The 55,587-nt window shown below is 67.4% G+C and carries 53 protein-coding genes; 20 read left to right on the forward strand and 33 right to left on the reverse strand.

The window, feature by feature from the left end; genetic code table 11:
• The first annotated feature begins 89 nt into the window (after positions 1 to 89).
• Positions 90 to 2,249, forward strand: a complete 2,160-nt coding sequence (locus ACFQEY_RS08455) for an AMP-dependent synthetase/ligase (RefSeq protein ID WP_379767140.1) — start codon at positions 90 to 92, stop codon at positions 2,247 to 2,249.
• A gap of 154 nt (positions 2,250 to 2,403) precedes the next feature.
• On the forward strand, positions 2,404 to 3,012 hold the full coding sequence (locus ACFQEY_RS08460) for a trimeric intracellular cation channel family protein (protein WP_379767545.1): 609 nt from the start codon (positions 2,404 to 2,406) through the stop codon (positions 3,010 to 3,012).
• A gap of 58 nt (positions 3,013 to 3,070) precedes the next feature.
• Here ACFQEY_RS08460 and ACFQEY_RS08465 read toward each other — a convergent pair whose 3' ends face one another.
• From ACFQEY_RS08465 to ACFQEY_RS08490, 6 genes are all read right to left on the reverse strand, one after another.
• Complete coding sequence (locus ACFQEY_RS08465; RefSeq protein ID WP_379767143.1) at positions 3,071 to 4,378, reverse strand: tRNA (N(6)-L-threonylcarbamoyladenosine(37)-C(2))-methylthiotransferase; 1,308 nt, start codon at positions 4,376 to 4,378, stop codon at positions 3,071 to 3,073.
• Between the two features lie 62 nt (positions 4,379 to 4,440).
• Positions 4,441 to 4,785: an ArsR family transcriptional regulator gene (locus ACFQEY_RS08470; protein WP_379767146.1), complete on the reverse strand. Its 345-nt coding sequence runs from the start codon at positions 4,783 to 4,785 to the stop codon at positions 4,441 to 4,443.
• 206 nt (positions 4,786 to 4,991) lie between these two features.
• A complete protein-coding gene (locus ACFQEY_RS08475; protein ID WP_379767149.1) occupies positions 4,992 to 7,532 on the reverse strand; it encodes a hybrid sensor histidine kinase/response regulator in 2,541 nt (846 codons plus the stop codon).
• 226 nt (positions 7,533 to 7,758) lie between these two features.
• Positions 7,759 to 8,628 (reverse strand): succinate--CoA ligase subunit alpha, encoded by an 870-nt coding sequence (gene sucD, locus ACFQEY_RS08480; RefSeq protein ID WP_379767152.1) that lies wholly within the window; start codon positions 8,626 to 8,628, stop codon positions 7,759 to 7,761.
• Positions 8,625 to 9,770 (reverse strand): ADP-forming succinate--CoA ligase subunit beta, encoded by a 1,146-nt coding sequence (gene sucC / locus ACFQEY_RS08485; RefSeq protein WP_379767154.1) that lies wholly within the window; start codon positions 9,768 to 9,770, stop codon positions 8,625 to 8,627. Before sucC ends, sucD begins: the two co-directional genes overlap by 4 nt.
• A gap of 85 nt (positions 9,771 to 9,855) precedes the next feature.
• The gene (locus tag ACFQEY_RS08490) at positions 9,856 to 11,265 is read right to left on the reverse strand and encodes a class II fumarate hydratase (protein ID WP_379767157.1); all 1,410 of its coding nucleotides are present in this window, start codon (positions 11,263 to 11,265) and stop codon (positions 9,856 to 9,858) included.
• Between the two features lie 311 nt (positions 11,266 to 11,576).
• Here ACFQEY_RS08490 and ACFQEY_RS08495 point away from each other — a divergent pair, with 311 nt between their 5' ends.
• The gene (locus ACFQEY_RS08495; protein ID WP_379767160.1) at positions 11,577 to 11,933 is read left to right on the forward strand and encodes a four-helix bundle copper-binding protein; all 357 of its coding nucleotides are present in this window, start codon (positions 11,577 to 11,579) and stop codon (positions 11,931 to 11,933) included.
• Between the two features lie 118 nt (positions 11,934 to 12,051).
• Here the strand turns inward: ACFQEY_RS08495 and ACFQEY_RS08500 are convergent, their stop codons facing one another.
• From ACFQEY_RS08500 to glyA, 5 genes are all read right to left on the reverse strand, one after another.
• Complete coding sequence (locus ACFQEY_RS08500) at positions 12,052 to 12,369, reverse strand: BolA family protein (protein WP_459864494.1); 318 nt, start codon at positions 12,367 to 12,369, stop codon at positions 12,052 to 12,054.
• A gap of 840 nt (positions 12,370 to 13,209) precedes the next feature.
• The gene (locus tag ACFQEY_RS08505) at positions 13,210 to 14,208 is read right to left on the reverse strand and encodes an ornithine cyclodeaminase family protein (protein WP_379767166.1); all 999 of its coding nucleotides are present in this window, start codon (positions 14,206 to 14,208) and stop codon (positions 13,210 to 13,212) included.
• 80 nt (positions 14,209 to 14,288) lie between these two features.
• On the reverse strand, positions 14,289 to 14,510 hold the full coding sequence (locus ACFQEY_RS08510) for a DUF8015 family protein (RefSeq protein ID WP_379767169.1): 222 nt from the start codon (positions 14,508 to 14,510) through the stop codon (positions 14,289 to 14,291).
• Between the two features lie 149 nt (positions 14,511 to 14,659).
• Entirely contained in the window at positions 14,660 to 15,070 is a 411-nt protein-coding gene (locus ACFQEY_RS08515) for a DUF3054 domain-containing protein (protein ID WP_379767172.1), read from the reverse strand.
• A 105-nt stretch (positions 15,071 to 15,175) separates the two neighbouring features.
• Positions 15,176 to 16,423 (reverse strand): serine hydroxymethyltransferase, encoded by a 1,248-nt coding sequence (glyA, locus tag ACFQEY_RS08520; RefSeq protein WP_379767175.1) that lies wholly within the window; start codon positions 16,421 to 16,423, stop codon positions 15,176 to 15,178.
• Between the two features lie 230 nt (positions 16,424 to 16,653).
• On the opposite strand from glyA, the gene tbsP reads away from it, so the two are divergent.
• The 3 genes from tbsP (at position 16,654) to ACFQEY_RS08535 (ending at position 19,679) form a co-directional block, all read left to right on the forward strand.
• Positions 16,654 to 17,466, forward strand: coding sequence for a transcriptional regulator TbsP (tbsP, locus tag ACFQEY_RS08525; protein ID WP_379767178.1), 813 nt, complete (start codon positions 16,654 to 16,656; stop codon positions 17,464 to 17,466).
• 69 nt (positions 17,467 to 17,535) lie between these two features.
• Entirely contained in the window at positions 17,536 to 19,233 is a 1,698-nt protein-coding gene (locus ACFQEY_RS08530; RefSeq protein ID WP_379767181.1) for a YcaO-like family protein, read from the forward strand.
• 107 nt (positions 19,234 to 19,340) lie between these two features.
• Positions 19,341 to 19,679, forward strand: a complete 339-nt coding sequence (locus ACFQEY_RS08535; RefSeq protein WP_379767184.1) for a cupin domain-containing protein — start codon at positions 19,341 to 19,343, stop codon at positions 19,677 to 19,679.
• A 98-nt stretch (positions 19,680 to 19,777) separates the two neighbouring features.
• Here ACFQEY_RS08535 and ACFQEY_RS08540 read toward each other — a convergent pair whose 3' ends face one another.
• Entirely contained in the window at positions 19,778 to 20,761 is a 984-nt protein-coding gene (locus ACFQEY_RS08540; RefSeq protein ID WP_379767186.1) for an HFX_2341 family transcriptional regulator, read from the reverse strand.
• A 902-nt stretch (positions 20,762 to 21,663) separates the two neighbouring features.
• Between ACFQEY_RS08540 and ACFQEY_RS08545 the strand changes: the two genes are divergently transcribed.
• From ACFQEY_RS08545 to ACFQEY_RS08565, 5 genes are all read left to right on the forward strand, one after another.
• The gene (locus ACFQEY_RS08545) at positions 21,664 to 22,431 is read left to right on the forward strand and encodes an IclR family transcriptional regulator (RefSeq protein ID WP_379767189.1); all 768 of its coding nucleotides are present in this window, start codon (positions 21,664 to 21,666) and stop codon (positions 22,429 to 22,431) included.
• A 284-nt stretch (positions 22,432 to 22,715) separates the two neighbouring features.
• Complete coding sequence (locus ACFQEY_RS08550) at positions 22,716 to 23,483, forward strand: haloacid dehalogenase type II (RefSeq protein WP_379767192.1); 768 nt, start codon at positions 22,716 to 22,718, stop codon at positions 23,481 to 23,483.
• Positions 23,480 to 23,899: an acyl-CoA thioesterase gene (locus tag ACFQEY_RS08555; protein ID WP_379767194.1), complete on the forward strand. Its 420-nt coding sequence runs from the start codon at positions 23,480 to 23,482 to the stop codon at positions 23,897 to 23,899. Before ACFQEY_RS08550 ends, ACFQEY_RS08555 begins: the two co-directional genes overlap by 4 nt.
• 187 nt (positions 23,900 to 24,086) lie before the next feature.
• Positions 24,087 to 25,166, forward strand: coding sequence for an aminopeptidase (locus ACFQEY_RS08560; RefSeq protein WP_379767197.1), 1,080 nt, complete (start codon positions 24,087 to 24,089; stop codon positions 25,164 to 25,166).
• 59 nt (positions 25,167 to 25,225) lie between these two features.
• The gene (locus ACFQEY_RS08565; protein WP_379767200.1) at positions 25,226 to 25,510 is read left to right on the forward strand and encodes an amphi-Trp domain-containing protein; all 285 of its coding nucleotides are present in this window, start codon (positions 25,226 to 25,228) and stop codon (positions 25,508 to 25,510) included.
• Positions 25,511 to 25,530: 20 nt separating this feature from the next.
• Here ACFQEY_RS08565 and ACFQEY_RS08570 read toward each other — a convergent pair whose 3' ends face one another.
• The gene (locus tag ACFQEY_RS08570; protein WP_379767203.1) at positions 25,531 to 26,091 is read right to left on the reverse strand and encodes a response regulator; all 561 of its coding nucleotides are present in this window, start codon (positions 26,089 to 26,091) and stop codon (positions 25,531 to 25,533) included.
• A gap of 1,005 nt (positions 26,092 to 27,096) precedes the next feature.
• On the opposite strand from ACFQEY_RS08570, the gene pan2 reads away from it, so the two are divergent.
• The 3 genes from pan2 (at position 27,097) to ACFQEY_RS08585 (ending at position 29,452) form a co-directional block, all read left to right on the forward strand.
• A complete protein-coding gene (gene pan2 / locus ACFQEY_RS08575; protein ID WP_379767206.1) occupies positions 27,097 to 28,320 on the forward strand; it encodes a proteasome-activating nucleotidase Pan2 in 1,224 nt (407 codons plus the stop codon).
• 138 nt (positions 28,321 to 28,458) lie between these two features.
• Positions 28,459 to 29,004, forward strand: a complete 546-nt coding sequence (locus ACFQEY_RS08580) for a pyruvoyl-dependent arginine decarboxylase (RefSeq protein ID WP_379767209.1) — start codon at positions 28,459 to 28,461, stop codon at positions 29,002 to 29,004.
• Positions 29,005 to 29,074: 70 nt separating this feature from the next.
• Positions 29,075 to 29,452: a DUF5811 family protein gene (locus ACFQEY_RS08585; protein WP_379767212.1), complete on the forward strand. Its 378-nt coding sequence runs from the start codon at positions 29,075 to 29,077 to the stop codon at positions 29,450 to 29,452.
• 13 nt (positions 29,453 to 29,465) lie between these two features.
• Here ACFQEY_RS08585 and ACFQEY_RS08590 read toward each other — a convergent pair whose 3' ends face one another.
• From ACFQEY_RS08590 to ACFQEY_RS08625, 8 genes are all read right to left on the reverse strand, one after another.
• Entirely contained in the window at positions 29,466 to 30,362 is an 897-nt protein-coding gene (locus tag ACFQEY_RS08590) for a M14 family metallopeptidase (protein WP_379767215.1), read from the reverse strand.
• Positions 30,363 to 30,451: 89 nt separating this feature from the next.
• Positions 30,452 to 31,312 carry a mechanosensitive ion channel family protein gene (locus ACFQEY_RS08595; protein ID WP_379767218.1) on the reverse strand — a complete coding sequence of 287 codons (861 nt, stop codon included), beginning with the start codon at positions 31,310 to 31,312 and terminating at the stop codon, positions 30,452 to 30,454.
• A 157-nt stretch (positions 31,313 to 31,469) separates the two neighbouring features.
• Positions 31,470 to 32,633 (reverse strand): 7,8-didemethyl-8-hydroxy-5-deazariboflavin synthase subunit CofG, encoded by a 1,164-nt coding sequence (gene cofG, locus ACFQEY_RS08600; RefSeq protein WP_379767221.1) that lies wholly within the window; start codon positions 32,631 to 32,633, stop codon positions 31,470 to 31,472.
• A 54-nt stretch (positions 32,634 to 32,687) separates the two neighbouring features.
• Positions 32,688 to 33,464 carry a 2-phospho-L-lactate guanylyltransferase gene (gene cofC / locus ACFQEY_RS08605; RefSeq protein ID WP_379767224.1) on the reverse strand — a complete coding sequence of 259 codons (777 nt, stop codon included), beginning with the start codon at positions 33,462 to 33,464 and terminating at the stop codon, positions 32,688 to 32,690.
• 16 nt (positions 33,465 to 33,480) lie between these two features.
• Positions 33,481 to 34,659, reverse strand: a complete 1,179-nt coding sequence (locus tag ACFQEY_RS08610; RefSeq protein ID WP_379767227.1) for a tubulin/FtsZ family protein — start codon at positions 34,657 to 34,659, stop codon at positions 33,481 to 33,483.
• Between the two features lie 160 nt (positions 34,660 to 34,819).
• Positions 34,820 to 35,716, reverse strand: a complete 897-nt coding sequence (locus tag ACFQEY_RS08615; RefSeq protein ID WP_379767230.1) for a complex I NDUFA9 subunit family protein — start codon at positions 35,714 to 35,716, stop codon at positions 34,820 to 34,822.
• Between the two features lie 91 nt (positions 35,717 to 35,807).
• Positions 35,808 to 36,677: a universal stress protein gene (locus ACFQEY_RS08620; RefSeq protein WP_379767233.1), complete on the reverse strand. Its 870-nt coding sequence runs from the start codon at positions 36,675 to 36,677 to the stop codon at positions 35,808 to 35,810.
• A 177-nt stretch (positions 36,678 to 36,854) separates the two neighbouring features.
• A complete protein-coding gene (locus ACFQEY_RS08625) occupies positions 36,855 to 38,231 on the reverse strand; it encodes a hemolysin family protein (RefSeq protein ID WP_379767237.1) in 1,377 nt (458 codons plus the stop codon).
• Between the two features lie 181 nt (positions 38,232 to 38,412).
• Between ACFQEY_RS08625 and tmk the strand changes: the two genes are divergently transcribed.
• On the forward strand, positions 38,413 to 39,006 hold the full coding sequence (gene tmk / locus ACFQEY_RS08630) for a dTMP kinase (protein ID WP_379767240.1): 594 nt from the start codon (positions 38,413 to 38,415) through the stop codon (positions 39,004 to 39,006).
• Positions 39,007 to 39,147: 141 nt separating this feature from the next.
• Here the strand turns inward: tmk and ACFQEY_RS08635 are convergent, their stop codons facing one another.
• Together ACFQEY_RS08635 and ACFQEY_RS08640 are read right to left on the reverse strand one after the other, a co-directional pair.
• Positions 39,148 to 39,471 (reverse strand): hypothetical protein, encoded by a 324-nt coding sequence (locus ACFQEY_RS08635; protein WP_379767243.1) that lies wholly within the window; start codon positions 39,469 to 39,471, stop codon positions 39,148 to 39,150.
• Between the two features lie 100 nt (positions 39,472 to 39,571).
• On the reverse strand, positions 39,572 to 40,195 hold the full coding sequence (locus ACFQEY_RS08640; protein WP_379767246.1) for a DUF5813 family protein: 624 nt from the start codon (positions 40,193 to 40,195) through the stop codon (positions 39,572 to 39,574).
• 202 nt (positions 40,196 to 40,397) lie between these two features.
• Here ACFQEY_RS08640 and ACFQEY_RS08645 point away from each other — a divergent pair, with 202 nt between their 5' ends.
• Positions 40,398 to 41,750 carry a carboxylate--amine ligase gene (locus ACFQEY_RS08645; protein WP_379767248.1) on the forward strand — a complete coding sequence of 451 codons (1,353 nt, stop codon included), beginning with the start codon at positions 40,398 to 40,400 and terminating at the stop codon, positions 41,748 to 41,750.
• Positions 41,751 to 42,128: 378 nt separating this feature from the next.
• Here ACFQEY_RS08645 and ACFQEY_RS08650 read toward each other — a convergent pair whose 3' ends face one another.
• From ACFQEY_RS08650 to ACFQEY_RS08665, 4 genes are read right to left on the reverse strand one after another with little or no spacing between them, the layout of a single operon-like run.
• On the reverse strand, positions 42,129 to 43,274 hold the full coding sequence (locus ACFQEY_RS08650; RefSeq protein WP_379767251.1) for a deoxyhypusine synthase: 1,146 nt from the start codon (positions 43,272 to 43,274) through the stop codon (positions 42,129 to 42,131).
• 50 nt (positions 43,275 to 43,324) lie between these two features.
• Positions 43,325 to 43,597: a ubiquitin-like small modifier protein 1 gene (locus ACFQEY_RS08655; protein WP_379767254.1), complete on the reverse strand. Its 273-nt coding sequence runs from the start codon at positions 43,595 to 43,597 to the stop codon at positions 43,325 to 43,327.
• A gap of 22 nt (positions 43,598 to 43,619) precedes the next feature.
• A complete protein-coding gene (locus tag ACFQEY_RS08660; protein ID WP_379767257.1) occupies positions 43,620 to 45,056 on the reverse strand; it encodes a cation:proton antiporter regulatory subunit in 1,437 nt (478 codons plus the stop codon).
• Positions 45,053 to 46,324, reverse strand: coding sequence for a potassium channel family protein (locus tag ACFQEY_RS08665; RefSeq protein ID WP_379767260.1), 1,272 nt, complete (start codon positions 46,322 to 46,324; stop codon positions 45,053 to 45,055). The genes ACFQEY_RS08660 and ACFQEY_RS08665 overlap by 4 nt, the downstream gene beginning before the upstream one ends.
• Before the next feature lie 162 nt (positions 46,325 to 46,486).
• Between ACFQEY_RS08665 and ACFQEY_RS08670 the strand changes: the two genes are divergently transcribed.
• The gene (locus tag ACFQEY_RS08670; RefSeq protein ID WP_379767263.1) at positions 46,487 to 47,677 is read left to right on the forward strand and encodes an NAD-binding protein; all 1,191 of its coding nucleotides are present in this window, start codon (positions 46,487 to 46,489) and stop codon (positions 47,675 to 47,677) included.
• A 93-nt stretch (positions 47,678 to 47,770) separates the two neighbouring features.
• On the opposite strand, the gene ACFQEY_RS08675 is transcribed toward ACFQEY_RS08670, so the two are convergent.
• The 6 genes from ACFQEY_RS08675 to sdhC all read right to left on the reverse strand — a co-directional run bounded on the left by ACFQEY_RS08675 (position 47,771) and on the right by sdhC (position 52,588).
• Positions 47,771 to 48,406: a uracil-DNA glycosylase gene (locus ACFQEY_RS08675; protein ID WP_379767266.1), complete on the reverse strand. Its 636-nt coding sequence runs from the start codon at positions 48,404 to 48,406 to the stop codon at positions 47,771 to 47,773.
• Positions 48,407 to 48,518: 112 nt separating this feature from the next.
• Positions 48,519 to 48,746: a TrmB family transcriptional regulator gene (locus tag ACFQEY_RS08680; RefSeq protein ID WP_379767269.1), complete on the reverse strand. Its 228-nt coding sequence runs from the start codon at positions 48,744 to 48,746 to the stop codon at positions 48,519 to 48,521.
• Positions 48,747 to 48,989: 243 nt separating this feature from the next.
• The gene (locus ACFQEY_RS08685) at positions 48,990 to 50,819 is read right to left on the reverse strand and encodes an FAD-binding protein (protein ID WP_379767272.1); all 1,830 of its coding nucleotides are present in this window, start codon (positions 50,817 to 50,819) and stop codon (positions 48,990 to 48,992) included.
• A 73-nt stretch (positions 50,820 to 50,892) separates the two neighbouring features.
• The gene (locus ACFQEY_RS08690) at positions 50,893 to 51,783 is read right to left on the reverse strand and encodes a succinate dehydrogenase/fumarate reductase iron-sulfur subunit (RefSeq protein WP_379767274.1); all 891 of its coding nucleotides are present in this window, start codon (positions 51,781 to 51,783) and stop codon (positions 50,893 to 50,895) included.
• 3 nt (positions 51,784 to 51,786) lie between these two features.
• Entirely contained in the window at positions 51,787 to 52,161 is a 375-nt protein-coding gene (locus ACFQEY_RS08695; protein WP_379767277.1) for a succinate dehydrogenase/fumarate reductase transmembrane subunit, read from the reverse strand.
• A gap of 1 nt (position 52,162) precedes the next feature.
• Positions 52,163 to 52,588, reverse strand: a complete 426-nt coding sequence (gene sdhC / locus ACFQEY_RS08700) for a succinate dehydrogenase, cytochrome b556 subunit (protein ID WP_379767280.1) — start codon at positions 52,586 to 52,588, stop codon at positions 52,163 to 52,165.
• Between the two features lie 298 nt (positions 52,589 to 52,886).
• On the opposite strand from sdhC, the gene ACFQEY_RS08705 reads away from it, so the two are divergent.
• The 3 genes from ACFQEY_RS08705 to ACFQEY_RS08715 all read left to right on the forward strand — a co-directional run bounded on the left by ACFQEY_RS08705 (position 52,887) and on the right by ACFQEY_RS08715 (position 55,405).
• On the forward strand, positions 52,887 to 53,081 hold the full coding sequence (locus ACFQEY_RS08705; RefSeq protein WP_004046659.1) for a cold-shock protein: 195 nt from the start codon (positions 52,887 to 52,889) through the stop codon (positions 53,079 to 53,081).
• 137 nt (positions 53,082 to 53,218) lie between these two features.
• On the forward strand, positions 53,219 to 54,019 hold the full coding sequence (locus ACFQEY_RS08710; protein ID WP_379767283.1) for a TetR/AcrR family transcriptional regulator: 801 nt from the start codon (positions 53,219 to 53,221) through the stop codon (positions 54,017 to 54,019).
• A 33-nt stretch (positions 54,020 to 54,052) separates the two neighbouring features.
• Complete coding sequence (locus tag ACFQEY_RS08715) at positions 54,053 to 55,405, forward strand: MFS transporter (protein ID WP_379767286.1); 1,353 nt, start codon at positions 54,053 to 54,055, stop codon at positions 55,403 to 55,405.
• Positions 55,406 to 55,587 lie beyond the last annotated feature (182 nt).

The raw sequence follows: 55,587 nt of genomic DNA on the forward strand, positions 1-55,587 counted from the left end.
GGCGGACGCGAACGACCGGCTCCGCGAGAGACACGAATGAACTCGAAACTACCGTATCGTTTATGATGGTCCGGCTGAACCGTCGTGGTATGGCTTGGCAGGAGGCGGAACGGGAGTTCGCGGACGACGTCGTCGCGCGGGAGACGCTCCCGCGAATGTTCGAGCGATCGGCCGATCGGAACGCCGACCGGCTCGCCCAGCGGTACAAGGGAGGTATCTACGACCGATCGCTGGTCTCCGAGGGGGTCCTCCCGCCGGCGTCCGCGGGAGAGTACGGTGACGTGACGTACGCCGCGATGCGCGAGATCGTTCGCAACCTCGCCGCCGGACTCCGCGAACTCGGTGTCGAGGCCGACACGCGCGTCGCCCTCTACGCGCAGACGCGGATGGAGTGGGCCCAGACCGACTTCGCGGCGCTTGCCACCGGTGCGACGGTCACGACCGTGTACGCCTCCTCATCGCCGGATCAGGTGCGGTACCTGCTTTCGGACCCCGAGGCGACCGTCGTCGTCGCCGAGAACCGCGAACTGCTCGACGAGGTGTTCGCCGTCGCCGACGATCTCGAACACGGACTCGATGCGGTCGTGACGTTCGACGACGTCGACCCGAGCGACGTGGGCGATATCGCCGGAAGCGACGTCGACAGCGACGACGATAGCGACGTCGACAGCGACGCCACACTCACCCTCGACGACGTCTACACCCTCGGCGAGGTTCACGAGCTGGGTGCCGACGCCTTCGACGCGGACGCCTACGAGGAGTGGATCGACGCGATCGAACTGGACGATCTCGCGAGCCTCATCTACACCTCCGGGACGACGGGCCGACCCAAGGGCGTCCGGCTCACTCACGCGAACTTCCGCGACAACGTCACCCAGTGTTACCGCCGCTTCGCCGACCGACCGGACCGCGACCCGGGGGTCCCCGGGATCTCGGCGGAGTCGACGACGCTCTCGTTCCTGCCGCTCGCGCACGTCTTCGAGCGGCTGGCCGGCCACTACATGATGTTCGCGGCGGGCGCGACCGTCGGCTACGCCGAGAGCCCCGACACCCTCCGGGAGGACTTCGGGCTCGTGCGACCGACAACGACGACGAGCGTCCCGCGCGTCTACGAGAAGCTGTACGACGCGATCCGCGAGCAGGCCTCGGCGTCCCCGGTGAAAGCGCGAATCTTCTCGTGGGCGGTCGACGTGGGGCGAACTCACCACGAGACGGAGAACCCGGGAGCCGTTCTCGACGCGAAGCGCTCGCTCGCTGACAGGCTGGTCTTCTCGTCGGTCCGCGAGGCGATCGGCGGCAACGTCGACTTCTTCATCTCGGGCGGGGGGTCGCTGTCGGCGGAGCTGTGCGCGCTGTACCACGCGATGGACCTCCCCATTCTGGAAGGATACGGTCTCACGGAGACCTCGCCGGTGATAAGCGTCAACCCGCCCGAGGAGCCGAAGGTCGGCACGATCGGTCCGCCCGTCGTCGACACCGAGATCGCGATCGACGGGACCATCGTCGGCGAGGAGGTCGCGGACGTTCCGGGAGACGTGGGCGAGCTACTGGTTCGCGGCCCGCAGGTGACGGACGGCTACTGGAACAATCCGACGGCCACCGCCGAGGCGTTCACCGACGCTGACCGGCTGCCCGACGACGCCGTGGTCGCGGGGACGCCGCCCGACGAGCGGGATCTCGGTGCCGGCGAAGACGACGCGGCCGCCGCAGACGCGGCAGACGCCGCAGCCGCCGCGGCCGCCGAAGACACCGCGGACGAGCCGTGGTTCCGCACGGGCGACATCGTGCAGCTTCGCCCGGACGGGTACATCGCGTTCCGCGAGCGAGCCAAACAGTTGCTGGTACTCTCGACCGGCAAGAACGTCGCGCCGGGACCGATAGAGGACCGGTTCGCCGCCAACGAGTTCGTCGAGCAGTGCGTCGTGCTCGGCGACTCGCGGAAGTTCGTCTCCGCGCTCGTCGTCCCGAACTTCGAAAGGATCGACGCGTGGGCGGAGACCCGCGGGATCGACCTCCCGGACGACCGCACGGCGATCTGCCGGGACGACCGAGTCCGCGAGCGTATCCAAGGAGAGATCGACCGCGTGAACGGGGAGTTCGAGTCGTACGAGCGGATCAAGCAGTTCCGGCTGGTCCCCGAGGAATTCACCGAAGAAAACGACCTCCTCACGCCGACGATGAAAAAGAAGCGACGGAACATCTTGGATCGATTCGCCGACGAGGTCGAGATGATCTACGAGGAACAGTAGGCGGTCGTCGTCGGTCATCGGTCGTCGTCGGTCGTCGTCGGGTGCGTGCCGTGGCGACCGGGCCCGCCGACGGTACATTCAACTGTTCGGCCGTCGGACGGAGACCGTGAGCCGGGAGTTCCTCCTCGTGCTGTTCGGCGACCCGTTCGCGGTGATGAACACGATCGGGCTGATCGCGTTCGCGCTGGTCGGGTCGACGAAGGCGATCCGCGAGGACTTCGACCTGTTCGGAATCGCCATCGTCGGACTGGCGATGGCGTTCGCCGGCGGGGCGACGCGAGACGTCCTCGTGTTGCGGACGCCGCTGGCGCTGCAGTCGCCGATCGAGATCGGTCTCGGGCTGATCGGCGTCGGCCTCGCGATCGCGTTACAGGTCGTGCTCGCGTCGCCGGACACTCACCCGATCACGCTGGTGTCGGACGCGATCGGCCTCGCCGCGTTCGCTACCGCGGGAGCGATCGTCGCGACCGAGGCGGGACTCTCCGCGTTCGGCGTCGTCGCGATCGCGACGATCAACGCGGTTGGCGGCGGCGCGTTCGCCGACATCCTCCTCGACCGAGCGCCGTTCATCCTCTTCGAAGATTTCTACGCTAGCTGCGCCGTGCTGGGCGGGGTCACCTACTTCCTCGCCGGAGCCGTCGTCGGCACCGGAAGCACGGCCGCCGGCCTCTGTGCGGCCGTCACCGTCGTCGTCCGGCTTGCCGCCGTCACCTACGGCTGGGAGCTTCCGACGGTGCGCGACCTGGAACTGTCGAGGCGCTGAGATGCCGCCGTTGCGACGGCGAGCTTTCGAGAAGTCGCCTTGGCCTCCACGACCCCGGCTACGCCGACGACGGAGTCGGCTCCGCGCGGTCTTCGCCCTCGGAGGCTCGACCTTCATCGGTCGGTTCGCCGAACGCGTAGACGGTGTTGTGACCGGTCACCTCCACGTCGAGGAAATCGCCCACGTCGACGCCGCGATCCGTCGCGCTCTGGACGATTATCTGCCGGTAGGCGGAGTCGCGGCACTTCACGGAGTCGCCGGTCCCTTCCTCGACGACGAGCACGTCGAAGGTCTCGCCGACCATCGACTCGTAGGCGTCGCCGACGACCGTCATCTTCAGCTCCGACATCGCCTTCGAGCGCTCCTTTTTGACCGTGCCGCCGAGCCCCTTCATGTCGGCGGCGTCGGTGCCGGGGCGCTTCGAGAAGCGGGTGACGTTGATCTTCTCGGGTCGGACCGATTCGAGGAGGTCCATCGAGCGCTCGTGGTCGGCCTCGGTCTCGGTCGGGAAGCCGACGATGAAGTCGGTCGAGAGCGTCCAGTGGTCGAGCCGGTCGTCGAACGTCTCGACGACCTCGCGGAACTTGTCGACCCGGTGCTGTCGGCGCATGTCCTCGAGTACATCGTCGGACCCGGATTGGACCGGCGCGTGGATGAAGTCGTACAGCTTCTCGTTTTCGGCGAACACCTCGACCAGTTCCTCGTGGATCCCGTGGATGCCGCCGGGGTTGGCCATCCCGAGCCTGACCCGGAACTCGCCGTCGATGTCGCAGATGCGGTCGAGCAGCTCCGGGAGCTTCCGGTCTCCCGTGTCCCAGCCGTAGACGCCCGTGTCCTGTCCGGTCACCCGAATCTCCTTCGCACCGGCGTGGACCAGCGCGCGGGCCTTCTCGACATTCTCCTCGACAGTAGGGGAGTCGACCCGACCGGTCGCGAACTTCGTGATGCAGTACGAGCAGTTGCTCATGCAGCCGCGGGCGATGGGGAGGATGCCGACGACTCCATCGAGGACCGGATCGGCGTCGGGCGTGACCGTCGGACACTCGCCGTTGAGCGCGTACGAGGGGACCTCGTCCCAGTGGAGGATCTCGGCGTCGATTCCGGCCTCGCGAAACATCTCGCCCTGCGCGAGCGCCATACAGCCGGTAACGACGAGGTCGGCGGTCTCCTCGGCCAACTCCTCGGCGCGCCGGAGCATGTTCCGCTCCGTCTTCTCGACGACCGTACAGGTGTTGAGGATGGCGACGTCGGCGTCCTCCGGGCCAGCTGCCGGGCGGTGACCGCCGTCGCGGAGCGCACGCTCGATCTCCCGGCTCTCACCCCGGTTCGAACTACAGCCGTACGTTTCGATGTGGTACGTCGCCATCGAGTGGGCACACTACCGGTCGCGGGGGCAAAAACGCGACGGATCGGAGAGGGCGACTCGGGTCAGTCCTCGGCGACCGCGGTCGCCGTCGGCGGCTCAGCCTCGGGATCGGAGGCGGTTTCCGGTTCCCCGGTCTCGGCCTCGGATGCGGTCCCGGATCCCGTCGGTCGCTCCGACTCGGAGGCTGTCGCGTACACCGAGCGGCGGGCGTCGCGGGGGCACAGCCCCTCCTCGACGAGCCCGACGTCGGTGAGCTTCTCCACCGCGAACCGGACGGTCCGCGTTGAGAGGCGAGTCTCGTCGGCGAGCCCGGTCTGATCGAACCGGCCCTCCTCGTCGAGGACGTAGTAGACCAGTTTGGCGCTCGGCGGGAGCGGCGCGAGCAGCTCGCGGGTGCCTTCGTCCATACACGATGAACACGGGCGAGCCGGTCATAACCGTGGCCCGGGTGTGCGCCGGTATCGCACGTCCACGACTCTTTTATATATTGTCAGCCGCAGCCACCCGCTCGGACGTCCGTTGGGATGCCCCGTGTTTGCACGCCCTCTCCACCAGTTCGCACGCCCCCTTCACCCGTTCGCACGCTTTGAGCCGCGCGTTCGCACGCGTTGAATCACGCGTCCGTCCGAAACTCGAAGCGGGTCCCGTCCTCGGCGTCGGCGATCGAGAATCTCCAGCCGTGCGCCGTCGCGATTTCGCGGACGATCGCGAGCCCGAACCCGGTTCCGTCGGGCTCGGTCGAGGTTCCGTACTCGGTCGCTTCCTCAGGATCGACGTCGAATCCCGACCCGTTGTCGGCGACGTAGAACCCGTCCGCGAGCGCTCCGACGGAGACGGTGATCCCGGATTCGGCCGAGGCATCTTCGACGCCGTGTTCGATGCTGTTCGTGAACAGGTTCTCCAGCAGCGTGCGGAGGCGCTCGGGATCGGCCTCGATCGCGGCGTCCTCGTCGCGCACGTCGAGGATCCCGCCCGCGGTGTCGACGGTCCGCCACGCGCGCTCGGCCGCGTCGCCGAGGGACATCGACTCGGGGTCGTCGACGGTACGCCCCTGCTGTGCCAGCGTGAGGAGGTCGTCGATGAGTTCCTCCATCCGGTCGTGGGCGTCCTCCACCCGCTCGAGTTCCTCGGTCGCGTCTTCGTCGTCGACGAGCGCCCGAGCCAGATCGAGCCGGCCGGCGGCGACGTTGAGCGGGTTTCGGAGGTCGTGCGAGACGAACCCGGCGAACTTCTCTAACCGATCGATCTCCCGCTTGAGGTCGGCGTCCCGATCCCGGAGCTGCGCGGATCGCTCGGCCCGATCGAGCGCGACCGCGACGTTCGCCCCCAGCACCCGCGCGAGTTGGACCGCGGTGTCGTCGAAAAATCCCGGCTCGCGGGATCCGAGCGGCATCACCCCGTGGTCGCCGAGTGGCACGACGAGCAGGCTTCGATGATCGCCGTACTCGACGACGGTGTCTGCGACGTCGAGGTCGTCGACGACGATTGGCTCGCCGCGCTCGAACGCGTCCCAGAGGCGGCCGTCGCCCGGACCGAACGCGGGGCGATCGCCCAGTGCGTCGGTCGCCTCTTCGCTGATCGCGGTCGGCAGTAACGCCTCCCGGTCGGGGTCGTACAGCCGCACGGCGCTGCTCGGAAATTCGAGGATGTCGATCGCGGTCCGCGTCGCGATCGCCGCGATCTCCTCGCGGCTCCCGCCGCGGAACATCTCGCGCGTCGTCTCGTGGAGCTTCCGCAGGGTCCGCTCGATCCGCTTTTGTTCGCCGATGTCGGCGTAGATGCTGTAAACAACCGTTTCGTCCGGACGTATGACTGGGATCACGTGCAGGATGAAGTCTCGCAGCCCACCCGTCGTGTGGCGTCGCACTTCGCGGCGGGGCGGTTCGTCGCCGTTGAAGGCGGTTTTGGGGTCGACCCCGTCAGCTCCCTTCGGAATGATTCCGTCGCGGACCTCGTGGTAGTCATGTTCGCCGGCCGAGTACCCGAACGTCTCCTCGAACGCGCCGTTCGTGGCATCGAGGCGGCGCTCCTCCGGTCCGAGTGCCACAGTCCGCGCGGCCGGCAGCGGGAGGTCGTCGAACAGCGCGGTAAGCCGGTCGCGCTCGCGGCGGAGGGCGCTCTCCGTCTCGATCTGCTCTATCGCGTCGGCGGCGTGCGCGGCCAGCAGCTCCGCGAATTCCACGTCGCCGTCGTCGAAGGCGGCGTACCCGTCGGAGACGGCCTGAAACACCCCGTACGAGCCGACCGGAACGCTGATCGCAGACCGGATGTCGTCGGCGACGGGCGCGGCCACCTCGCCGGGATCGGGTTGACCGGAATCGGGTCGACCGGGATCGGGTTGACCGGGATCGGGTCGGCCGGGGTTCTCCGGATCCGCCAACTCGTCCGGGTCGGCCGGGTCGACGCTCAGGTTGTCGACGACCATGGTCCGCCCTTCCGCGGCCGTGTACCCGACGATCCCCTCGCCGAGCGAGAACGTCCGAACCTCGTCCTCGCCGACGTCCTCGGAGAGGACGACTGGAACGAGCCGGTCGTCTCGGCGGCGAGCCGCGACGCAGCGGTCGAACTGCAGAATCTCCTCGGCGGCGTCGACGACGCGCTCGAACACCTCCTCGACGTCTCCGACCGAGGCGAGGCCGGTCGCGAACTCGTGGATCGCGGTGATCTTCGCGTTCACCTCCCGGAGGTCGCGTTCGGCTCTGCGCCGATCCAAGGCGTTTTCGACGCTGTTCGCGAGCATCTCGTAGCGGTCGCGGCCGCTACCCTTCTGCAGGTAGTCCGTGACGCCGGCGGATATCGCCTCGCTTGCGATCTCCTCGCTCCCCTTTCCCGTGAACAGGACGAACGGGAGGCCGGGGTCTACGGTCCGAACGTCCGCGAGAAATTCGAGTCCGTCTCGTCCCGGCATGTCGTAGTCGCTGACGACGCAGTCGACGCGCTCCTCGCGAACGACCGCGAGCGCGTCGTCAGGTGCCGTTCGCGTGATCGTCTCGACCCCGTTCACCAGTCGGTCGACGTGGGTCGCCGCGAGGTCCGCCGCGCCCGGTTCGTCGTCGACGAAGAGCACCCGCCGCGGCCCGCCGCCGGCCGGGCTCGACCCGCGGAAGAAGACGTGCCCCGGGCCGTCGCGCTCGTCGCCGGAACCGGAATCCATGAACGCACGTCATCCTACTGGTAATTTTAGCTTTCGCTCCGCCACCCGATCTCGACGGCTGCGGAGACGGGAAGTAAACGGGATAGAAACGGCGGAAACATCGGAAGAAACGGCGGAAACACCGAGGAAAACAGCGAAAACACCGGGAAACGGGATAGAAACGGCAGACACACCGGGAAACGGGATCGAAACGGCGGAAACACCGAGAGAGCGGTCGATCGCTCAGCTACAGGAAACTCTCGACGTGGTCGGCAACCTCTTCCGGGGTGTCGCCGACGGGGACGCCCGCGTCGTTGAGGGCGTCGATCTTCGATTGTGCGGTGCCCGTGCCCGAGCCGGAGACGATAGCGCCCGCGTGGCCCATCCGCTTTCCCGGCGGCGCGGTGCGGCCGGCGATGAAGCCGGTGACCGGGGTGTCCATGTGCTCGCCGATGAAGCGCGCGGCCTGTTCTTCGTCCTCGCCGCCGATCTCGCCGCACATCACGACCGCGTCGGTCTCGTCGTCCGCCTCGAACGCTTCGAGGGCGTCGATGAAAGAGGTCCCGATGATCGGGTCGCCGCCGATGCCGATGGCGGTCGTCTGGCCGATCCCGCGCTCCGTGAGGTTATCGACGACCTGGTAGGTGAGCGTGCCGGACCGGGAGACGAGCCCCACGTTGCCGTCGGCGAAGATGTTGCCGGGCAGGATGCCGAGCTTCGCCTCGCCGGGCGTGATGATCCCGGGACAGTTCGGACCGAGCAGGCGCGTGTCGACCTCGCTCAGTCGCTTGTTCACCTTCGCCATGTCCTGGGTCGGGATGCCCTCGGTGATCGCGACCGCCAGATCGAGGTCGGTGTCGAGCGCCTCGAAGATCGCGTCACCCGCGAACGCCGGCGGCACGAAGATGACGGACGCGTCGGCGTCCTCCGCCTCGACGGCCTCGTCGACGGTGTCGTAGACCGGGACCCCGTCGACCTCCTGACCGCCCTTGCCGGGGACCGCGCCGGCGACGACGTTGGTGCCGTACTCGATCATCTGGCCGGCGTGGAACTTGCCTTCCCCGCCGGTGATCCCCTGTACCACGACGCCCGTGTCGTCGTCGACGAAAATGCTCATTGGGTCACCTCCTCCGCGTTCTTCACCGCGCGCTGGACCGCGTCCTCCAGCGTCTCTTCGACCTCGATCAGGTCGGTGTTCAGGATCTCCATCCCCTCCTCGGCGTTGGTCCCTGCGAGTCGAACGACGACCGGCTTCGGGATCTCGTCGAACTCCGCGAGCGCCTCGTTGATCCCCTTGGCGACCTCGTCGCCGCGGGTGATCCCGCCGAAGATGTTGAACACGACGCTGTCGACGTTGGGGTCGGAAAAGACCATGTCGAGCGCCTGCGTGACGCGCTCGGCCTTCGCGCCGCCGCCGATGTCGAGGAAGTTAGCGGGCTTGCCGCCGTAGTGGTCCACGAGGTCGAGCGTCGTCATGACGAGCCCGGCCCCGTTGCCGATGATGCCGACGTTGCCCGAGAGACGGACGTAGTCGAAGCCGTACTCGCCGGCCTTGCGTTCGAGGTCGTCCTCGTAGGACTCCTCGGCCAGCTCGGCGAGATCGGGCTGGCGGAACAGCGCGTCCTCGTCGATGTTCATCACGGCGTCCGCGGCGGTCACGTCGCGGTCGCTCGTGATCATCACGGGGTTGACCTCGATCTCCGAGGCGTCGTTCTCCTCGTAGAGCTCGTACAGCGTCGAGAGGATCGACGCCACGTCGAGCGCGACGTCGGCGTCGACGCCGGCCTCGTAGACGACCTTGCGGGCCTGGTACGGGTGGAGTCCGAACGCGGGGTCGACGTGCTCTCGCGCGATGGCATCCGGGTTCTCCTCTGCGACCTCCTCGATGTCGACGCCGCCCTCGGTCGACACCATCAGGACGGGCTCGCCCGCGCCGCGGTCCATCGTGACCCCGACGTACAGCTCGTCGACGAAGTCGACGCCGGCCTCGACGAGGACGGAATCGACGGTGTACCCCTTGAGATCCATGCCGAGGATCTCATCGGCGTACCGCTCGGCCTCCTCGCGGTCGGTCGCGATCTTGATCCCGCCGGCCTTGCCGCGCCCCCCGACGTGGACCTGCGCCTTGATCGCGGCCGGGTAGCCGATCTCGTCGACGGCGTCGAGCGCCTCGTCGACGGTCGTCGCGAGCCGGGAATCCGGAACCGGGATCCCGGCGTCAGCGAAGATGGTCTTCGCTTGGTATTCGTGTAGTTTCATCCGTTTTGAACGCGGACCGACGACGGCTTAAATGGTGCCGATTCGGCGCGAGCGGCCGTCGGCCGCGCTTCGGGTTCGGCGGTGCTCAGTCGTCGTCGCCGAGGATGACGCGGTGGGTCATCGCCTCGGGGTCGAGCACCCCGTCGGCCTCCTCCTCGGTGAGGTAGCCGGCCTCGACGGCGGCCTCGCGGACGCTCTTCCCCTCTTTTAAGGCCGTCTTGGCGACCTTCGAGGCCTTGTCGTAGCCGATGGCCGGATTGAGCGCGGTCGCCAGCGCCATCGACTGCTCGACGCGCGTCTCGCAGTGCTCCTCGTTGGCCTCCAGCTTGGCGACGAAGCGCTCGCCGAACGTCTCCGCGGCGTTCGCGAGCAGCTCCGCGGATTCGAGGAAGTTGTGCGCGATGACCGGCTTATAAAGGTTCAAATCGATCTCGCCGCGGGCCGCGCCGGCCGCGATGGCCGCGTCGTTGCCGACGACCTGCTTGTGGACCTGGTTGACCGACTCGGCGACGACCGGGTTGATCTTGCCGGGCATGATCGAGGAGCCGGGCTGATTCTCGGGCTGTTCGACCTCGCCGAGCCCGTTTCGGGGGCCGGAGGCGAGCAGCCGCAGGTCGTTCGCCATCTTGTTCAGGCTCCCGGCGATCGTCCGGAGCGCGCCGTGCGCCTCGGCCATCGCGTCGTGAGCCGCCTGCGCTTCGAAGTGGTTGTCGGCCTCGCGGAACGTCGTGTTCGTCTCGTCGGAGATGTACTCCGCCGCCAACTCCGGGAACTCCGGGTGGGTGTTGAGCCCGGTGCCGACCGCGGTGCCGCCCAGGGCGAGCTCCCGGAGGTTCGACTGCACGTCGGTCGCGCGCTCGATCCCCTTCGCGGCCTGTGTCCGGTAACCGCCGAACTCCTGGCCGAGCCGGATCGGCGTCGCGTCCTGCAGGTGCGTGCGGCCGGTCTTGACGACGCCGTCGAACTCGGCCTCCTTCGCCTCCAGTTCGCCGTGGAGCGTTTCGAGGGCGGGCACGAGATCCTTCTCGACGGCTTCGAGAGCGGCGACGTGCATCGCGGTCGGGATCACGTCGTTGCTCGACTGGCCGTAGTTCACGTGGTCGTTCGGGTGGACGACGCGGTCGCCGATCGCCGCGCCCGCGATCTCGGCGGCGCGGTTGGCGATGACCTCGTTGGCATTCATGTTCGAGGAGGTCCCGGAGCCGGTCTGGAACACGTCGACCGGGAACTGGTCGTCGTGATCGCCGGCGATCACTTCGTCGGCGGCGGCGACGATCGCCTCTGCGGTATCGTCCTCCAGCAGTCCGAGGTCTCGGTTCGCCCGTGCGGCCGCCTTCTTGACCACGCCGAGCGCGCGGATGAACCGCCGACTCATCGGGATTCCTGAGATCGGGAAGTTCTCGACGGCGCGCTGGGTCTGTGCGCCCCAGTAGGCGTCCGCCGGCACCTGCATCTCGCCGAGGCTGTCCTCCTCCGTGCGGTAGTCTTCGGCCATACTCGGGCGTTTCCCCGAGACGCGGTAAAAGGTACTGAAAGCGGTCACCGTTCCCGCGGCGCAGTAAACCGGTCTGTCATTCGAACACGATTTTTATTCGAACGACTCTGTTGAAATCCTCAACAGCTATCAGATTTTGGCAGGGATCGGTAAGTACCGTGTCCGAGAGTAGCGCGCTTCTCCATTGCTGCTGTCGAGAAATATACGCCCGTCTTGTCTAGGATGAGCGCGTTTGCAACTCAACAGCAACTTAATCCCTTTCAGTAGCAGGCTCATTGCTTATGCGGTTACTCGATGTACCATCGGATGGTATGTCCCTTTCCGAAACCGTCTCGAAAATCGACAACCTGAGCGACGAGCAACGCGAGTGCATCGAGAACTGTAACGAGGCCGCCCAGGTCTGCGAATGGTGTGCCGACGAGTGCCTCGGCGACTCCGACATGGAGGAATGCGCCCGGCTCTGTCGGGACGTCGCCGACCTCACGTCGCTGCACGCGCGCTTCATGGCTCGCAGTTCGAACTACAGCACCCAGCTCGCGCAGGCCTGTGCCGACGCGTGCGAGGAGTGCGCCGAGGAGTGCGACCGCCACGACGCCGACCACTGCCAGGTCTGCGCGGACGTCCTCCGTGAGTGCGCCGAATCCTGCCGGGACATGGCCAACAGCTAAGCGACGATCGGGAACAGACTCACCCATTCTTTCGCTACTGTTCAGCCGGTGAAACGTTCGCCGCTGGATTCAACCGTCGTCAGAGCGGGTGGGTCTCGCCGGGTCGCGTGCTGTGCCGTTACGCCTCGTCGCCGGTGAGCAGTCCCCTTTCCCGGAGCTCTGCGTCGAGGGTCCCGTCTCCGTGTTCGGCGTAGGCCGCCGGCGTGTACGTCTTGATCTCAAGGGCGTGAACCGACCGGGTCATGTGGTCGCCGACGGCGTCGTACACGCGTTGATGCTGGTCGACGAGCGACTCGCCCTCAAAGGCGGGCGAGACGACCCACGCCGCGTAGTGGGCGTCTTCGTCCTCGTCGTCGTGAATTCGAGGGTTCGTCACGCGGGCGACGGCGTCCGGAATCTCCGCCTCGATGCGGTCGGCGAGCTCCGCCGGGTCCATGGTCATACCAGTGATCGGGCCTCGTCCGTCAAAAACCGACCGCATGGCGGTGATTCGCAGAAGGAGATTCACGTTGTGGAACCGTCACCCTTCCAACCGACCTCTCCGATCGATGTCGGACGCGAGTATCGCAGACCGCCGCCGGCGACGTGATATTTAAAAGAACAAGCGCGGCAGCGACGATTGCTTATAACTGAACACGTGGTGGCGTGCCTCCGAGCGCCCACAGGGCGCGAGGAGCCCGCGAGGGACGCCGCGAGCGCCTTTTAAAGGCGCGAAGCGGCGAGGCTGGGGAGGTGTGAGGTGCGGGGCTGTGCGGTGGGGTGGGACTCAAAGGGGCAGTCGCGAGGCGGGCGCAGGCGACGTAAGCAGAGAGGGACCGGAGGTCCCTCATGAAGCCGGCGCTTCGCGCCGGCGACACCGCAACGAGGGATCGCGAGCGACCGAGTGAGGAGCGTGGTTCGAGAGAGCAAGCTCTCTCGTCATCGCCGGAAATCGTTGATTTCCGGCTAGCAGTCAGAACGCTTTGCATTCTGACGACATCGCCGGACTACGTCCGGCTAGCAGCCAGAATCCGAAGGATTCTGGCGACATCCCGAAAATCTCCGATTTTCGGGCGACAGCGAGCGTGCGCCCGCCTCACGGCTGGGGCTTTGTGAGTGTTCACCGCGCTGTCAACGATTTATAAGCGAGCGACTGGGACTTTGTAAGTGTTTACCTCACCCTCAATCATTTATAAGCAAGCGGCTGGGGCTTTGTGAGTGTTCACCGCGCCAGCAACGACTTATAAGCGAATGACTCCGACGTTAAACAAGCATATCGGCGAACTAAAACTGCAGCCTATCGTCCCGTGAGCGCCTCGCTCGCGGGCGCGAAGTCGATCGTCTCGCCGCGCCCCTCGTCGTTCGCTCGCGTATAGAGCATGTGCGCGGCGGCCACGGTCTCGATCCCGGTTCCGCCGGAGTCGAACACCGTCACCTCGTCGTCGCTCGTCCGACCGGGGTGCTTGCCCGCGACGACCTCCCCGAGGTCGGCCGCGACGTGATCCTCGTCGACCAGTCCGGCCGCCACCGCCGCGAGGAACGACCCCGCGTCCTGTCGCACTCGCTTTCGGATGTCGGGGACGTACGTGGCGCGTGCGATCAGCTCGGGCGGCAGTTCGTTCTTCTCCGGATTGTACTGGCCCATCGCCGTGACGTGGGTCCCGGGCTCGACGTCGGCGTCGTCGATAACGGGGTCGCTCGCGTTCGTCGCCGTGATCACCACGTCGGCACCGGCGACGGCGTCGCTCGCGCTCGCGACCGCCGAGACGTCGGCGGCGAGACGATCGTCGAACGCCGACGCGAAGGCCTCGCGGTTGTCGGGGGTCGGCGAGAAGACGCGCACCGCCTCGAACTCGCGGACGGTCGCGGTCGTCGCGAGCTGTCCGCCGGCCTGCGCGCCGCTGCCGATCACGGCGATCTCCGTCGCGTCCTCCCGGGCGAGCGCGTCGACCGCGGTCGCGCCCGCGGCACCCGTCTTGAACGGGTTCATCGACGCGCCGTCGAGGAGCGCGAGCGGCTCGCCTGACTCGGCGTCGAAAAGCGGCGTCATGAACCACGCGTCGCCCGCGCCGAACCCGGCGGAGTAGGTGTATCCGCCCATCGCGCCCGTCTCCGGGAGGAGCGCGGCGTACGTGGTCAACATCCCGGCCGGGTCGGGGTTGTACAAGAGCGTCCGCGGCTCCGCGGGCGCGCCCTCACCGATCTGCCGGTACGCGTCGCGGACCACGGCGACGTAGTCGGCGTGGTCCGCGAGGTCGTCGACGTCGGCGCTCGTGAGAAACAGCGTCTCTGTCATATCGGACCGGTCGGTTCGAGAGACCTAAACCGTACGGGAAAGCGAAACGCGGAGCGAGACGCGACGCCAACCCGAACCGGTCAGTCGGCGCTGTGACTCGTCTGCGATCCGCCTGGGGACGAGCGGATGTCGACGCCTGCTGGTGCTCTGACGAACATCGCGTGGGCGATCAGCGCCCCGGCGACGAGCGCGCCCCCGGGAACGGCAACCGACAACGACAGCCCGGCCAGATTGAGAACGGCGGTCACGCCGATCAGGGCGACCGGGATGAGCCCCAGAACGTAGTCGTAGTACCCAGTCATATCCACGTAACACTACTACAAAATGTCCCTTAAATTTTTCTCTGGGTTCGCAGTTACGCCCGTTACAACCATGGCGAAGTCATACATAACTTATGAACACGCGATCTTCGTCTCGCGAGATCGAAGAGAAATCGCAACTCGTGACCGACTTACCGGAACTTGAAGTACAGCGCGCGCCAGCCGCCGATCGCGACCGATCCAAGCACGAGCATGACCGCGGCGAACGTCGGCGCTGCGCTTCCCCTGAAGACGAACTCGCGCAGCGCGAGCCCGACGATCGCGGCGGGGATCCACGACCGGATGGCGAGCGGTATCGAGGATTTCGCGGTCTCGACGGCACCGGCCGAGTAGGCTCCGACGAGCGGGGCGACGAGGGCCCAAGCGATCAGGAACGGAGCGTACACTCCGAGCAGGTACAGGGGATTCGCCGACAGGAACTCGACCGTGCTGTGGTTGAGCGCGCCGACGGTCAACAGTACGAGCAACGCGATCACGTCGCCGACGACGAGCGGAACCGCGCCGCGGTCGAGGCGATCGGCGAGGAACGACGGGGCGTCCATACCGTCCCGTCGGGGACGCCCCTACTTTGTACGCACGGATCCGATCCGACCGTCACCGCGGTCCGCCGACGGAGACCTCGATCCGTCGGGTCTCGACCCGCCGCGTCACTCGTAGAGCGGGTGCGCTTCGCACAGTTCGACGACGCGCTCGCCGACCTCGTAGATGACGTCGTCGCTGTCGACGTTGTCGACGACGCGGTAGATGAGGTCGCCGACCTCGGCGATGGCGTCCTCGTCGAAGCCCCGAGTGGTGAGCCCGGCGGTGCCGGCCCGGATCCCGGAGGGGTTGAACGGCGAGCGCGTCTCGCCGGGGACCGTGTTCCCGTTGAGCACGATGCTCGCGGCCGCGAGCGCGTCCTCGGCGTCGCCGCCCGGCAGGTCCGGGTGCGAGTCGCGGAGGTCGACCAGGACGAGGTGGTTATCGGTGCCGCCGGAGACGAGTGAGAGACCGTGATCCTGCAGCGTCTCGGCGAGCACCTCGGCGTTGTCGACGACCGACCGCGCGTACTCCTCGAACGCCGGCTCCAGCGCCTCCTTGAACCCGACCGCCTTCCCGGCGATATTGTGCATCAGCGGGCCGCCCTGCCCGCCGGGGAACACCGCCTTGTCGACGTTGTCGGCGAACTGCTCGTCGCACAGCACGATCCCGCCGCGACCGGCGCGGATCGTCTTGTGCGTGGAGCCCGTGACGAAGTCGGCGATACCGACCGGCGAGGGGTGGACGCCCGCGGCGACGAGCCCGGTGATGTGCGCGATGTCGGCGAGGTGATAGGCGTCGACCGCGTCGGCGGCCGCCTGGATCTCCTCCCAGTCGACCGTACGCGGGTACGCGGAGTAGCCGGAGACGATGATGTCGGGTTCGAACGTTTCGGCGGCCTCTCGCAGCCCTTCGTAGTCGATGTACCCCGTCTCGGGGTCGACCTCGTACTGCTCGACGTCGTACAGCTGTCCCGTGAAGTTCGCGGGGTGGCCGTGCGAGAGGTGCCCGCCGTGGGTCAGATCGAGCGAGAGGATCTTGTCGCCGGGATCCAACACGGCGTAGTAGACGGCCTGGTTGGCCTGCGTCCCGGAGTGCGGCTGGACGTTGACGTGTTCCGCGCCCCACAGCTCCGTCGCGCGCTCGATCGCGAGCTCCTCGACCTCGTCGGCGTACTCACAGCCCGCGTAGTACCGGGCTCCCGGGTATCCCTCGGCGTACTTATTGGTGAGGACGCTCCCCTGCGCCTCCAACACCGCCTCGCTGACGTGGTTCTCGCTGGCGATCATCGCAAGCGTCTGCTCCTGTCTGTCGCGCTCGCCGGCCAGCGCGTCGGCGATCGCGGGATCGACCTCCCGAACGTGCTCGGTGTCCATATACGAACGCCGGTCCGATCGTGCATTAATCCTTGCGTAACGTCGTCGAAGGGGTTTGCGCTCAGTCGACCGGGACGCTTGCGCTCAGTCGACCGGGACGGAACGCTGCTGTCGCTCGACGAAACCCTCGATCCGATATTTTCGGGGTTCTCGGCCCGCGAACCCCCGTTGTTCACTCCCCGGATCCCGTTAATATTAAATATGTATCTGGTTTTTATTCGGCGAGATAAATGGTATCGAATTTACTGGAGGCGGACGTCGAGGCCGTTCTCGACGCCGCCTTCGCCGGTGACCACGAGGAGTTGCTCGTCGTCGATCCCTCGGCGGACACGGTCGTGTCGTTCATCGAGACGGCGATCGACCGGGACGACCTGCCCGAGATGTCGATGCTGGCCGACGAACGGGTGCTGAAAGACGTGATGGACGACTTCCTCGTCGCGTCGAAGGCCGCGGACCTCGTCGCCGACGGATCTCTCGCCCTCCGGGTGCTGCCCGACGACGTCGACAACGCGCTGTTCGTTTCCCCGTCGCGTCTCGTCGTCGTCGTGAGCGCAGACGAGCACGTCGCCGCGCTCTCGACGGACGACGAGGACTTCGTCGCCGACGTGTTCGAGACGCACCGGGCCACGTTCGAAGACGCCGAGGAATACGGCCTCCGCACGCCGGCGATCAGCCGCGTGCGCGAGACGATGGCCGCGGATATCAGTGAGGAGGCCCGCGACGACTTCGACGTCATCCTCGCATCGATAGACGCGGCCGGGGATACCGACGGACTCGACGAGGTGACCGTCTCCCTGCTCGTCGCCGCGAAGAACGACGTGCTCCTCTACGACATCTCGAAGTGGGGCGAGGATGTCGGGATCGCCTCGAAGGCGACGTTCTCGCGCACGAAGACCCGCCTCGAGGACCTCGGGATCATCGACACGGAGAAGGTCCCGATCGACGTCGGTCGCCCGCGTCTCCGACTCAAGCTCGGCGACGAGCGGCTCCGCGGCGTCGACGCCGAGGACCTCGCGGCCGCCGTCGCCGACGTGATGGGGTAACCGCCCCCCGCCGTCGTCGCCTGCGACGTCACCCGCGGCTTTTTTTCGCTCCTCCGCGTCGGTCCGGCCATGGACATCGGACTTGTCGGCGACGGCCCCGCGGTCGACGCCGTCTCCGCCGCGCTCGGCGACGTCGACGTGAACGTGATGCCCGTCGAGGCGGATCTGCTGGACGGATTCGACCTCGCGGTCGTGGTCGACACCACCGGTTCGGCGACGTTCGAGACCGCGAGCGACCGGCTCGACCGCTGGGTCGGGATCGAGGTCGGCGGACTCGGCGGCGTCCCGCTCGACGACGTCGACGCCGCGGTGACCGTCTTCGACGACGCCTGCTACGACTGCCTGCGGAAGCGGGTTGAGAGCGGCGGGTCCGAGCCGGCGGCGAGTCCGAAGGGCCGCCGATCTGCCGTGCGCTACGCCGGCGCGCTTGCCGGGAGACGAGCCATTCGGCTGCTCGCCGGCGACCCCGTCGCGGACACGGTCGTCGAGGTTCCGGGCGCGGAGCGGACCTTGCTTCCGGTTCCGGGCTGTGACTGCGGTGCCGACCCGGGAGACGCGCTGCCGCGCGAGGGCGACGGCGAGGGGCGGTCACTTGCGGCCGCGATCGACCGGGCCGAGCGCGCGGTGGACTCGCGGATCGGCGCACTCTCGGAGGTCGGCGAGCGCGAGTCGTTCCCCGTGCCGTACTACGTCGCTCGAGTCGCCGACACGACGCCGTTCTCCGACGCGCGGGCGGCCGAGTTCGGCGGCGGTGCCGCGGCCGGCTGGGACGCCGCGTTCATGAAGTCGCTCGGCGAGGGGTTGGAGCGATACGCGGCCGGCGTCTACCGAGAGACGTCGTTCACGCACGCCGCGGCCGCGACGGTCCCGAACCCGGTGACGCCCGACGCGTTCGTCCGACCCGAGACCGCGGCGGCGTACGCCCGAGACGACCGGCTCCCGTGGGTGACCGGCGAGCACCTCGCGACGGGCGACGTCGCGAGCCTGCCCGCGGAGCTCGTCCACTTCCCGCCGCCGGAAAACCGGTACCGGCCGGCGATCACGACCGGACTCGGTCTCGGAAACTCCGGGGCGGAGGCGGCGCTGTCGGGGCTCTACGAAGTGATCGAGCGCGACGCGACGATGACGAGCTGGTACTCGACCGCCGACCCGCTCGGGATCGAGGTCGACGACCCGACGTTCGCCGAGCTGGAGAAGCGGGCGCGAGCCGAGTCGCTGGCGGTGACGCCGCTTCTCGTGACCGCCGACATCGACGTGCCCGTCGTCGCCGTCGGCGTTCACCGCGAAGGGGACTGGCCGCGGTTCGCCGCGGGCTCAGGTGCCGATCTCGACCCGGTCGCCGCGGCCCGGAGCGCGCTCGCGGAGGCGCTCCAGAACTGGACCGAGCTCCGATCGATGGACGAGGACGCCGCAGCCGAGGAGGGTGCCGCGATCGGCCACCACGCCGACTTCCCCGAGGAAACACGCGCGTACTTCGATCCGGAGACGACGATACCCGCCGAGTCGCTCGGCGAGCGGGAACGCTCCGGCCCCGACGAGCTGGAGGCGGTCGTCGACCGCGTCGAGGCGGTCGGGCTCGACGCGTACGTCGCGCGGACGACCACGCGGGACCTCGCATCGCTCGGTTTCGAGGCGGTCCGGGTGCTCGTTCCCGGCGCGCAGCCGCTGTTCACGGGCGAGCCCTTCTTCGGAGAACGGGCCCGCGACGTGCCGCAGTCGATGGGGTTCGAGCCGACGCTCGACGAGGCGTACCACCCGTTCCCGTGAATCGACCGCGTGAGCTGACCGCGTTAGTCGACCGCGTGAGCTGACCGCGGACGGACCCCGATTGCCCCATCCCCCTCGCTTAAGCCGATCCCGGTCACGCACCCTCCATGGACGTGGTATCAGACGCGGACGTCGAGGCCGTCGAGGCCGTCGAGGGCGTCTTCCTCACGCAGGGAGCCGCCGGCGAGGAGACGAGCATCCAGCGGTTCGTGATCGAGCCCGGCGAGAAGGTGCCGACGCACGACCACCCGCACGAGCAGATCGGCGTCGTCACTGAGGGAACGGCCACCTTCGTCGTGGACGACGAGGACCTGCTCGTCGAGCCGGGCGACACGTACGTCATCCCGGGCGACGAACCGCACGCGGCGCTCAATCGCGGCGACGAGACCGTCGTCGGGTACGACATCTTCTCGCCGCCGCGGGCGAACCCCGACTGGCAGGACTGAGTCGTCTCGGAGCGCTTCCGATCGCGTGACGATGCCGACGGAAGGGTGACATCGGCGGCGGGACGACGACCGCGTGACCCGGTATCCCGGCCGGTCGCTCAGGCCAGATCTCGGTCGTCGCCGGCGTGCGCCCGGACCCACAGATCGCCGATCCGCGAGAGTGTCGTCCGGTAGGACTTCCCGCGCTCCTCGCGCTCAATGTACCCTTTGCCGCCGGGGCCGAGCCGGTCGACGTTGTAGATCACCTTCGAGCGGAACGAGTCGGTGTACTCCTCGTTGAGGTCGGCCGCGAGGGTCTCCGCCAGCTCGGAGACGGAGGCGAACTCGCCGTGCTCGCCGAGGGTGAACAACACGAGCTCCTCGAAGGGCTTGACGTTCTGGAAGGAGGCGACGGGCAGCTCGATGACGTGGCCGTCGCCGATGCGCTTCGCGCCGATGGTGGTGCCGCGCTCGTCGAACTCGGAGAGGAGATCCGTCGTCGTCGCGAGTCGGTCGGCGACGCGGTCGGCGTCGATGCCGGCGGACTCGATCCCGTCGTCCTCGACCAGCCCCTGGAGGAGGTCGCGGTTCGCCCGCAGCTCCTCGGCGAGTTCGGTTTCGAGGTACTTCTCGGGGGCGGTGTAGTAGGTGTGGATCCGGTCGCGGTCGTCCTGGCGCTCGACCATGATCGAGTGGGCCGCCGTCGCGAACGCGAAAGAAACCGGGCGAGGCATCGAACAGAGGTTCACCCAGACCTCGCGGTCGGCGGAGACGCCGGCGGCGCGGGCATCGTCGGCGGCGTCGGCGTCCGCGCGGTTCTCGCCCTCGCGATCCAGCTCCGCGTTGATGAGGTCGAAGGCGCGCTCGAAGGCGGCGTCGTAATCGTACACGTCGGTCAGCCGCTCGCGGACGGTCTCCGCGCCCAGCAGGTTCGTGAAGTCCTGTTCGAGCTTGCGGGCGATGTTCCGCGAGTACTCGACGTTGGCCTCGCTCCCGACCGTCCCCTCCAGGAGGATCACCCGGTCGACGTCGAACTGGTCCCGGATGAGCGGGGCGATCATGCGGTCGTAATCGAACCCGACCGGCACGATGTGGGTCTGCATATGCGGGACGGAGGAACCGGATTTAAATAAAGGGCTGTTTCCCTGGTCGATCGACTGTGCCCGACACGAGAGAGCCGACATCGACCGATCTCTGTCGATATCGCGACATCACGAGGCGAGATGCGTTCCGATCTCTGCGCGATACGGATACGCAGCTCTCGATGCGGAAGCGAAAAGCGTGTATCCGGATATCGTCGGGAACCACGTGCGAGATTACGGGAGTAAGTATGTCAATTCGGAAAAGTGGTCTTTTATAAGGGCGAGAGTGGTATTGCTGGCAGCTATTTATATATCGTTGCTGGCGCGGTAAACACCTCCAAAGCCCCAGCCGCGAGGCGGACGCACGCTCGCTGTGCTCCTCAATCGCTCGTTTCACTCGCTCTTTGCGGTGCTTACGTCGCCTGCGCCCGCCTCACGGCTGCCCCTTTGAGTCCCACCCCGCACCGCAACCGCCCCGCACCTCACGCCTCCCCAGCCTCGCCGCTTCGCGCCTTATAAAGGCGCTCGCGGCGTCCCTCGCGGGCTCTCGCCGGCGGCTTCGCCGCCGGCTGTCAGAGGGACCTTCGGTCCCTCCCTACTCGCGCCCTGTGGGCGCTCGGAGGCGCGCCACCGACTTTCTATTTATAAGTGATCGTCGTTGCCGCTTTCATCCGTTTAAATACCACGTTGCCGGCGGCAGTCTGCGATCCCTACTCCCGAAACTGTTCAAGAAGCGCCTCACTGTGCTCGGCTGGTTCGGAGAAAAATATGGCCGAAGAACAGAATCTCAACAGAGCCCAATCGGTCGAATTCTGCAACAGGTGACAGATCCATCGTCGATCCGCGCGCACTTGTTGTCGATTCGTGCGTATTCGCTCGCGATCGGTTCGGCAACTTATCTGCCTCCGCGGTGTGGGGACGGTATGGACTCCGGGGACGGCAAGCGGATCGGATCGGTCGAGCGTTCCGTTCGCATACTCGAACGCATCGTGAACGAGGACGAGGGTGGAGTGAACGAACTCGCCCGGGCGCTGGACGAGTCGCCGAGCACGGTCCACGCGCACCTCGCCACCCTTCACGATCTCGGCTACCTCGTCACCGTCGACGGCGAGTATGCGATCTCGAACCGCTTCCTGCACTTCGCGAGACACGCCCAGCACAGGATCGAAGGACTGGACGTGATCAGGGCCAACGTCGCGCGGCTGGCCGACGAGACGGGCGAGAGCGCGCAGTTCATGGTCGAAGAGCACGGGCGCGGGATATACGTCGAGAAGGCGGAGGGCGACCGCGGCGCGCCGAACGACACGCACCTCGGGAAGCCCCGGTACCTCCACATGTGCGCGTCCGGGAAGGCGATCCTCGCGCACCTCTCGCCGAAGCGCGTGGCCGAAATCGTCGACCGCTGGGGGCTCCCGGCGCAGACGGCACGGACGATCACGGACGAGGAGACCCTCTACGCGGAGCTAGACGCGATCGGGGACGCGGGCGTCGCGACGAACGAGGGCGAGACCGTCGACGGGCTGATCGCGGTCGGCGCGCCGATCCGCTCGGCCGACGGGCGGGTGATCGGCTCGCTCAGCGTCTCTGGACCGGAACATCGCCTCGCGTCGAACGGCGAGATACGCGAGCGGTACCGCGACGAGCTGCTCGGCGCGGTCGAGGACGTCACGCTCAACCTCACCTACCTCTAGCCTGCGAGTCCGATGCGACGACGGTAGTGATGCCGTCGCGGATGCACGCCGCAACCGACGCGTTCACCGATGACGAATACTTCTCGCCGAACCCGCCTGCCCGGGAGCATCCCCCTCTAGACCGATACACGAGGATCCGGGAACGAATCGACGGGAACCCGTCCGTTCGTCGTCGCTGAACGGATCACCGGCCACTCAGCCTTCGTCCGTGATTGTGGGATTTCTCAGATTTATTCCCCGAACAGTAATTTAATAACCGCTAAAGACGGTAGTATACTCACCATATGTCCAAAATTGCAGCGGAGACGCTCCGCGAGGAGACGGAAGTGCTCGCGTTCGACCTCTGGGACACCCTTCTCGACCGCGAGGCCACCCTGATCCCCGCGTTGAGCGCGTTGCTCGACGACCACGGAAGCGACTACGACCCCGAGGTGCTGCTTCGCCGGTACCTGGCGATGCACTTCCGGGACTCGATGATCGACTCGCTGATCCCGGGACCCCACACGCCCTTCAAGGAGATCAGCCGCCGCGCCCTCGCCTACCGACTCGAACAGATCGGACTCGACGTCCCCGACGAGGAGGTTCGCGCCGTCATCCGACAGTGGAAGACCCTTCAACCGTACCCGGACGTCGACGCCGCGTTGGACCGCCTGAGCGACGAGTACAAGCTGGTCGGTCTCTCGAACGGCGATCCCGACATGCTCGACGCGGTCCGCCCCAACTTCGAGACCGAACTGGACGGCGTCGTGTCGGTCGCCGACGCCGGCGCGTACAAGCCGCACCGGGCGTCGTACGACCTGACCTGCGAGGCGTTCGACGTGGCACCTCACGAGGTCGTGTTCGTCACCGCTCACACCTTCGACCTCGTGGGCGCGAAGGCGGTCGGCATGCGCGGCGCGTTCCTCAACCGGCACGAGAACCCGTACGGGGGCTGGATCCACGAACCGGACATCACCGTCCCCGACACCGGAGCGCTGGCCGACGCGCTCGCGGACGACGCGGAAGCGGACGATGCGGAAGCGGACGATGCGCTCGCGGACGACGAACCGTGAGCGAGTTCGGTTACGTCACGGAGGTTCGCGTTCGATTCGGCGACCTCGACACCCTCGGCCACGTGAACAACGTCGAGTACGCCAGGTATCTCGAGGAAGCGCGCGGCGGCTACTACGACGAAGTCGTCGGCGTCCCCTTCGAAACGCTCGACACGGTGATCGCGACGCTGCGGATCGAGTACCGCAACGAGATCACCCGCGATCAGTCGGTTGCCGTCGCGGTCCGCGTCCCGCGGGTGGGCGACTCCAGCGTGCCGATGGAGTACGAGATCCGAACGACGGACTCGGAATCCGAAGAGACGACCCTTGCCGCCACCGCGGAGACGGTCCAGGTCAATACGGACCCAGAAACCGGCGATTCCGTGCCGCTCCCGGCAGCGTGGCAGACCGCGATCCGCGATCACGAAGAATTGTGAACCGCCTCGGGACCGGCGTCGAGGGTTCCGCCGAACCTCGGAAGGGCGGTGGCACCGCGTCGCCGACCCCGACGACGTCGCCGGGCGTTTCGTCACCGAATGTTTCGTCGCCGAATGTTTCGTCGCCGAATGTTTCGTCGCTGATCGCTTCCAAAAGCGGTAATTCCCCCGAACGAGACGGTCTCGTATGGACGCACGCATCCGCGAGCACGCCGAGATCATCGCCGACCACTCCACCGGCATCGAGTCGGGCGACGCCGTCGTCATCCAGATGCCGAAGGAGGCGGAGGACCTCGCCGTCGCCCTCCACGAGGTCTGCGGCGATCGCGGTGCCAACCCCGTGTACCTCAACTACTCGAAGCGCGCCCAGCGCGCGTTCAAGCGGTCGTCCGAGGAGTTCTCGGAGCCGGGACACCGACGCGCCCTCTACGAGGAGGCCGACGTCTTCGTCATCGCGCGCGGCGGCGCGAACGCGACCGAGGACGCCGACGTCGACCCCGACACCAACGCGGCGTACAACCGCGCGATGGAGGACGTCAAGCGGACGCGCCTCTCGAAGACGTGGTGTCTCACGCAGTACCCGACCGCGAGCCACGCCCAGCTCGCCGGAATGAGCACCGAGGCGTACGAGAACTTCGTGTGGGACGCCGTCTCGCTCGACTGGGACGCACAGCGCGAGTTCCAGGCCGAGATGGTCGAGATCCTCGACGACGCCGACGAGGTCCGCATCCGGTCGGGCGAGGAGACCGATCTGACGATGGACCTGTCGGGCAACTCGACGCTCAACGACTACGGGGAGGCGAACCTCCCCGGCGGCGAGGTGTTCACCGCGCCCGTTCGCGACGGGGTCGACGGCGAGGTCCACTTCGACCTCCCGCTGTACCGCTACGGCCGCGAAATCGACGGAGTACGGCTCCGATTCGAGGACGGCGAGGTAGTCTCGCACTCCGCCGAGCGCAACGAAGACCTGCTGACCGGAATCCTCGACACCGACGAAGGCTCCCATCGCCTCGGCGAGCTCGGGATCGGGATGAACAGACAGATCGACCGGTTCACCTACAACATGCTCTTCGACGAGAAGATGGGCGATACGGTCCACATGGCGGTCGGTTCCGCGTATCCGGAAACGGTGGGCGAGGAGAACGAGATCAACGAGTCCGCCGAGCACGTCGACATGATCGTCGACATGAGCGAGGACTCCGTGATCGAGGTCGACGGCGAGGTCGTCCAGCGCAACGGGACGTTCGCGTTCGAAGACGGGTTCTAGGGCCGCTCGCGGTCGATCGGCACCCGCATTTTATCTCGTCAGGCGGCGTTCACCTAGCTATGCCCGAAGAAGTCCTCTTCGAATCGGAGAGTCGTCGGACCCGCGCGGAGATTGCCGCGTACCTCCGGACCGTTGCGGACTCGCTGGAGTCCGGGAGTGCGATCACGCTCACGCGAGGGAGCGAGTCGGTGACGATGGACCCGCCGGCGCGCCCGACGTTCGAGGTGAAAGCGGAGCGCGAGGGTCCGGTCGAGGGCCCCGGCGAGCTGAGCGTTGAATTCGAACTGGAGTGGGACGAGAGCGAAGACGGTGACGACGCGAGCGGCGACTTGGAGATCGAGTAACCTGAGTGCGCTCGGCGCGTCTACGGCGCGTTTCCGGGAACTTCGACGAACGCGTCCCGTGCGGAGAGGTGATCGAGCGTGTCGTCGACTTCCGCCCGGACCGCCTGGATCCGGTCGAGTAGTTCCTCGTACTCCTCCGTGCTTGTCGTGCCGGCCGCCTCCAACGCGGCCTTCTTCGACGCCAGCGCGAAGAACTCCTGGCTCCGCTCGTCGAACTCCGCTCGGTAGAGCAGCACCTCCACGAGCGCGAGGAGGTCCTCCTTTGAGACGGGCTTGGTCTTGTAGTCGTCGAACGGCATGTCGACGATGTCGATGTCAGGCTCGACCGCAGTCAGCATCGCGATGCGGGCGTCGTACCCCGCCTCTCGCATCTCCGCGAGCACGTCGTAGCCGGACATGTCGGGCATCCGTCGGTCCAACAGGACCACGTCGACGGAGTCGTCCATCTCCGAGAGCGCATCCTCGCCGCCCGTGGCGATCCGCACGTCGTACGCCGCGTCGAGGTACACCCGGTACAGCTCGGCGAGGTCAGGCTCGTCGTCGACCGCGAGGATTGTCCCCCGCGTCTCATCGTCGGTCATGGTCGCGAGGCCCCGACTCGCGAATCGTCCGTGAAGAGGTTCGGACCGACGCGGTCGGCGGCCGTCCGTGGGAACATATTCTGCGCTACGCAGATGTCGTGTTAAAACGTTGAGTCCCGATTATCAAGAAGGATATCCACAATCCCAGTCTGCCGTCTGCGAGGGAGATCTCCCCGGTACGATCGCGGGAGAGACGGTCGAGTTTTGTAGGGTTCCGTTGGGCTCGGTCGGATTCGGTCGAGTGGGCTCTGTTGAAATCCTCATCGAGAGACGCATTTGGGCCCGATTTCGCTCAGTGGAGGAATCGTGGTGAGCGATTCCGGGAGTAGGGATCTCATTGTGTGGGGTGATCGTTTATACGTGAATGAGTGGTGTTGCCGGCGGCTGTTTATATATCGTTGCTGACGCGGTGAATCGTTGTGTTTCTGGTGTTGATCGCTTATAAGTGGTTGACTGCGCGGTGAACCTCTTCAAAGCCCCAGCCGCTCGTTTATACGTGATCGTTGACAGCGCGGTGAACATCTACAAAGCCCCAGCCGCGACGACTCGATGCGCTCGCTGTGGTCCTCGTCGCTCGCGTTGCTCACTCCTGCGGTCCTTGCTTCGCGCGTCTTCGTCCTCGCGGCTGCCCCTTTGAATCCTCCTGACCGTAACCGCACCGCAGCCTCACGCCTCCCCAGCCTCGCGGTTCGCGCTCACCGAGCGCTCACCGCGTCCCTCGCGGGCTCCTTGCGCCCTGTGGGCGCTCGGAGGCACGCCACCGCCTCGATTACTTATAAGCAATCGTCGCTGCCGTGTTTTCTCTTTTAAATACTACGTCGCCGGCGGCGGTCTGCGATCCCCACTCCCGCAATCGATCAAGAAATCCCGCTCAGTGATCGGCTGTTTCAGAAGAGAACATATCTGAAAAAGGGGATTTTGACAGGGCCGTCGAGGGATATCGGAACGAAGCCGTACCGTGACCCAAAGGCACATTTACGCGCGCATCTTATCGGCCAGCAAGAAATGTCTCACAGTCCCTCATTGCCCGACCGTCCTCGTCTGGAGCTCGATCCGGAGATGAGCGATACGGAACGGCTCGAAGCGATCCGTCAACATTATCAGCGGATCCTGCAGGTGAACGACGAGCTGGAGGATCGGCTCGACGACGCACAGAATCGTCGTGGCGATCTGAAGGCCGACGTCGACGAGCTGAAACGGGAAAACGAGGTGCTGAAGACGTCATCGCTGTACATCGCCTCCGTCGAGGAAATCACCGAGGACGGCGTCGTCATCAAGCAGCACGGCAACAACCAGGAAGTGCTGACGCAGGCGTCGACGCGGCTTGACGGCGACCTCCGCCCCGGCGACCGCGTCGCGATCAACGACTCCTTCGCGGTCCAGCAGGTGCTCGACGACGAGACCGACTCCCGCGCGCAGGCGATGGAAGTCACCGAGTCGCCCGACGTGGAGTACGCAGACATCGGCGGGATCGACGACCAGATCCGGGAGGTGCGCGAGGCAGTCGAGGACCCCCTGGAGAACCCCGAGCAGTTCGAGACGGTTGGCGTCGAGCCGCCGAGCGGCGTCCTGCTGCACGGCCCGCCGGGCACGGGGAAGACGATGCTCGCGAAGGCCGTCGCCAACGAGTCCGACGCGACGTTCATCAAGATGGCGGGCTCCGAGCTCGTCCGGAAGTTCATCGGCGAGGGGTCCCGGCTCGTCCGCGATCTGTTCGAGCTCGCCGCCGAGCGCGAGCCGGCCGTCATCTTCATCGACGAGATCGACGCGGTCGCGGCCAAGCGAACGGACTCGAAGACCTCCGGCGACGCCGAGGTCCAGCGGACGATGATGCAGTTGCTCTCGGAGATGGACGGCTTCGATGACCGCGGCGAGATCCGCATTATGGCCGCAACCAACCGCTTCGACATGCTCGACGAGGCGATCCTACGCCCGGGACGATTCGACCGGCTCATCGAGGTTCCCGAGCCCGATGCCGAGGGACGCGCGCGCATCCTGGAGATCCACACCCAGGACATGAACGTCGCCGAGGGGACGGACGTCTCCGAGGTCGCGGCGGATCTGGAGGGGTACAGCGGTGCCGACATCGCCTCCGTGGCGACGGAAGCCGGGATGTTCGCGATCCGCGACGGCCGCACGGAGGTCGCACAGGCCGACTTCGAGGCGGCCCGCGAGAAGCTCCAAGACGCCGATGACACCGACGAGCGCGTCATCAATTACCAGTACTGATCGCCCACAGCCGCTTGCGTATACGCGAGCGCTCGGAGGCGCACCACCGCGATCCCTTATAAATGATCAGCGCCGTACGGGTTTTGACGCGGCATCGGTTCGTAACCACTTAGCGCTCCGGCGGTCGAGTCTGGATCGATGAACACCATCCACGTCGCCGGCGGCGTCGGCGTCGCCGACACGGCGATGGCCTCCTACGACGCCGCGCTCGCGGACGCGAACCTCCACAACTACAACCTCGTTGCCGTCTCCTCCGTAGTCCCCGCCGAGGCGACCGTCACCGCGGTCGAGGAGGTCCCCGATCTCGGACCCGCCGGCAACCGCCTCACCGTGGTGGAAGCCCGGCGCACGGTGGGCCCGAAAGACGAGGTCGACTTCCGCGAGGGCGGCCGCGCCGGCGCGGAGGACGCGTCGTCGACGCGCGCGCCCCGACGTCGACCCGACGTCGCCGCCGGCCTCGGGTGGGCCACCGGCCCGGGTCCCGGACTCTTCTACGAAGTGACCGGCGAGGACCCCGACGACGTCCGCGAGCGCATCGAGGCTGGGCTCGACGCGGGCGGGGAACTCCGCGACTGGGACCTGCCGGCCCGGGAGATCCGCGTCGAGAGCGCGGCGGCCGAGCCGGACCGGTACACGACGGCCGTGGTGATCGCCGCGTACGGCGAGTCGGAGTCCGCGCTGTGACGGCCCCGACGACGGTATCGCCTCCGCCGACGCCTTTTTGAATCGCGTCCGCGTACCCAGTCTGTCTTCGATGAACGGCAATAACCCGTATGCCGGGGCACCGGGTATGACGAACGCGGGCGAGCCCGCGGCCGTCGACCTCTCCCCCGATCAAGAACGGCGTCTCCGGCGCGCGGTAGCCGGAATCGTCTCGCGAACCGAGTCGTATCTTCCGGACAGCTACGCGGTCGGATCTGAGCTGTCGGTCGGCACGAACGGCCCGCAGGCGACCGTCGCCGTGAACCCGCCCGCGGGTCATCCCGTCTCGGCCGGATTCACGCCGGATCCCGACGAGCTGGACGCCGGAATCGCCGACGCCGACACCGACGAGGTCGCTCGCGGGCTCGCCGCGAGCGCCGCGATGCAAGTCATGGACGCGGTCGGCGACGTGACGCCGACTGCGAAGTGAACGCACGTCCCCGCTACTTCGCCGCTTCAGTCCGCTCTTCATCGTCCTTTCCGTCCCGGAGTTTCCCAGTCGGTTCGATCCCGTCCCGCGTGTCCTCGTCCGAATCCGGCGGTTCCATCGTCCCGCTCACCCGGCCGTAGATGCCGAATATCTCCTCGTATCCGTGCTCGCTCGCGAGGACGGGGACGACGCCCGGTTCCTCGACACGGTGGGTGTACACGTCGTCTTCGGCGAACACCGCTCCCTCGGGGATCGCCTCGAAGTTGGCGTAGTGAACGCGCGGCTCGCCGCCCCCCTTCGGTACCTCCTCGTCGCCCTCGACGACTGTGACCGTCGAGAACGTCGGCGGCTCGTCGGCGAGCGCGCCGTGTGCACGGAGAAACGCCAGACACGTCTCGTGGCCGAATGCGACCGCCTCCTCGCTCCCCTGGAGGCCGACCTCGATCGAGACGGTGTGGGGAACGACGGAGTCGAGGGTCGTCCCGCGCAGCCCGCTCGAATCGAGGACGTACTCGACGGGCATCCCGGTCACGCTCCGCCGCACCGATTCGGTCGGATCGCTGTGGATCGCGAACGGCGGCGGTGCGCTGTGTGAACTGTGGAGCGCGAGCACCGCGTCCATCCCGTCGAGTTCGGCGGCGAGCCGCGGTGCGAGCGCGCGCTCGTACTCGTCGCTGTCGGCGTCGCCGGGGAACACCCGATTGAGGTCCGCGTCGGTGTAGCGCGTTCCCGCTTCGAGCGCCGGTTCGTTGGCCACGATCAACCGAACGCAGCCTGTCCCCGCTCCCTCTTCGTCGAGTTCCGCCGCGAGTCGTCTGACGATCCGCTCGCCGGCGGGCTCGTCGCCGTGGATCCCGCCGACGATCGCGACGCGGGCCGGCCCGGCCGACCCGCGTTCGATCGTTTCCATGCGCCCCATACGAGATGGTCCCCTGATAAAAGGTGGCCGTTCTACCGGGGCGCTTTTCGGTCCGCAAGGCGGCCACGATCCCCGATACGCTACTCGTCGTCGGCGACCGACTCGATGACCTCGACGCTGCCGGTGAGCTGCCGGTGGACGTACGGCATGTCGATGCCGGCCTCGTCGAACGCCTCCTTCACGGCGGTGACGTACTCCGAGCGCACGCGGACGAAGTCGCCGCGGTCGGGCTCGTCGATCCACCAGCGCGACTGAAGGCCCACCGCGGAGTCGCCGAGTTCGACCACGCGGACCGAGGGGGCGGGGTCGTCGAGGATCTCGCCGTGCGCCTCCGCCTTCTCGACGATGATGTCGGTCGCCTGCGCGATGTCGTCCTCGTAGCCGATGCCGAAGACGAACTTCTGGCGAAGCGTCTCGTAGGCGACCGGGTTCGTGACCGCGTTGTTCGCGAGGTCGCCGTTCGGCACCGTGATCCGCTCGTTGTCGAACGTTCGGACCCGGGAGACTCGCAGGTCGATGTCCTCGACGCGACCCGCGTTACCGTTCCACTCGATCCAGTCGCCGACCTCGAACGGCTTGTCCTTCAAGATGAACACGCCGGCGACGAAGTTCCCGAGTAAGTCCTGCGCCGCGAAGCCGACCGCCAGCGCGATCGCGCCGCCGAAGACAGCGAACGCCGAGAGGAACGCGCCATACCCGGCGATCGTAAAGCCGATCGCGACCGCCGCGACCCACACGACCGCGTTCGCGACGCTCGATGCGAGACTCCCGACGGCCTCGTCGAACCCGCGCGATCGGACGGCCCGCTCGACGGCTGGTATCGCGACGACCTTGCCTATCAACAGCACGGCCACGAAGCCGGCGACGAACAGGAGCACCGTAACGAGGATCCCGGCGAGCGTCGCCGCCACCCCCGTCAGTCCGAACTGTAGTGGTACCATCACTCCAAACTTCGGGAGAGTATATAAAGAAACTACTGACTTCGCGGTTGTGTATCTCCGGTCACCGTCTGTGGTGTCCCGGCCGGTGCCCGCCCACCGTGTTCCGGTCGGTGCCCGTGCGTCGGGTTTCGGTCGGTCGCTGTCTCCCGTGGCCCGATCAGTCGCCGCGGACCGCGAGCGGTCCCTCACCGCGGGCGACCCCGCGGAGCCGGCGGCCGTGGGCGTCCTCCCGACTGATCCGCTCGCGGATCGCCGGCGGGAGCCACGCGGTCCTCCCCGTCGGCGACGGGGCCGGCTCGACCCCGCCCGGTCGAACCGCTCCCGGGAGGTACCGGGCGTACGTCGGGAGCCGCTCTCGGAGCGGCATCCCGCCCGCGTCGGCGACCGTCTGAAGTCCGTCGAGGTCCGGCCACGCGTAGTCCGGGTTGATGTAGTCGTCCGTTACGGGGGAGACGCCGCCGAGGTCGTCGACGCCGCAGTCGACGAGGTCGGCGGCAGGCGAGAGGTTCGGCGGCACCTGTACCGACACCTCGGGCGGGAGGGCGGCGCGCGCCATCGCGACGACCCGGCGCATCGTCGCGAGGTCCGGCTTCGCGAAGTCAGACCGCTCGTTCGGCACGACGTTCTGGACGATCACCTCCTGGACGTGGCCGTGTCGCTCGTGGAGCTCGCGGATCGCGAGCAGGCTCTCCGCGCGGTCGCGCCAGTCCTCGCCGATGCCGACGAGGATCCCCGTGGTGAACGGCACCCCCTGCCGGCCCGCAGCCCGGATCGTGTTGAGCCGCTGGCCGGGGGTCTTCCGGCGGCCGCCGCCGTGTGCGTCGACGTCGGCGGTCGTCTCCAGCATGACGCCCATCGAGGCGTTCACCTCGCGGAGGTCGGCGAACTGCGCCTCGGTGAGGTCGCCGGGGTTCGAGTGCGGGAGCAGCCCCTCCTCCAAGGCGATCTCGCAGGCACGGTACAGGTAGTCGTGGATCGACGAGAACCCCCACTCGTCGAGGGTTTCGTGGATCCCCGCGTACCGGTCGTCCGGCTCGTCGCCGAAGGTGAAAAGGGCCTCCGTGCAGCCGGCGTCCGCGCCGACGCGACAGCGCCGCCGGACCTCCTCGGGCGACAGCAGCGACGCCTCGCCGGGGACGTCGTAATAGGTACAGTACGTGCAGGTGTACCGGCACGCGGTCGTCAGGGGCACGAAGACGTTCCGGGCGAAAGTGAGCCGCTCGGCGGACTCGACGTCGTCCGGCGTCACCGAGAGCAACCGCTCGACGCGGTCCGCGTCGATCGCGAGATCGACCCCGTACTCCTCGGCCGCCGTGAACACGTCCGCCCCTCGCGGCCGGGCCTCAAAAAGGATCGCGGTCGCGGCCGGGCCTCGTCACGTTCCGTCGGATCGTTCCCGGTCTTCGTCGGATAGTTCCCGCTCGATGCCGACGCGACCCTCGGACCCGTCGAGTGCGAAGCCCGCGTTCCGTAGCCATCGAGCGGCCTCGCTCTGGGGATCCCCGTCCGCTCCGTCGTCATCCCCTCCGGCGTGGATCAACAGCTCCGCGAGATCGTCCGGCTCGTCCACGTCGCTCGCGAGGCGGTGTGAGTCGACGACGCGGACCCTCGCGCCGAGCTCCGCGGCTATCCGGCGATGATCGAGGTAGGAGGCACCGTGGTAGTCGACTCGAAATTCGGGGTGGTCGACGACCAGTGCGTTCGTCCCGCCGCCGCGGCCGGGCGCGATCGCGACCGCCGCCGCCTCGTCTGACTCGTCGGCACCGTCGACGGCGTCGAACAGCTCCGTCAACGCATCCGGTGTCGCGAGCGCGAGATCCGCCATGACGACCGCGACGGGATTCGGGTCGTTGACGTCGCTTGCCTTCCCACCGGCGTCTCCGAGCCGAGCGTCGAGCGCCGCGTTGACCGCGGCCGTCAGTGGTCGGTCGTCGACGATCACCGGCACTCCGAGGTCGTCGTCATCCGAGCCGGCACTTTCGTCAGCGACCTCGCCGGATGCGAGCACCCGGGGCTCGCCGCCCGCGGCCTCGATCGCGTCGAGCACGTCACGCAGCATCGCCCTCGCGAACGCCGACCGCTCGGCGGGAGTCAAGACTGCGGAGAGCCGGGACTTGGGGCGGTCGGTCGAGAACGGAACGAGAACCTCCATCGGAGGGAGCGGCCGTCTAGAACAGGGACTCCAGTTCGTCGCCGTCGTCGCTGACGAGGTCGTCGAGGTTCTCGTCGCTCTCCTCGCGGATTTCGTCGAGGTTGTCCTGGGCCTCGATCGCGACCTGCTGGAGCTCCTTGATCCGCGGGACGTTGGTGACGCCGGCGAGCAGGATCACGGTCGCGACGAAGCCGGCACCGCGGTACGGGTAGTCACCGCCGCGGACCTCCATCGAGCCGGTCTGCTCTTCGAGCCACTTCCGGCCGCGCTCAATACCCTTCCGATTGAGGTACTCCGGCGGTCCCGCGAGCACGAGCAACGCCCGCTCGGCCCCTTCGATTTCACACGGGAGGGTGAGCCGACCCAGCGCCGCCTTGCGAACGAGGCTGGTGATCCGGTTGGTCGTGTGCGCGCTGTCGAGCTCGTCGCCGCCGTCGTCGTTTCGGAGCCGGGAGAGGAGCCCGCCCGAGGTACGCTCTTCGACCTCCTCCTCGGCGTACCCGACCGTGGAGACGCCGCCACCGGAGAGGGTGTTGATGATCTCCGAGGAGTCGACGACGCTCTCTGCGACCTCCTGGCCCTGCTGGATCTCGCCCGCGCCGAACAGAATGCCGAACCGCCGGACGATCTCCTCGTTGATCTCGGCGTAGCCGCCCTGAACGGACTCGCCGGTCTTCCGCCACGCGTCGTTGTCGAACACCATCAGGTTGTCCACCTCGCGGACGAACGTCTGGAACGACCGGGCCGCGTTCAGGGTGTAGATCCCGCCCTCGTCGCTGCCCGGCAGAATTCCCAGCCCGTAGACGGGCTCGGTGTAGATCCGCTTGAGGTGTTTCGCGAGTACCGGCGCGCCGCCGGAGCCCGTACCGCCGCCGAGTCCGGCGACGACGAGGAACGCGTCGACCTCGTGAACCGGGATCGAGTCGATTGCACCCTGCACCTCGTCGATGTCCTCCTCGGCGATCTCCGCGCCCAGTTCGTTGTCCGCGCCGACGCCGTGTCCCTTCACCCGGGACTGCCCGATGAGCACGCGCTGGTCCTCAGAGATGTGCTCGAGTCCCATGAGGTCCGCCTTGGCCGTGTTGACCGCCGCGGCCGCGCGGACGATCTCCGAGCCCGTCCGCTTGTCGTACTCCAGGAACTTGTCGACGACTTTCCCCCCCGCCTGTCCGAATCCGATCATTGCAAGTTTCATCGTGTGCTCCCTCCGCCTTTGAAATGAACAGAACGTGATCTAGTATTTAAACCTTCGGTTGACGTTACCAGCCCTGAGATCCGAGCGGTTGTCAGGAACGGCTGAGAACCGCCCGCTTCGATCGCTCGATAGGCGACCGGTCTCGCTATTTTCGCCCCCATCATTCCAGCCCCAGGTGTGCCGCGAGAGTGGTCATTTCGCCGGGAGCGACCCCGAACGCGCCGACGTCGTTGTCGGCGGTCGTGTTGTCGAACCGCAACGATCGGTACTGGTCCGGCCCCATCGGGAACCCCGGGACCGCACCGAGCACGGTGAGCCCGATCCGCGCGAGCGGCATCGGCAGCGGGACGATGGTGACGTCGGTCCGCTCCGCCTCGTACACGAGGTCGGTCACCTCGCGCAGCGTCAGCACCTCTGGGCCGCCGATCTCGTACGTTTCGCCGACGTGTTCGTCGTCCTCAAGCGCCGCGACCAGCATCGGGACCAGATCCCCGACGTGGATCGGTTGGAATCGGGTCTTCCCGCCGCCCGGAAGCGGGTATAAGGGCAGGCCCGGCGCGAACATCCCCTTCAGTCGCTTGGTGAACGAGACGAACTCGCCGCCCTCGCCGAAGACGACGGACGGGCGGACGATCGTCCAGTCGAGCCCGCTTTCCCGGACGATTTCCTCCGCCTCCCCCTTCGCCCTGATGAACGCCGTATCGCCATCGGGGTCCGCGCCGAGCCCGCTCAGTTGGACGAATCGATCGACGCCCCCCGCCTCGGCGGCCCGAACCAGATTCTCGGTGCCGCCGCGGTGGATCCGGTCGTGCATGACGTTTCCTCCCTTCGGCTCGAACAGCGGCGAGAGGGCGACGAGGTTCACCACCGAGTCGTGGCCGTCGACAGCGTCGACGATCGAGTCGTAGTCGGTGACGTCCCCGATGGCCGCCTCGACCCCGTCGGGCGTGTCCTCCGCAGACCGGGAGAGGGCCGTCACCTCGTGCCCGCCCTCCGCGAGCGCGCGGCAGAGGTGCGACCCGATGAACCCGGTTCCGCCGGCTACCAACACTTTCATGCACGTCGTATCGGACGGAACGCCCGTAAACCTACCGCGGCGTCAGACGCGGGGATGACGGGCGTTCGGACGGTGGGAATCGCGATCCGGATCAGGTCTCCTCGCCCGGGTCTGGAACCGTCAGCACCGGAACCGGAACGGTCCGGATGGTTCGCTCGGCCACGCTCCCGAGCAGGAACCGCTCGACGCCGGTCCGCCCTTGCGTGCCCATCGCCACGAGGTCGACGTCGTGTTCATCGACGTAGGATCGGATCCCGCGGGCGGCCGAGGTCCCCACCTCGACTGTCTCGATCGTCTCCGCGCCCGCGTCAGCGGCCCTTTCTGCAGCCTCTGCGACGGTGTCTTCCGCTCCGCTCACGAGCGCGTCAACCCCCGAGTACGCCTCGCTCCCGACGGTACCGATATCGACGACGGAGAGCACGTGAACCGTCGCGTCCGCCCGGGAGGCGAGGGCCGCGGCGCGGTCGAGCGCGGCGTCGGCGGCCTCGCTCCCGTCCGTCGGGACGAGAATGTCTCGGTAGGGGTACCGCGCCCGCTCGCCGTCCGGTCGGAGGCTGAGCACCGGGACGGTCGATCGCCTGAGGACGCGCTCCGTGGTGCTCCCGAGGAGCAGGCGATCGAACCCCGTTCTCCCCCGCGTCGACATGGCGATCAGGTCGATCCCGTACTCTTCGGCGTACGCGACTATCGTCTCCGCCACCCCGCCCTGCAGGACTTCGGTCGCGGTCGCAACCCCGCGATCCGCGGCCCGATCCGCGGCCGTCTCGACGAACTCCTCTCCCTCGCGTTCGAGGACGTCGACGACTTCCCCGCCGATCCGCGTGACGCTGTCGTGCGTCGTGTCGGCGACGTTGAGGACGTGGACGGTCGCCTCGTGGTCCGACGCGACGTCGAGCACGTGATCGAGCGCCTCTCCCGCCCCGTCGCTCCCGTCCGTCGGGAACAGAATCTGATCGAACATACGGCCACCGTCGCCCCGGTTCGATAAAAAGGCCCGCGCCAGTTCTCCCCGCGTGCGGCAGGCGCTACGGCTTCCGCCTCCACCGCTCCCGGACCGACGCTTCGGATCCCACCGACGCTTCGGATCCCACCGACGCCTCGTCTCCCACTGTCGTCACTCGTCCCCCACCGTCGTCACTCAGCTCCCACCGTCGTCACTATCGTCTCCTCCCTCGCCCTCACTGTCTCCGTCGGCGTCGCGCTCGGCGGCCGGTACGTCCACCCGGACCGTCGAGATCCGGGCACCGTCGACCGCCGTGACTTCGAACCCGTACCCGTCGATCTCGACGGTGTCTCCCGTTTCCGGCGTTCGACCGAGCCGGTCCAACACCAGCCCGCCGAGCGTCTCGTAGCCGTTCCCGTCGAAGCTGGTCCCGAGGGTGTCGTTCACGACCGACAGGGAGACGGAGCCGTCGGCCTCGTAGGTCCCCTCGTCCTCCTTCCGGATCGTGTGCTCGCCGCGGCCGGCGTCGAACTCGTCTCGGAGGTCGCCAACCAGGGCCTCGACGGCGTCCTCGACGGTGGCGATCCCCTCGAAAGCGCCCCACTCGTCGACGACGGCGGCCATCTGGCGGCGCTCGGCGCGGAACTGCACGAGGAGGTCGCTGATCGAGGTCGTCTCCGGAACCACGATCAGATCGCGGGCGAGATCGCCGGCGGTGACCGACTCGTCGCCCGCTTCGCCGGCGCGCAACACGTCTTTCACGTCGACGAACCCGACGATCTGGTCCGCGTCCGCGTCGGCGACGACCGGGTAGCGGGTGTGCTCCGCGTCGAGCACGGTCGCGCGGATCGTCGGAAGGTCGGCATCGGCCGGGACGCTCACCACGTCTGGTCGGGGGACCATCACCTCGCGAACGACCGTGTCGTCGAGGTCGAAGACCCCCTCGATCATGTCGACCTCCGCCGCGTCGACGTGACCGGCGTCGCCTGAGCGCGCGAGCACGCGACGGATCTCTCGTTCCCCCATCGTCTCGTCCGTCTCCGAGGCCGGCGGGACGCCGATGGCTCGGGTGAAGCGGTTCGCCGCGCCGTTGAACACGACGATACCGGGCGCGAACAGGTAGTACGAGAGCTTCATCGGCGGGGCCAACACCGAGGCGACCCGCTCCGCCTGCGCGATGGCGATCGTCTTCGGCGCGAGCTCGCCAAACACGACGTGGAGGAACGTGATGACGCCGAACCCGATCGCGAACGCGACGAGGTGGACGAGGCTCTCGGGCAGCAGCGGTCCGAGCGCCGGTTCGATGAGCGCGGCCACCGCCGGCTCGCCGATCCATCCGAGCCCGAGGGACGCGATTGTGATCCCGAGCTGTGTCGCCGCGAGGTAGTCGTCGAGGTTGTCCATCACGTCCTGGAGCGCGCCCGCGCCGGCCCGTCCCTCCTCGACGAGCTGCTCGACCGACGTCGATCGGACTCGCACGAAGGCGAACTCCGAGGCGACGAAGAAGCCGTTCAACACCACCAACACGAGCGCGGCGACCACCCGTGTGACCGAGAGCGCGACGTCTACCATCCGCGCCTCCGGCGCGAGAAAGCGATTCGAGACCGATGTCGAGGGTCGGCGACCATACCCGCGGTTCGACGCGGGGGCACAAAAAAGCGAGTTCGACGCTCGGCGGGTCCGAAACGCGAGTTCGACGCTCGGCGGGTCCGAAAGCCGGGTCGTTTATTCCTCCGCGCGTCGGAGCGCGACCATGCTGATCACGCTGGAGGGGCTCGACGGGAGCGGCAAGACGACCGTTTGGACGGCGTTACGCGACCGCGTTCCCGACGCGACGTTCACCCGCGAGCCGACCGATAGCTGGTACGGCGAGGCGGTGGCTCGCTCGATCGCGACGGACGACGCCGACCCCCTGGCGGAGCTGTTCCTCTTGACCGCCGACCACGCCGACCACCTCTCCGGGACGGTCGAGCCGGCCCTCGCCGACGGAACGACCGTGATCTCCGACCGCTACTCCGACTCGCGGTTCGCCTATCAGGCGGCCACGATCGCGGCGAGCGACGTCGACGTCGAGCGGCCGCTGGCGTACATCCGCGAAATTCACGCCGCCTTCTCGCGACCGCCGGACGCGACGATATACCTCGATATCGACGCGAAGACCGCCGCCGAGCGGTCCGGGCGCACGAACAAGTTCGAGCAGGACGGCTATCTCGCGTCGGTCCGCGAGAACTACGAGCGGCTGATCGACGCGGAGCCGGACCGGTTCCACCGAGTCGACGCCACGCGGTCGCCGGAGGAGGTAGCCGCGCGCGTCGGCGACCTCGTGGCTGATCTCACCGAGAATTGAGGGCCTCCCCGGTTCATCTCGCTTCCCCGTTCCACCTGTTGCGGCGTCGACGTCGGTCCGAATCCGCACCATCGTCCTCGCTCCGAATTCGTACCGTCGACGTTGCTCCGAATCCGCACCGTCGACGTTGCTCCGATCACCTCACTGGGCCTCCGGAAGTTCGTACTCCTCCGGCGACGGGACGTAGAGGTAGTCGATCGCTGCGCCGAGCACGATCGGGAGCGCGATGAGCAGTCCGAACACGATGGTCGGACTGCCGAGGTCGATGCCGACGCCGACGTTCACCACGCCGGTGAAAAACAGCGTCGAGAACAGCAGCAACATCGGCGTCAACACGATCGTGTAGACGACGGCACCCCACGAGGTCGACAGCCGGAGCCGGAAAAAGCGAGTCGTCATGCCGGCGACGAGCGTGTGGGCGGCAACCAGGGCGATGAGGCTGACGAACCCGATCAGCGCGAGCATACGCCGCGTACGGGCTCACGGCATTTGCCCCTATCGCCCGCGGTGAGGAAACCGACCGGGGCGCGGTACGCGTCGGCGCGCCGCGAGCCGACGGTGCGAGCTAGAACCCGCCGTCGGTACCCTGTCTGCGCGCCGCCGAGAGCAGCCCCGCCACCGGATCGGTGTACTCGTAGCCGGGGATCACGCCTTGCACGTAGGTCCCTTCGACGAAGTCGATCAGCGCCCCGGCGTCGTCGACGCCGAGTCGCTCGTTGCCGTCGATCAGCTCGAATTCGACGACGATCTCATTGGTGCCAATCTCGACGACCGGGTCGAACTCGCGGTCGCGGCGCGTGACGCCCCCCACGTCGATGACACGGAGCTCGAACGTCTCGGCCCAGCCCTCCTCGACGACGTCCGCGACCTCGTCGGCCGTCACCGCGGAGAGGGTCGGTACCCGAACGGTCACCGCGAACCGGACCCGACCGTCCGAGGCTGGCTCGGCACGAACCTCGCCGTCGAACGGTGTCGTTTCCGCGGTCCAGACCTCGGCTTCGTCTCCGTTGGCTCCGCGATACTCGTCGTTCTTCTCGCCCTTGTCGCTCCCCTCGCTCCCCTCGCTCACGTCGGAACCGTCGGAAACATCGGAACTGTCGGAACCGTCGGAACCGTGGCCGGCCGGTTCGAAGGAGCCGTGTTCCGCGAACGCGCGTCGGACCCGGTCGCGGACATCGCTCTCGCTCATGACCGATCGGAGGCGGTACGCGAGTAAAAGCGCGTTGCGTCCGGGGCACCGTGAATCCGGGTCACCACCCCCCCCATCTCGACTCGCGGTCGGTCGCTCGCCATCGGAGTTGCATGCCAGCTCGGTAGTGTCACGCCGGATCGGTAGTGGCACGCCGGGCCGGTACTGGTGTGCCTTTGTACCCCGACCGGCCATACGGGGTATGGCAGAGCAGTTCCTCTCGACGGCGGCGCTGACCGACGCGATCGCGGACGCGACCTTCGATCGTCCGCCCGCGCTCGTCAGTAACGCCCACGTGACCGGGCTGGGGGTCGCCCGCGCGCTCGACGCACACGACGTACCCGTGATCGCGCTCGATCGCGCCGCCGGGGACGGGACCGGCGGCGACGGCGGCGCGGTCCGTCACGACGGGGTCGCGCCGCCGTCAGCCGCCGTCGACTTCGCGGGCGCGGTGACGTACCCGCTCGACGATCTCGGTGGGTTCCGCGAGGACGTCGAGGCGGTCGTCGACGCCGTGGGAACCGAGGCTGTCGCGTTCGGCTGCATGGACGAGTGGGCCCTCGCGTACGCGCGGGCCGACCCCGAGGGCGTCCGGCTGCCTTTCGCCGGGATCGACACCCTCGACGACGTGTTGAACAAGTCTGCGCTGTACGCGACCTGCGAGGAACTCGGGGTGCCGTACCCGGAGACGTATCGGCTGACGGAGACGGACGGAGCGGAGACGGGGACGGACTGGGCGACGGGGACGACCGAAGCGTCAACGGGGAAGCCGGCCGCCGCCGCCACGCTCGACGAGGCCGCCGAGGCGATCGGCTTCCCGCTGGTCGTCAAACCGGAGTTGAAACGAGAGTTTGAGGAGGCGTTCGGCACCAACGTGATCGAGGTCGCGGATCGAGCGGAGTTCGCGGACGTGGTCGCGGCCGCCCGCGAGGCGGGGATCGCCGTGATGGCTCAGAAGCGCGTCGACATCGCCGCCGGGAGGGACCACTCGCTCGCGTCGTACGTGCCGCCGTCGGGAGTCGAAGACGCGCTCGCGGTGGTCGGCAACGCCGCGGTGCGGTACCCCCGTGAGTTCGGGACGTCGTGTCTGGTGCGGACATCCGACGAGCCGGCGATCGAGGAGCGCGCGCTCGCGGTGCTCGACGACGCCGGCTACCACGGGATCAGCGAGGCGGAGTTCGTCTACGACGCCGACCGCGAGGAGTTCCTACTGCTCGACGTCAACACCCGACCATGGAAGTGGATAGGTATGCCCGTCGCCGCCGGGGCGAACCTCCCGATGGCGGCGTACGCGGCTGTCACCGACGCGTCGTACGAACCGACCGAAACCCGGCCGACCCGGTGGGCGTCCCTCCGCGACTACATGGCGCTGCTCGCGGGCGACGACGCGGTCTGGGACCAGCTGTCGGCCGCCGACTGGCGGCGGCTCGTCTCCGGCGAGTTCGAGGCGGAGGGCGACCTAACGACCGCCGTCTACCGGCCCTCCGACCCCGCACCGGTCGCGAAGCTGTTCGAAACCGAGTTCGTCGACCGCGACTACTACTGCGCCTGTTAAACGACCGATCTTAGGAGGTTCGGCCCCGAAAACCGTAGATACCGCGACGCAAGCCGCTACGGCGGGACACAGCGGGTGCACGGATGATACCGCCGACAGCGACGTGGTATTTAAATAAGCGAGCGCGGCGACGGGGCGCGAAGCGCCTCTGGCAGCCGGCGGCGAAGCCGCCGGCGGCTGGGGCTTCGGACGTGTTCACCTCGCCAGCAACGACTTATAAACACTCGACTGGAACGTTGTGAGTAGTCACCACGTCGCCGACAGCAACGATTTATATATAACTGGCTGGGTGTCGGAGATGCTCACTGCGCCGTCGACGCAACAACGTATAACACGTCGATTGAATCAACGCATAAATGGCCGACGACTATGACGGAGCTATTCCACGCGTTCGCGGGCCGCCGCGATCAGCATCGGCAGCATGACGGTCGCGTCGCCGTGGACGGAGGCGTTGCGCGCGTCCTTCTCCAGTTTCCCCCACGATCTGGCCTCCTCGAGGCTCGCGCCGGAGAGCCCGCCGGTCGCCTCGGGGTCCATCGTAATCTGGACGGCGTAGTCGTACGCGCGCGGCGTCACGAGCATCGTCTGTAAGGTGAAGTTCTTCGGAACGCCGCCCCCCACGAGGAGGCAGCCGGCGTCGTCGGCGTCGAACGCGAGGTCCGTCAGCTCGGTCATGTCGTCGAGCGCGTCGAGCGTGAAGTCCGCCGTCTGGGCGTACATCCACGCCTGCAGCCCGAGGACTGAGTCCTGCACCGCGGGACAGTAGACGGGCACGTCGCACTCGTAGGCGGCGGCGGCGACGCCGGGGTCCTCGGCGACGCCGTCGCGCTCGTTGACCGCGGCGTTCGCGCGACCGAGTTCGCGGGTGAGGTCGGCGATCGAGACCGCGCCGTTCGCCTCGCCCCCGTCGACCGCATCGTCACCGTCGCTGTCGACGTCGCTGCCGCCACCCCCGTCGGCGTCCGGGTCCGCCTCCAGTGGGGGGAACACCTCCTCGCGCAGGTGTCCCTCGAAGTCCGCGAAGTGCTCCTGGGGCAGGTAGACGTTGTAGATGCGGTCGACGCCCTCGTCGCGGAGCCCCTCGTCGTGCTCGCGGGGGCTTTTCTCGGGGTCGTGAGTCCGGCCGTGGTGGTGTTTCCCGCCGATCGCCTCGATGGAGTCGTGCGTGAGGTTCGCGCCCGTCGTCACCAGCGCGTCGACGTAGCCGTCGCGGATCAGCTCGGAGACGATCCGACGCATCCCGGCGGGAACCATCGCGCCCGCCAGCGAGAGGAACACGGTGCAATCGTCGTTCGCGAACATCTCCGCGAGCACGTCGCCCGCCTCGTTGACCGCGGCCGCGCCGATGCCCGCCTCGCCGTACCCGTCGACCAGCTCGCCGACCGTCATCCCGGGCGTTGCGCGGGTGTGTCCGACCGGGTCCTCGTCGAATTCCTCGCGGTGCGGTCCGTCGTGGGCACCGTCGGCCCCCGGGTCTTGGTCGTCGTCGCCGTCGGGATTACCGTCGCTGTCGCCGTCGCTCATGCCGCGGACTGGGTCGGCGCGACGCTTGAAACGACCGATCCGTCGCCCGTCTAGCCGCCGCTCACAGGCGGGAACAGCGCGAGTTCGTCGCCCGCCTCGATGGTCGTCTCGAGTCCGTCGTCGTGATACACACTCCGACCGTTCCTGAGAACGTTGATGTGATCTGCGACCTCGCCGTCGTCGAGTATCCGATCGCGGAGGTCTGGATGTGCGTCGAGCAGATCGTCGAGGGCGTCGCCGACCGTGTCGCCCGGTCCCGCTGCCACCGGGGCGACGCGATCGCCGACTATCTCCGAGAGGTCCGCGAACAGCTTCCACTCCATACGTGACCCCGGCGCGGACGCCTCAAGAGCGTTGCGCCCCGTCCGCCGTCTCCTCCTCGTCTGCGGGCGGGGATCCCTCGGAGTCGGTCCGGTTGACGGAAGCGGATCCCCCCGATCCGTCCCCGGAGGTGTCATCGGGCTCGCCGGAGCTGTCTCCTTCGGCCGGCTCGGATTCGCCGGAGCGATCCCCGCTCGCGGCGTCCGACTCGAACCGGCGGAGCGCGTCCGGGCGGCCGACGAGGTACACGAGGTCGCCAGCCTCGAACGCGTACGACCGCGGCGGAATCGGTCTGACCGCCCCCGACGCCGGACGGACGGCGGCGACGACGGTCCCGACCTCGCCGACGGTGCTTCCGACGAGGGCGCTCCCCGCCTCGACCGCAATCGCCGCCATCGTCTCGTCTGCGGTCCGCAACAGCGACGCGAACTCGCGGTCGGCCTGCGGCTCCGCCGGGAGCGTCACGAGCCGGTACCCCGCTTCGTCGACCAACTTCTCGGCCTCCGACTCGTCGAGCGCGACGGTCGCCGCGTCGCCGGCGACGCCGCGCAACTCGCCGGTCGCGACGCGTTTCGCCTCCGGCTCCGCCCGCCACACCTGGACCGCGTCCCCCGCAGTGGCGTTGTTCGGCGGATCCGCCGCCACGGCGATCGCCGCCGATCCCGGGGCCAGCGTCGGTCCGAGCCCGGCTGCCCGGGAGCCGACCGCGAAGTACTCGACCTCGCCGTCCTCGGACACGTCGACGTCGACGTACCCGACGCCGTAGTCGCTTTTCACCCGCGAGACGAGGCGTTCTCGGAGCTGTTCGCCGGAGAGCTTCCGGGCGAAGAGCAGGGTCTTCCCGGCCAGCTCCGCCTTCTTCTCCGGAGAAACCGGATCGTAGGTGTCCATGTCCTTGACGTCCTCGGCCTCCGGAAGCGTGACGGCGGTGAATCGTCCGACAGCTCGGACGATCCCGCTCAGCTCTCCCTCCAGCTGCCTGGCTCCCGAGAGCGCGAACACGTCGACCGCGAGGCGATCGCCGACATATCGACCGACCGGGGCCGTGACTGCGGCGACTCCGAGCGAGACAACGTTGAAGAACACGCGCTCCGGTTCGAGCAGCGCCGGCGAGTCGCCGCCGGCGACCGCGCCAAGCGAGGTCGTGTTCAGGTACAGCGCGACGACCGCGACGCCGAGGAGCGCGGTGACGCCCTCGGGTACCTCGTCGCGGAAGTACCAGCGGTACGTCAGCGCGGCCGATCCGGCGACGACCGCGGCGAGGATCGCGAACGTGGCGAGGGTGACCGCGGCCTGTCGCGGTCGAGCGAAGCCGACCTCAACGGCGGTCCCGTCGACGACGAGGAGACCGACGGCTCCCACGGCCGGTTCGGCGATAACCCCGCTCGCACCGGCAAGCTCCGCGATCGCACCGGTAGCCCCCGCGACCGCACCGGTAGCCCCCGCGACCGCACCGGTCATCGCGCGACCTCCGCGAAGCTGTCGAGGGCGTTCCGGCTCCCGACGACGAACAGCTCGTCCCCGGCCGACAGCGGCTGCGTTCCGCTCGGAGCGATCGTCCACGACTCGTGACGGGCCGCGAGAACGGCGACGTCGTACGTTTCGCGAACACCGACTTCACCGATCGTGTGGCCGTCGAGGGGACCGCCGGCGACGACCGTCGCCTTACGGAAGCGGTTGCCGGCGCGCCGCAGCAGCGTCGTGAGTTCGTACTCCCGGCGCGTGCCTCGCGAGAGTACCAACACGCGACCGCGGTCCGACCGCAGGAGCGCCGCCGCTTCCGATCTGTCGACCGCGACGGTCACCCGCCCCTCTCCGCCTGTCGTCGTCGGAGCGACGGACGGCGCGGTCGGGGTCGCAGGCGAGGCCTCTCCGCCGTCGGTTCGAACGTCGTCGTTTCCGCCGTCACTCCCGGTACCCTCGGCCGCCTCCGTCGGTTCCGCCTCGGTCCTCGACTTGACTGCCCCGCTTGACCGGGCGGCGAGCACCGTTCCGTCGACAGTGCGATCTGGGACGATCACCCGGACGAGATCGCCGCGCGCGATGCCGGTCGGAACGAGCGCCGGTATCGACACCGCCCGCTTCCCCGCCGGAACGCGCTTCGAGAGCGCGCCCGTCGGCGGCGCGGCGGCCACGGTCGCGCGCGCTCGCTCGTCGATTCGAACCGCAACGTCGGCGAGATCGAGTTCGGTCAGCAGCCGGTCCGCGAGTCGGTTCTCCAACTCGACGAGCGGAAGGTCGGCTGGGAATGTCCACTCGCCCTCGACGATCGCGCGGCGAGTCTCGACCGGTAACGAGGGGTACCCCTCCATGTCGTTCACCTCGCCCGCGATCTCCACGTCGACCCGGCCGCGGCCGCCGACGAGTTCGATCACGTCGGTCGAGAGCGTCCGATCGCGGAGCCGCTGGAGGGAGATCCGCTTCGGAACGCTCGCGCCCAGCATGTCGCCCTGCGCGTGGGCGTACAGCGAGAGCATCAGGATGACCACGATCGCCGTGAGGATCGCGGGAGCGCGCTCGGAGGTCCGGATGGTCTCGTCGTTGAGCGCGAGCAGCCCGCCGTTGATCCCGGCGATCGCCAGCGCGAGGACGACGACCCCGAGCCCGGGTATCGTCACCCCGGTGACGTATTTGAACACGAACCCGAGCACGCCGGCCACCAGCGCTGGAACGATCCCCGTGATGACGCCGAGGTAGATCCCGAAGACGATTTCGACGGGAAGTGACATACGCCTTCCAACCGGCGGAACGGTTAAACCGCTATCGGCGCGTCGGTCGACGCGATCTCGCTCGCTGAGTGCGTGATCCGCGCTCGCGGGGGACGCCTCCTCGTTCGTGGGAGCCCACCCGACGCTCGCGGGGTTTAAGTTCGGCGTCGGCGACGCCACCGTATGGAACGGACTCGCGACTGGGTGACCGTGCGGGCGTCGATCGCCCTGACATTCGCGGTCGCGATCCTGTCTATCCTCGCCGGGCTCGCGCAGATCGGCGGGCTCGGCGTCGACGGGCCGCTCACGCCGTACGTTCCAGACGTCGTCCGCCAGACCGTCGGATTCACCGGGACGATAACCGGCTTCTCGATGCTCGGCAGCGGGTTCGCGCTGAAGAACGGGTACCGCGTCGGCTGGTACTCGACGGCCGTCCTCCTGCCGCTGACGGCGATCCAGGGGCTGATGCAGGCCTCGGTGCTGTCGTTTCCGCTGGTCGCGCTCTCCGCGCTGTCGGTTCCGGCGCTCGTCTACAACCGCGGACGGTTCGACCGTCCGTTCTCACCCTCGCCGACGCAGCTCGCGGCGGCGGCGGCACTCGTCACGGCGATCTCGTACGGGACGATCGGATCGTACGCGCTCCGCGACCAGTTCGAGGGGATCGAGACGATCGTCGACGCGTTCTACTTCACGGTCGTCACCGCCTCTACGGTCGGCTACGGCGACGTCACCCCGGCGACCGGCCCGGAGGCCGACATCGCTCAACTGTTCGTGCTCTCCTCGCTCGTGATGAACGTCGCCGCCTTCGCGGTGGCGCTCGGGGTCCTGCTCACGCCCGCCATCGAGGCGCAGCTCTCCAAGGCACTCGGAAAAATGACGGACAACCAGATAGACCTCCTCGACGACCACGTCCTCGTTCTCGGCTACGGGGATCTGACGGAACCGATTCTCGAAGAACTCGACTCCCGCGCCGGCGTCGAGTACGCGGTCGTCACGACCGACGAGACCGCCGCGCGGCGGCTCGGCGAGCGCGAGATCCCGGTGTTCACCGCGGATCCGAGCGACGTGGAACCGCTCGAACGGGTCAACCTCGAAGGGGCCCGCGCGGTCGTCGTCGCGACCGAAGACGACGCCCGCGACGCGCTCGCGATCTTGACCGCCAGACAGCTCAATCCGGACGTGCGGATCGTCGCGGCGGCGACCCAGCGGGAGAACGTCGACAAGCTCCGGCGAGCGGGCGCTGATCAGGTAATCTCGCCGTCGACGCTCGGGGGACACATCCTCATCGACTGCGCGTTCGGCGCGGAAAGCGACGACGCGACGGCGGATCTGCTCGGCGACGCGATCGACGACGTGACCGACCTCGACGACTGAGACGACTGTTCTCCACCTCAGCGACTGCTCTCCACCACAACGACTGCTCTCCGGCTCAGCGACTGCTCTCCGGCTCAGCGACTGCTCTCCAGCTCAGCGGCTCTGTCTCCCTTTCGTCTGCCGGTAATCTCGGCTCAGAACGTTCTCTCGCACGTGATCCCGGAACGCGTCCGCCTCCGCGTCCGTCATCTCGTCCGGTTCCGTCATCGGCACCAGCTCGAATCCGCGGCCGCGGATCGTCGTTGCGTGCTCGTCCTCGATGTCGAAGGAATCGGGCCGGCGCGTCGTGTACTCGATCGCGAGCTCGCGGAGCGGTCGCTCCCCGACCGGAACGATGATCTGCGGATTGATCATGCGAATCTCCGCGTTGAGGAACGGCTCGCAGGTCTCGACCTCCCGTTCGGTCGGCTCGCGTTCGGGGTGGCGACAGCGCGTCAGGCTCGTGAAGAAGACGTTCTGAACGTCCGGTTCGGCGGCGTCCGGCGGCGATCGCACGAACCCGAGGTCCGCGAATATCGACTGGACCCGCTCGCCCCCGCGGTCGCCGGTGAACGGGACTCCGTTGGCCTCGGCGGCCGCGGTTGGCCCGGTTCCGACTACGAGGAACTCCGCGCCCACGTCGCCGTAGCCGTGTACGACTCGGTCGCGCGGGCCGCACAGCTCGGGACAGTTCTCGCACGCCTCGTCCATCCCGAACGGATTTCGGAACTCCTGTTGATTCGCGTCCACGCCGGCACTGCGTCCCGCGAGCCCCTAAACGCTCCGCCGCCCCGCGCGGGCATCACATGCCGGAATCGAGTGCAACTTGCGACGGAATCAAGTGCAACTCGCTGCGGATCGATTAGTTCAGAGCGTACGTGTCCCCGTCGCAGTCGATCATCCCTTCCTTCCGGAGGGTTTTCAGGATGCTGTACAGCGAGAGTTTCTTCATGCCGAGCGAGTCGCCCATTTCGGAGACCGTCGCGTCGCCGTTCGTCGTCAGATACAGGTACACGAGCTTCGCGCGCGGAGACTGCAGCTCCGGCGGCAGCGCGGGCCCCGCGGCGCGTGCCGTCTCTGTCTCTATCATCTTGTCCGAGCGGATGGGTTCGACGATAATAAATCCCCTATTCAACGATCGTCGAAATACCGTACACTGGCCGTTCGGGCTTCCTTCCGCGGGATGCGTGTCATCTCTGGCGTCGCCGCGTGAGGTGCAACCGTCTCTCGGAACGAAACGGGCCGGCGCTTTCGACCGATGACGGATAGGAAACCGTTATGGATCCGGAACGACCGTCACGAAAATCGGCTCAGTACGATCGATCCGTCCGGCTCAGTACGATCGATCCTTCGGCTCGTACGTCTTGTTCTCGCCTTCGAGAATCGTCGGCTTGTACCAGAGTTCGGGCTCGCCGTCGTTCCACGAGACGAGCGTGTGTTTCAGCCAGTTTTCGTCGTCGCGCTCCTGACGCTCCTTCCGCCAGTGAGCCCCGCGGAACTCCCGCCGTGCGAGCGCACCCATCGTCAGCGCCTCGGCGATGTCGAGGATGTTCCGCGTCTCCATCGTGTGAATGAGATCCGTGTTGAACGTCCGAGACGGGTCCGAGACCGCGACGTCCTTGTACGCCTCGCGAGCCTCGTGGAGGTCACCGAGCGTCTCTTCGAGGCCGCCCGTCTCGCGGAACACGTTGACGTTCGCCGTCATCGTCTGCTGGACCTGCGACCGGACCGTCGCGTGGTTGCGACCCTCGCGTTCGAGGAGCGCCTCGACGCGGTCTTGGGCCTGCTCCACCGCGGCGGAGAGCACGCCGTCGGGGTCCGTCGCCACCGCGCCGCCGTCGGCCGCGGCGGGTCCCTGTCCGCCGGTCTCGCCGACCTCGACGTCGAACTCGTAGTCGGCCGGCTCCCAGTCGCCCTCCTTCCCGGTCGTGATCTCCGCCTCGCCCATGTCCTCTCCGGCGGCGTGACGCCCCGCCCGCTTGCCGAAGACGATGAGTTCGGGCAGCGCGTTCCCGCCGAGACGGTTCGCGCCGTGGACCGACGCGCAGGCGCACTCGCCGGCCGCATACAGCCCGCCGATCGCCGTCTCACCGTGCTCGTTGGTCTCGATGCCGCCCATCGCGTAGTGCTGGCCGGGCTTGACCGGCATCGGTTCCGTCAGCCCGTCCGCACCCTCGAAGTCCTCGGCGAGGTGGAGGATGTTCTCCAGCCGATCGAGGATGCGCTCTTCACCGAGGTGCCGCATGTCGAGGTGGACGTACTCGTCCTCGATGCCGCGCCCTGCGTTGACCTCCGTCAGCTCGGCGCGCGAGACGACGTCGCGAGAGGCGAGCTCGCCGTCGTTGTTCGCGTACCCGTGTTCGAACATGAACCGCTCGCCCTCGCGGTTGTAGAGGATTCCCCCCTCACCGCGGACGCCCTCCGAGATCAGGACGCCCGTCGACGGCAGCGTCGTCGGGTGGAACTGGATGAACTCCATGTCTTCCATGGGAACGCCGGCCCGGTACGCCATCGCGACGCCGTCGCCGGTGTTCGCGACCGCGTTGGTGGTGTGGTCGAACACCTGCCCCATCCCGCCCGTGGCGAGTATGACGCCGTTCTCGGCGCGGAAACCGTTAATCTCGCCGCTCTGGATGTCGTAGGCGACGACGCCGTGGCAGGTGCGGTCGGCCGGGTCGTCCTCGCCGGTGACGGCCAGGTCCATCACGTGCCACTCGTCGTACACCGTGATTCCGCGTTTGACCACCTGCTCGTACATCGTGTGGAGCATCTGGTGGCCGGTCTCAGCCCCGGCGTACGTGGTCCGCGGGAAGGACAGTCCGCCGAACGGCCGCTGGGAGACGCGCCCGTCCTCCTCGCGGGAGAACGGCATGCCCCAGTGTTCGAGCCGAATGACCTCCTCCGGGCTCTCCCGACAGAGGGCCTCAACCGCGGGAGCGTCCCCGAGGTAGTCCGACCCCTTCATGGTGTCGTAGGCGTGGTCCTCCCAGGAGTCTGCGTCGCGCAGCGCCGCGTTGATGCCCCCCTCGGCCGCTCCCGTGTGCGAGCGGACCGGGTGGAGTTTTGTGACCATGGCCACGTCGGCCCCGGCTTCCTGTGCCGCGATCGCCGCCCGGAGTCCCGCCCCCCCAGCGCCGACAACGATGACGTCGTGTTCGTACATTGGTAGTATGAGTTCTGTGTCGTGTGGTGTGAGTTCTGGTAGTTCCGAAGTTCCTTGAGCGTGTCTCTGACCGTTACCAGAACTTCAGGTTGTTCTTGACCGCTTCGCGCTTCAGCTCCTGGATGTGCTCGGTGAGAGGGATGTCCTTGGGACACACCTCGGTACAGGAGAACTGCGTCTGACACCGCCAGACGCCGTGCTCCTGCTCGATGATCTCCAGCCGTTTCTGCTTGATGTCCTCGCCCTCGCGCTCGTCCATCGCGAACCGGTACGCCTTGTTGATCGCGGCGGGACCGAGGTACTCGTTGTCGCCCGCGGCGATGTTACACGATGACATACACGCGGCACACCAGATACAGCGCGTGGACATCTTCACCTTCTCGCGGTTCTCCCGCGTCTGTCGCTGTTCCTCCAGTTCGCCCTCAGGGTACTCGGTCGTCTGGAAGTACGGCTCGACCGCCTCCATCTGTTCGTAGAAGTGCTCCATGTCGACGACGAGATCCTTCGTCACCTCGGCGTGCGGGAGCGGTTCGACGCGGATCGGCTGATCGAGGTCGACGATCTGAGTCTTACACGCGAGCTTCTGCCCGCCGTTGACGAACATCGCGTCCGACCCGCACACCGCCTGCCGACAGGAGTGCCGGAACGTGAGCGAGGAGTCGTAGTTGTCACGCGAGTACATCAGCGCGTCGAGGACCGTCATCCCCTTCGTGAACGGGACGTGGAACGTGTCGAACCGGGGATCCTGTTTCCCCTCGACCTCCGGGTCGTACCGGAACACCTTCAGTTCGACCGTCTCCTCGTCGGCGGCCGCCCTCTCTGCCTCCTCGGCCTGCCGCCGCTCGCGCTCCTCCGCGGCGCGGCGTCGCTTCTCCGCGCGTCGCTCGTCGCCCTTGGAGCCGGCCTCTGCGTCGGGTTCGGTCTCGCTCGATTCGTCGGTCTGGTTGGGAATCTGCGTACTCATTGTTTACAACAGCGGGAAGCCGCCCGCCCACGCGTTTGCGGTGCGAATCCCTTGGAACAGCAACACGACGCTCGCGGCGACGAGCGTCCACTTGATAACCGTGCGCTTGGTGCCGGTCAGGCCCTGGTTGACGAGCGCGTTGTACACGCCGTTGACCCCGTGGAACGTCGCCGTCACGAGGAACAGGATCATCAGCGAGTAGTAGCTCAGCTGCTCCATCCGCGCCGAGCTGGCGAGGAACGAGACTTCATCGGCGTGGTGAACGAAGTGGAGCAGGAAGAAGTGGAACGCCAACACGACGAGCAGGAACGCCGCCGTGACCCGCTGGAGGAGCCACATCCGACCGCCGGAGGTGAACGAGGAGTAGCGCTCGGCCATCTCAGAACGCCCCCGCGATGAACGTCGGCACCGACGCGACGGTGATCGCTCCGGTCAAGATCAGCGACGCGTAGAAGCTCTTGTCCTGTGCCTCTAGCCCGACCCCGAGATCGACGAGGAGGAGCCGGGTGCCGTTGAGCATGTGGAAGACCGCGACCGCGAGCAACCCCACCTCCAGAATCCGCACCAACAACAGCCCTTCGAGGCTGACGATCGTCTGGGTGTACACGTCTTCGCCCGCCATCAGCGCGGCCTCGCTCGCGCCCGCTGCCGGGATTCCGGTACTCAACACGGCGATGTGGGTGAACAGGTAGCCGATGAGCACCCACCCCGTGAACTTGTGGAAGATCCAAGCCCACATCCCCGCCTCGAACTCCCGCCAGCGGCTGAAGTCCTCGATGAGGCCTCGATTGTACGACTGACTCATACCTAACGGGTCAGCACCGAGGTCGTATAGTAGTTACTAACACGGCGGACGCTTCGACCAGCGACCCCGACGCCCAGAGGGAATTCCGACACGACTTGGAACGCCGCGATCGGGGGTCGTCCGGATCGAACTGTACCGCCTCGATCCCTGTTCCCACCTCCCGGTCACGGCAAACCCGAGTCACTCGGCAGCGGCCGAATTCGAACCTCCCGACCGCAGCCCAAACCGTGCCTCCCGTTCGCAGGGGCGTTGCGGTCACGGAAGGCTTTTATGTACACCTCCCGCCAGTACGGACGCAATGGCGAAAGGCGAAGTTGATTTCTTCAACGACACTGGCGGCTACGGATTCATCGAGACTGACGACGCGGACGAAGACGTGTTCTTCCACATGGAGGACGTCGGCGGCCCGGACCTGGAGGAGGGTCAGGAAGTCGAGTTCGACATCGAGGAAGCGGACAAAGGTCCGCGCGCGACGAACGTCACCCGTCTGTAACCGCTGACGAAGACGTTCCAAGGGAGTATCGGCTTTTTGACCGTACTACGTCCGTGAGCGGTGGCTGTCGGTGTCGAGGGCCCGCCTCGTCCTCCGACCGATAGGAATTTATTCGTCGTTGACTGACTGGTCAGTCAATGAGCGACCAGCCGAGCGCGGCCGACGAGATCATGAACGGGGTCTATCGCGCGCTCCGCGCCCACGGCTACGCCGACGCAACGATGCAGGACATCGCCGACGAGTGCTCGAAGAGCAAGTCGCTGCTCCACTACCACTACGACACGAAGGAGGAGCTGCTCGTCGCCTTCCTCGACCACGTCATCACCGATTCGGAGCGTCGGATCGAGCTGCACGCGGACGACCCGCCGGCGGAGCGGCTCGCGCAGTTCCTCGGGTGGTTCGTCTTCGAGGCCGACGCGGTCGACCGCGAGGCGTTCCACATCGCCCTGTTGGAGCTGCGGACGCAGGGCCCGTTCAACGAACGGATCCGCGAGCAGTTGGTTCGGAGCGACCGGCTGCTCCGGGGCACCGTCGCCGACATCCTCGCGTCGGGAATCGAGGCCGGCGTCTTCCGCGATGTCGACGTCGACGAGACGGCCGCGCTGCTCGTCGCGGCGGTCGACGGCGCGCGCACGCGACAGATTACCCTGAGCGGGGATGTCGATGTCGGCGAGGGCTCCATCGGAGGACCCGACGACGGTGAGGACACCACTGGGGGATACGACGACGCCGACTCTCCCTACACGCGGACGGTCGCGGAAGCGACCCTTCGGCGCGTCGTCGAACCCCTGCTCGCCGAGGGCGTCGAGATCCCGTCGCTCGCGGACGGCATCGCGGAGATGACACCAGAAGACGCGGGAGAACGCGAAGACGCGGGAGAACGCGAAGACGCGGGAGAACGCGGAGACGCGGGAGAACGCGGAGACGTCGACGAATGACGCGGCCCGTGCGTGCGAACGGGGACGACTGAAATGGGGTGGCTCGGCGTCGATCGGCCCCCGACGGTCCTGCTCGCGGTGATCGCGAGCACCTTCTTCGTCGGATTCGGCGGCGGAGTCGTCTTCCCGATCCTTCCGAATCTCGGCGCGGTGCTCGGTATCTCGGCGTTCATGGTCGGCGTCATTCTCTCCGCGAACCGGTGGGTTCGGCTGGTCGCTAACGCGCCCGCCGGCGCGCTCGTCGATCGATACGGGACGCGGAAGCCGTTCGTGTACGGCCTGCTCATCGAGGGGATCGCGACGCTCGGGTACGTCGTCGCGCTCGGGATGCCGTCCGCCGATTCGCTCCGATGGCTCGCCGCGGCGCTGCCGGCGGGATCGGTCGGATCGATCGCCGTCGGAGCGGACTGGTGGATGACGCCGATCGCCGCGGCCGTCGCCCCGGAGACCTGGTTCCTGCTCGCGCGGATCCTCTGGGGGCTCGGCTCCGCGGCGGTGTTCGCGACCGCCTACACCATCGCCGCCGACCTCTCGGACAGCGGCTCGCGGGGGACGAACATGGGCGTCGTCCGCGGTGGAATCACGTTGGGATTTCCGGCCGGACTCGTGCTCGGGGGGATCGTCTCGTCGCTCGCGGGCAACGCCGCCGCGTTCACCGTCGCGGCCGCGTTCGCGCTCACCGCGAGCGTCGTCGCCCACCGGTACGTTCCCGAGACGCACGTCACCAGCGAGCGGACCGAGGACTCCGTCAAGCCGTGGGACGTGGACACCTCCCTCCCCGCTCTCACCGTGGGGCTCGTCAACTTCGGACTGCTTTTCGCGTACATCGGGGCGCTGTTTTCCACGCTCGTCCTCTTCCTCGGCGAGAATGAGATCTCGCTGCTCGGGCTCGACCCGCAGGGGACTTCGGGGCTGTTCATGGCCGGGACCGTGCTCTCGGCCTCCGTCTTCATGCTCCTCGGGGGGCGGATATCGGACACGCGGGAGTCGCGGACGCCGATCCTACTGACGTTCCTCGTCGTCTCCTGTCTCGGGTTCCTGCTCCTCGCGCGGTCGGGGTCCGTCGTCGACCTCGCGCTCGCGTGCGTCTTCATCGGAGCCGGGCAGGGCGGGACGAGCGGACCGATGATGGCGCTGCTCGCCGATCTCACCCCCGCCGATCGGATGGGTCGTGCGTCGGGGACGAACAACGTCTTCGGCGACGTGGGCGGGGGACTCGGCCCGATGGTGTCGCTCCCGCTGATCGACGCCGTAGGGTTCGCGCCGATATACGCCGCCTGTGCGGTGCTCCCGCTCGCAGCCGGCGTCGCGCTGCTGCTCGGCGTCCGCCGCGAGACGGGAACGTTTCTGCCCGGTCGCACCGCGGGAGAGGGTGCCACGGAGTGATTGCTTATAAATAGAGGCGCGGTGGGGGAACCGATTCGTTTCCGAGTGGTACGGCCCCCAAGATCGCCAATAAGAGTAATTGAGACATCTGCAAGCCCATTCTCACACATTATTCAACTGAACTGTCGTAAGACCATTCATATTGGGTCGGTCAGTATAGAAGGGTCATCATATCTAGCCGG

The organism is Halorubrum trueperi, from assembly GCF_042662525.1.
GTDB lineage: Archaea > Halobacteriota > Halobacteria > Halobacteriales > Haloferacaceae > Halorubrum > Halorubrum trueperi.

Bases quoted from the DNA above. Each gene is read 5' to 3' on its own strand.
- ACFQEY_RS08455 (WP_379767140.1), top strand. From the start codon at position 90: ATGGCTTGGCAGGAGGCGGAACGGGAGTTCGCGGACGACGTCGTCGCG.
- glyA (WP_379767175.1), bottom strand. From the start codon at position 16,423: ATGGACACCGAGCACGTTCGGGAGGTCGATCCCGCGATCGCCGACGCG.
- ACFQEY_RS08515 (WP_379767172.1), bottom strand. From the start codon at position 15,070: ATGGACGCCCCGTCGTTCCTCGCCGATCGCCTCGACCGCGGCGCGGTT.
- ACFQEY_RS08590 (WP_379767215.1), bottom strand. From the start codon at position 30,362: ATGGAAACGATCGAACGCGGGTCGGCCGGGCCGGCCCGCGTCGCGATC.
- ACFQEY_RS08580 (WP_379767209.1), top strand. From the start codon at position 28,459: ATGAACACCATCCACGTCGCCGGCGGCGTCGGCGTCGCCGACACGGCG.
- tmk (WP_379767240.1), top strand. From the start codon at position 38,413: ATGCTGATCACGCTGGAGGGGCTCGACGGGAGCGGCAAGACGACCGTT.
- cofC (WP_379767224.1), bottom strand. From the start codon at position 33,464: ATGGAGGTTCTCGTTCCGTTCTCGACCGACCGCCCCAAGTCCCGGCTC.
- ACFQEY_RS08460 (WP_379767545.1), top strand. From the start codon at position 2,404: ATGAACACGATCGGGCTGATCGCGTTCGCGCTGGTCGGGTCGACGAAG.
- ACFQEY_RS08640 (WP_379767246.1), bottom strand. From the start codon at position 40,195: ATGAGCGAGAGCGATGTCCGCGACCGGGTCCGACGCGCGTTCGCGGAA.
- sucD (WP_379767152.1), bottom strand. From the start codon at position 8,628: ATGAGCATTTTCGTCGACGACGACACGGGCGTCGTGGTACAGGGGATC.
- ACFQEY_RS08665 (WP_379767260.1), bottom strand. From the start codon at position 46,324: ATGTCACTTCCCGTCGAAATCGTCTTCGGGATCTACCTCGGCGTCATC.
- ACFQEY_RS08645 (WP_379767248.1), top strand. From the start codon at position 40,398: ATGGCAGAGCAGTTCCTCTCGACGGCGGCGCTGACCGACGCGATCGCG.
- ACFQEY_RS08465 (WP_379767143.1), bottom strand. From the start codon at position 4,378: ATGGCGACGTACCACATCGAAACGTACGGCTGTAGTTCGAACCGGGGT.
- ACFQEY_RS08495 (WP_379767160.1), top strand. From the start codon at position 11,577: ATGTCCCTTTCCGAAACCGTCTCGAAAATCGACAACCTGAGCGACGAG.
- ACFQEY_RS08610 (WP_379767227.1), bottom strand. From the start codon at position 34,659: ATGAAACTTGCAATGATCGGATTCGGACAGGCGGGGGGGAAAGTCGTC.
- ACFQEY_RS08655 (WP_379767254.1), bottom strand. From the start codon at position 43,597: ATGGAGTGGAAGCTGTTCGCGGACCTCTCGGAGATAGTCGGCGATCGC.
- sdhC (WP_379767280.1), bottom strand. From the start codon at position 52,588: ATGAGTCAGTCGTACAATCGAGGCCTCATCGAGGACTTCAGCCGCTGG.
- ACFQEY_RS08650 (WP_379767251.1), bottom strand. From the start codon at position 43,274: ATGAGCGACGGCGACAGCGACGGTAATCCCGACGGCGACGACGACCAA.
- ACFQEY_RS08585 (WP_379767212.1), top strand. From the start codon at position 29,075: ATGAACGGCAATAACCCGTATGCCGGGGCACCGGGTATGACGAACGCG.
- ACFQEY_RS08690 (WP_379767274.1), bottom strand. From the start codon at position 51,783: ATGAGTACGCAGATTCCCAACCAGACCGACGAATCGAGCGAGACCGAA.
- ACFQEY_RS08615 (WP_379767230.1), bottom strand. From the start codon at position 35,716: ATGAAAGTGTTGGTAGCCGGCGGAACCGGGTTCATCGGGTCGCACCTC.
- pan2 (WP_379767206.1), top strand. From the start codon at position 27,097: ATGTCTCACAGTCCCTCATTGCCCGACCGTCCTCGTCTGGAGCTCGAT.
- ACFQEY_RS08550 (WP_379767192.1), top strand. From the start codon at position 22,716: ATGTCCAAAATTGCAGCGGAGACGCTCCGCGAGGAGACGGAAGTGCTC.
- ACFQEY_RS08670 (WP_379767263.1), top strand. From the start codon at position 46,487: ATGGAACGGACTCGCGACTGGGTGACCGTGCGGGCGTCGATCGCCCTG.
- ACFQEY_RS08535 (WP_379767184.1), top strand. From the start codon at position 19,341: ATGGACGTGGTATCAGACGCGGACGTCGAGGCCGTCGAGGCCGTCGAG.
- ACFQEY_RS08505 (WP_379767166.1), bottom strand. From the start codon at position 14,208: ATGACAGAGACGCTGTTTCTCACGAGCGCCGACGTCGACGACCTCGCG.
- ACFQEY_RS08695 (WP_379767277.1), bottom strand. From the start codon at position 52,161: ATGGCCGAGCGCTACTCCTCGTTCACCTCCGGCGGTCGGATGTGGCTC.
- ACFQEY_RS08680 (WP_379767269.1), bottom strand. From the start codon at position 48,746: ATGATAGAGACAGAGACGGCACGCGCCGCGGGGCCCGCGCTGCCGCCG.
- ACFQEY_RS08540 (WP_379767186.1), bottom strand. From the start codon at position 20,761: ATGCAGACCCACATCGTGCCGGTCGGGTTCGATTACGACCGCATGATC.
- ACFQEY_RS08560 (WP_379767197.1), top strand. From the start codon at position 24,087: ATGGACGCACGCATCCGCGAGCACGCCGAGATCATCGCCGACCACTCC.
- ACFQEY_RS08620 (WP_379767233.1), bottom strand. From the start codon at position 36,677: ATGTTCGATCAGATTCTGTTCCCGACGGACGGGAGCGACGGGGCGGGA.
- ACFQEY_RS08705 (WP_004046659.1), top strand. From the start codon at position 52,887: ATGGCGAAAGGCGAAGTTGATTTCTTCAACGACACTGGCGGCTACGGA.
- ACFQEY_RS08490 (WP_379767157.1), bottom strand. From the start codon at position 11,265: ATGGCCGAAGACTACCGCACGGAGGAGGACAGCCTCGGCGAGATGCAG.
- ACFQEY_RS08715 (WP_379767286.1), top strand. From the start codon at position 54,053: ATGGGGTGGCTCGGCGTCGATCGGCCCCCGACGGTCCTGCTCGCGGTG.
- ACFQEY_RS08570 (WP_379767203.1), bottom strand. From the start codon at position 26,091: ATGACCGACGATGAGACGCGGGGGACAATCCTCGCGGTCGACGACGAG.
- ACFQEY_RS08635 (WP_379767243.1), bottom strand. From the start codon at position 39,471: ATGCTCGCGCTGATCGGGTTCGTCAGCCTCATCGCCCTGGTTGCCGCC.
- ACFQEY_RS08475 (WP_379767149.1), bottom strand. From the start codon at position 7,532: ATGGATTCCGGTTCCGGCGACGAGCGCGACGGCCCGGGGCACGTCTTC.
- tbsP (WP_379767178.1), top strand. From the start codon at position 16,654: ATGGTATCGAATTTACTGGAGGCGGACGTCGAGGCCGTTCTCGACGCC.
- ACFQEY_RS08625 (WP_379767237.1), bottom strand. From the start codon at position 38,231: ATGGTAGACGTCGCGCTCTCGGTCACACGGGTGGTCGCCGCGCTCGTG.
- ACFQEY_RS08660 (WP_379767257.1), bottom strand. From the start codon at position 45,056: ATGACCGGTGCGGTCGCGGGGGCTACCGGTGCGGTCGCGGGGGCTACC.
- ACFQEY_RS08545 (WP_379767189.1), top strand. From the start codon at position 21,664: ATGGACTCCGGGGACGGCAAGCGGATCGGATCGGTCGAGCGTTCCGTT.
- ACFQEY_RS08685 (WP_379767272.1), bottom strand. From the start codon at position 50,819: ATGTACGAACACGACGTCATCGTTGTCGGCGCTGGGGGGGCGGGACTC.
- ACFQEY_RS08470 (WP_379767146.1), bottom strand. From the start codon at position 4,785: ATGGACGAAGGCACCCGCGAGCTGCTCGCGCCGCTCCCGCCGAGCGCC.
- ACFQEY_RS08710 (WP_379767283.1), top strand. From the start codon at position 53,219: ATGAGCGACCAGCCGAGCGCGGCCGACGAGATCATGAACGGGGTCTAT.
- ACFQEY_RS08530 (WP_379767181.1), top strand. From the start codon at position 17,536: ATGGACATCGGACTTGTCGGCGACGGCCCCGCGGTCGACGCCGTCTCC.
- ACFQEY_RS08565 (WP_379767200.1), top strand. From the start codon at position 25,226: ATGCCCGAAGAAGTCCTCTTCGAATCGGAGAGTCGTCGGACCCGCGCG.
- ACFQEY_RS08595 (WP_379767218.1), bottom strand. From the start codon at position 31,312: ATGGTACCACTACAGTTCGGACTGACGGGGGTGGCGGCGACGCTCGCC.
- sucC (WP_379767154.1), bottom strand. From the start codon at position 9,770: ATGAAACTACACGAATACCAAGCGAAGACCATCTTCGCTGACGCCGGG.
- ACFQEY_RS08500 (WP_459864494.1), bottom strand. From the start codon at position 12,369: ATGGACCCGGCGGAGCTCGCCGACCGCATCGAGGCGGAGATTCCGGAC.
- ACFQEY_RS08510 (WP_379767169.1), bottom strand. From the start codon at position 14,510: ATGACTGGGTACTACGACTACGTTCTGGGGCTCATCCCGGTCGCCCTG.